At 69.7% G+C, this 53,483-nt stretch carries 51 protein-coding genes and 2 tRNA genes; 24 read left to right on the top strand and 29 right to left on the bottom strand.

All coding sequences use genetic code 11. The annotated features are described in order from the left end of the window. The 4 genes from ON26_RS22380 to mca all read right to left on the bottom strand — a co-directional run. Positions 1 to 1,008: thioredoxin domain-containing protein (locus ON26_RS22380; RefSeq protein WP_174375432.1), on the bottom strand; the 1,008-nt coding region annotated here is incomplete at its 3' end. An 84-nt stretch (positions 1,009 to 1,092) separates the two neighbouring features. Beyond that, on the bottom strand, positions 1,093 to 1,656 hold the full coding sequence (locus ON26_RS22385) for a TIGR03086 family metal-binding protein (protein WP_040798213.1): 564 nt from the start codon (positions 1,654 to 1,656) through the stop codon (positions 1,093 to 1,095). Between the two features lie 182 nt (positions 1,657 to 1,838). Beyond that, positions 1,839 to 2,123: a hypothetical protein gene (locus tag ON26_RS22390; RefSeq protein ID WP_040798214.1), complete on the bottom strand. Its 285-nt coding sequence runs from the start codon at positions 2,121 to 2,123 to the stop codon at positions 1,839 to 1,841. Continuing rightward, complete coding sequence (mca, locus tag ON26_RS22395; protein WP_040798215.1) at positions 2,120 to 2,989, bottom strand: mycothiol conjugate amidase Mca; 870 nt, start codon at positions 2,987 to 2,989, stop codon at positions 2,120 to 2,122. Before mca ends, ON26_RS22390 begins: the two co-directional genes overlap by 4 nt. Positions 2,990 to 3,110: 121 nt before the next feature. On the opposite strand from mca, the gene ON26_RS22400 reads away from it, so the two are divergent. Together ON26_RS22400 and greA are read left to right on the top strand one after the other, a co-directional pair. Further along, positions 3,111 to 3,551: a DUF4307 domain-containing protein gene (locus tag ON26_RS22400; RefSeq protein WP_040798216.1), complete on the top strand. Its 441-nt coding sequence runs from the start codon at positions 3,111 to 3,113 to the stop codon at positions 3,549 to 3,551. Positions 3,552 to 3,941: 390 nt separating this feature from the next. Then, on the top strand, positions 3,942 to 4,436 hold the full coding sequence (greA, locus tag ON26_RS22405) for a transcription elongation factor GreA (RefSeq protein ID WP_040798294.1): 495 nt from the start codon (positions 3,942 to 3,944) through the stop codon (positions 4,434 to 4,436). A gap of 83 nt (positions 4,437 to 4,519) precedes the next feature. Here the strand turns inward: greA and ON26_RS22410 are convergent, their stop codons facing one another. Together ON26_RS22410 and ON26_RS22415 are read right to left on the bottom strand one after the other, a co-directional pair. Further along, the gene (locus tag ON26_RS22410) at positions 4,520 to 5,665 is read right to left on the bottom strand and encodes a cystathionine gamma-synthase (protein WP_040798217.1); all 1,146 of its coding nucleotides are present in this window, start codon (positions 5,663 to 5,665) and stop codon (positions 4,520 to 4,522) included. Between the two features lie 309 nt (positions 5,666 to 5,974). Further along, positions 5,975 to 7,363 (bottom strand): cystathionine beta-synthase, encoded by a 1,389-nt coding sequence (locus tag ON26_RS22415; RefSeq protein WP_040798218.1) that lies wholly within the window; start codon positions 7,361 to 7,363, stop codon positions 5,975 to 5,977. A 73-nt stretch (positions 7,364 to 7,436) separates the two neighbouring features. On the opposite strand from ON26_RS22415, the gene ON26_RS22420 reads away from it, so the two are divergent. Then, on the top strand, positions 7,437 to 7,898 hold the full coding sequence (locus tag ON26_RS22420; protein ID WP_040798219.1) for a hypothetical protein: 462 nt from the start codon (positions 7,437 to 7,439) through the stop codon (positions 7,896 to 7,898). A 179-nt stretch (positions 7,899 to 8,077) separates the two neighbouring features. Further along, a complete protein-coding gene (locus tag ON26_RS22425) occupies positions 8,078 to 9,298 on the top strand; it encodes an acetyl-CoA C-acetyltransferase (RefSeq protein WP_040798220.1) in 1,221 nt (406 codons plus the stop codon). Between the two features lie 104 nt (positions 9,299 to 9,402). Here ON26_RS22425 and ON26_RS22430 read toward each other — a convergent pair whose 3' ends face one another. Then, positions 9,403 to 10,278, bottom strand: coding sequence for a Bax inhibitor-1/YccA family protein (locus ON26_RS22430; RefSeq protein WP_040798295.1), 876 nt, complete (start codon positions 10,276 to 10,278; stop codon positions 9,403 to 9,405). Positions 10,279 to 10,407: 129 nt separating this feature from the next. Continuing rightward, positions 10,408 to 11,559 (bottom strand): methyltransferase, encoded by a 1,152-nt coding sequence (locus ON26_RS22435; RefSeq protein ID WP_040798221.1) that lies wholly within the window; start codon positions 11,557 to 11,559, stop codon positions 10,408 to 10,410. 73 nt (positions 11,560 to 11,632) lie between these two features. Here ON26_RS22435 and ON26_RS22440 point away from each other — a divergent pair, with 73 nt between their 5' ends. Both ON26_RS22440 and ON26_RS22445 read left to right on the top strand, forming a co-directional pair. Continuing rightward, positions 11,633 to 12,235, top strand: coding sequence for an AMIN-like domain-containing (lipo)protein (locus ON26_RS22440; protein ID WP_040798222.1), 603 nt, complete (start codon positions 11,633 to 11,635; stop codon positions 12,233 to 12,235). Between the two features lie 153 nt (positions 12,236 to 12,388). Then, on the top strand, positions 12,389 to 12,922 hold the full coding sequence (locus ON26_RS22445) for an Rv2240c family protein (RefSeq protein ID WP_040798223.1): 534 nt from the start codon (positions 12,389 to 12,391) through the stop codon (positions 12,920 to 12,922). 73 nt (positions 12,923 to 12,995) lie between these two features. On the opposite strand, the gene ON26_RS22450 is transcribed toward ON26_RS22445, so the two are convergent. Next, complete coding sequence (locus ON26_RS22450; RefSeq protein ID WP_040798224.1) at positions 12,996 to 13,457, bottom strand: hypothetical protein; 462 nt, start codon at positions 13,455 to 13,457, stop codon at positions 12,996 to 12,998. A 330-nt stretch (positions 13,458 to 13,787) separates the two neighbouring features. Between ON26_RS22450 and ON26_RS22455 the strand changes: the two genes are divergently transcribed. From ON26_RS22455 to ON26_RS22470, 4 genes are all read left to right on the top strand, one after another. Beyond that, positions 13,788 to 14,015 (top strand): DUF6480 family protein, encoded by a 228-nt coding sequence (locus tag ON26_RS22455; RefSeq protein WP_040798226.1) that lies wholly within the window; start codon positions 13,788 to 13,790, stop codon positions 14,013 to 14,015. A 58-nt stretch (positions 14,016 to 14,073) separates the two neighbouring features. Next, on the top strand, positions 14,074 to 14,733 hold the full coding sequence (locus ON26_RS22460) for a GntR family transcriptional regulator (RefSeq protein ID WP_040798227.1): 660 nt from the start codon (positions 14,074 to 14,076) through the stop codon (positions 14,731 to 14,733). Beyond that, entirely contained in the window at positions 14,733 to 15,953 is a 1,221-nt protein-coding gene (locus ON26_RS22465) for an MFS transporter (RefSeq protein ID WP_083884290.1), read from the top strand. Before ON26_RS22460 ends, ON26_RS22465 begins: the two co-directional genes overlap by 1 nt. A gap of 148 nt (positions 15,954 to 16,101) precedes the next feature. Next, on the top strand, positions 16,102 to 17,361 hold the full coding sequence (locus ON26_RS22470; RefSeq protein ID WP_083884291.1) for a serine hydrolase domain-containing protein: 1,260 nt from the start codon (positions 16,102 to 16,104) through the stop codon (positions 17,359 to 17,361). A 10-nt stretch (positions 17,362 to 17,371) separates the two neighbouring features. Here the strand turns inward: ON26_RS22470 and ON26_RS22475 are convergent, their stop codons facing one another. After that, a complete protein-coding gene (locus ON26_RS22475; protein ID WP_040798296.1) occupies positions 17,372 to 18,625 on the bottom strand; it encodes a serine hydrolase in 1,254 nt (417 codons plus the stop codon). Positions 18,626 to 18,696: 71 nt separating this feature from the next. Between ON26_RS22475 and ON26_RS22480 the strand changes: the two genes are divergently transcribed. Next, complete coding sequence (locus ON26_RS22480; protein ID WP_040798232.1) at positions 18,697 to 19,122, top strand: nitroreductase/quinone reductase family protein; 426 nt, start codon at positions 18,697 to 18,699, stop codon at positions 19,120 to 19,122. Between the two features lie 127 nt (positions 19,123 to 19,249). On the opposite strand, the gene ON26_RS22485 is transcribed toward ON26_RS22480, so the two are convergent. The 8 genes from ON26_RS22485 to ON26_RS22520 all read right to left on the bottom strand — a co-directional run bounded on the left by ON26_RS22485 (position 19,250) and on the right by ON26_RS22520 (position 26,995). Then, positions 19,250 to 19,323 (bottom strand) — tRNA-Leu (locus ON26_RS22485). Between the two features lie 169 nt (positions 19,324 to 19,492). Further along, positions 19,493 to 21,025, bottom strand: coding sequence for an amino acid permease (locus ON26_RS22490; RefSeq protein ID WP_051027369.1), 1,533 nt, complete (start codon positions 21,023 to 21,025; stop codon positions 19,493 to 19,495). A 17-nt stretch (positions 21,026 to 21,042) separates the two neighbouring features. Continuing rightward, positions 21,043 to 22,509, bottom strand: a complete 1,467-nt coding sequence (locus tag ON26_RS22495; RefSeq protein WP_051027370.1) for a peptide MFS transporter — start codon at positions 22,507 to 22,509, stop codon at positions 21,043 to 21,045. A gap of 87 nt (positions 22,510 to 22,596) precedes the next feature. Then, on the bottom strand, positions 22,597 to 23,544 hold the full coding sequence (locus tag ON26_RS22500) for a Ppx/GppA phosphatase family protein (RefSeq protein WP_040798238.1): 948 nt from the start codon (positions 23,542 to 23,544) through the stop codon (positions 22,597 to 22,599). A 2-nt stretch (positions 23,545 to 23,546) separates the two neighbouring features. Next, positions 23,547 to 24,065 (bottom strand): DUF501 domain-containing protein, encoded by a 519-nt coding sequence (locus tag ON26_RS22505; RefSeq protein WP_040798240.1) that lies wholly within the window; start codon positions 24,063 to 24,065, stop codon positions 23,547 to 23,549. Beyond that, positions 24,062 to 24,724, bottom strand: a complete 663-nt coding sequence (locus ON26_RS22510) for an FtsB family cell division protein (protein WP_040798243.1) — start codon at positions 24,722 to 24,724, stop codon at positions 24,062 to 24,064. Before ON26_RS22510 ends, ON26_RS22505 begins: the two co-directional genes overlap by 4 nt. A 15-nt stretch (positions 24,725 to 24,739) precedes the next feature. Next, positions 24,740 to 26,026: a phosphopyruvate hydratase gene (eno, locus tag ON26_RS22515; protein WP_040798246.1), complete on the bottom strand. Its 1,287-nt coding sequence runs from the start codon at positions 26,024 to 26,026 to the stop codon at positions 24,740 to 24,742. 243 nt (positions 26,027 to 26,269) lie between these two features. Next, positions 26,270 to 26,995, bottom strand: coding sequence for a lytic transglycosylase domain-containing protein (locus ON26_RS22520; protein ID WP_040798249.1), 726 nt, complete (start codon positions 26,993 to 26,995; stop codon positions 26,270 to 26,272). Between the two features lie 109 nt (positions 26,996 to 27,104). Here ON26_RS22520 and ON26_RS22525 point away from each other — a divergent pair, with 109 nt between their 5' ends. The 5 genes from ON26_RS22525 to ON26_RS22545 all read left to right on the top strand — a co-directional run bounded on the left by ON26_RS22525 (position 27,105) and on the right by ON26_RS22545 (position 33,564). Beyond that, positions 27,105 to 28,397, top strand: a complete 1,293-nt coding sequence (locus ON26_RS22525) for a TauD/TfdA family dioxygenase (protein WP_245545980.1) — start codon at positions 27,105 to 27,107, stop codon at positions 28,395 to 28,397. Continuing rightward, on the top strand, positions 28,369 to 29,379 hold the full coding sequence (locus ON26_RS22530; RefSeq protein ID WP_174375433.1) for an ornithine cyclodeaminase family protein: 1,011 nt from the start codon (positions 28,369 to 28,371) through the stop codon (positions 29,377 to 29,379). Before ON26_RS22525 ends, ON26_RS22530 begins: the two co-directional genes overlap by 29 nt. Then, the gene (locus ON26_RS22535; RefSeq protein WP_306307252.1) at positions 29,370 to 30,926 is read left to right on the top strand and encodes an alanine racemase; all 1,557 of its coding nucleotides are present in this window, start codon (positions 29,370 to 29,372) and stop codon (positions 30,924 to 30,926) included. Before ON26_RS22530 ends, ON26_RS22535 begins: the two co-directional genes overlap by 10 nt. Before the next feature lie 90 nt (positions 30,927 to 31,016). Continuing rightward, entirely contained in the window at positions 31,017 to 32,051 is a 1,035-nt protein-coding gene (locus tag ON26_RS22540) for a PLP-dependent cysteine synthase family protein (RefSeq protein WP_040798254.1), read from the top strand. A 115-nt stretch (positions 32,052 to 32,166) separates the two neighbouring features. Beyond that, positions 32,167 to 33,564: an MATE family efflux transporter gene (locus tag ON26_RS22545; protein ID WP_040798257.1), complete on the top strand. Its 1,398-nt coding sequence runs from the start codon at positions 32,167 to 32,169 to the stop codon at positions 33,562 to 33,564. A 22-nt stretch (positions 33,565 to 33,586) separates the two neighbouring features. Here the strand turns inward: ON26_RS22545 and ON26_RS22550 are convergent, their stop codons facing one another. After that, entirely contained in the window at positions 33,587 to 34,162 is a 576-nt protein-coding gene (locus ON26_RS22550; RefSeq protein ID WP_040798261.1) for a TerD family protein, read from the bottom strand. A gap of 52 nt (positions 34,163 to 34,214) precedes the next feature. After that, the gene (locus ON26_RS22555) at positions 34,215 to 34,670 is read right to left on the bottom strand and encodes a hypothetical protein (protein ID WP_040798264.1); all 456 of its coding nucleotides are present in this window, start codon (positions 34,668 to 34,670) and stop codon (positions 34,215 to 34,217) included. A gap of 373 nt (positions 34,671 to 35,043) precedes the next feature. On the opposite strand from ON26_RS22555, the gene ON26_RS22560 reads away from it, so the two are divergent. Next, positions 35,044 to 36,495 (top strand): stealth family protein, encoded by a 1,452-nt coding sequence (locus ON26_RS22560; protein WP_040798267.1) that lies wholly within the window; start codon positions 35,044 to 35,046, stop codon positions 36,493 to 36,495. Here the strand turns inward: ON26_RS22560 and ON26_RS22565 are convergent. The 3 genes from ON26_RS22565 to mfd form a co-directional block, all read right to left on the bottom strand. After that, positions 36,443 to 37,396 carry a phosphodiesterase gene (locus ON26_RS22565; RefSeq protein ID WP_169333760.1) on the bottom strand — a complete coding sequence of 318 codons (954 nt, stop codon included), beginning with the start codon at positions 37,394 to 37,396 and terminating at the stop codon, positions 36,443 to 36,445. The genes ON26_RS22560 and ON26_RS22565 overlap by 53 nt on opposite strands. A 140-nt stretch (positions 37,397 to 37,536) precedes the next feature. Further along, entirely contained in the window at positions 37,537 to 38,244 is a 708-nt protein-coding gene (locus ON26_RS22570; protein WP_051027372.1) for a nucleoside triphosphate pyrophosphohydrolase, read from the bottom strand. Then, positions 38,241 to 41,855, bottom strand: coding sequence for a transcription-repair coupling factor (gene mfd, locus ON26_RS22575; protein ID WP_040798270.1), 3,615 nt, complete (start codon positions 41,853 to 41,855; stop codon positions 38,241 to 38,243). The genes ON26_RS22570 and mfd overlap by 4 nt, the downstream gene beginning before the upstream one ends. 298 nt (positions 41,856 to 42,153) lie before the next feature. Between mfd and ON26_RS22580 the strand changes: the two genes are divergently transcribed. After that, positions 42,154 to 42,633 (top strand): SRPBCC domain-containing protein, encoded by a 480-nt coding sequence (locus ON26_RS22580; protein ID WP_218000620.1) that lies wholly within the window; start codon positions 42,154 to 42,156, stop codon positions 42,631 to 42,633. On the opposite strand, the gene ON26_RS22585 is transcribed toward ON26_RS22580, so the two are convergent. Then, positions 42,630 to 43,277 carry a TetR family transcriptional regulator gene (locus tag ON26_RS22585; RefSeq protein WP_040798272.1) on the bottom strand — a complete coding sequence of 216 codons (648 nt, stop codon included), beginning with the start codon at positions 43,275 to 43,277 and terminating at the stop codon, positions 42,630 to 42,632. The genes ON26_RS22580 and ON26_RS22585 overlap by 4 nt on opposite strands. Positions 43,278 to 43,462: 185 nt before the next feature. Continuing rightward, positions 43,463 to 44,086 (bottom strand): TetR/AcrR family transcriptional regulator, encoded by a 624-nt coding sequence (locus ON26_RS22590; RefSeq protein ID WP_040798276.1) that lies wholly within the window; start codon positions 44,084 to 44,086, stop codon positions 43,463 to 43,465. Positions 44,087 to 44,384: 298 nt separating this feature from the next. Here ON26_RS22590 and ON26_RS22595 point away from each other — a divergent pair. The 3 genes from ON26_RS22595 (at position 44,385) to ON26_RS22605 (ending at position 47,013) form a co-directional block, all read left to right on the top strand. Beyond that, positions 44,385 to 44,455 (top strand) — tRNA-Gln (locus ON26_RS22595). Positions 44,456 to 44,545: 90 nt separating this feature from the next. Next, on the top strand, positions 44,546 to 46,033 hold the full coding sequence (gene glmU / locus ON26_RS22600) for a bifunctional UDP-N-acetylglucosamine diphosphorylase/glucosamine-1-phosphate N-acetyltransferase GlmU (RefSeq protein ID WP_040798279.1): 1,488 nt from the start codon (positions 44,546 to 44,548) through the stop codon (positions 46,031 to 46,033). After that, on the top strand, positions 46,033 to 47,013 hold the full coding sequence (locus tag ON26_RS22605; RefSeq protein ID WP_040798282.1) for a ribose-phosphate diphosphokinase: 981 nt from the start codon (positions 46,033 to 46,035) through the stop codon (positions 47,011 to 47,013). The genes glmU and ON26_RS22605 overlap by 1 nt, the downstream gene beginning before the upstream one ends. 68 nt (positions 47,014 to 47,081) lie before the next feature. On the opposite strand, the gene ON26_RS32955 is transcribed toward ON26_RS22605, so the two are convergent. Further along, a complete protein-coding gene (locus ON26_RS32955) occupies positions 47,082 to 47,384 on the bottom strand; it encodes a hypothetical protein (RefSeq protein WP_157171980.1) in 303 nt (100 codons plus the stop codon). A 224-nt stretch (positions 47,385 to 47,608) separates the two neighbouring features. Between ON26_RS32955 and ON26_RS22615 the strand changes: the two genes are divergently transcribed. From ON26_RS22615 to ON26_RS22625, 3 genes are all read left to right on the top strand, one after another. Beyond that, complete coding sequence (locus tag ON26_RS22615) at positions 47,609 to 48,322, top strand: amastin family protein (RefSeq protein ID WP_040798287.1); 714 nt, start codon at positions 47,609 to 47,611, stop codon at positions 48,320 to 48,322. A gap of 201 nt (positions 48,323 to 48,523) precedes the next feature. Next, positions 48,524 to 49,264 carry a DUF4190 domain-containing protein gene (locus ON26_RS33550; RefSeq protein WP_157171981.1) on the top strand — a complete coding sequence of 247 codons (741 nt, stop codon included), beginning with the start codon at positions 48,524 to 48,526 and terminating at the stop codon, positions 49,262 to 49,264. A gap of 116 nt (positions 49,265 to 49,380) precedes the next feature. Continuing rightward, positions 49,381 to 50,025, top strand: coding sequence for a DUF2461 domain-containing protein (locus ON26_RS22625; RefSeq protein ID WP_040798290.1), 645 nt, complete (start codon positions 49,381 to 49,383; stop codon positions 50,023 to 50,025). 18 nt (positions 50,026 to 50,043) lie between these two features. On the opposite strand, the gene egtD is transcribed toward ON26_RS22625, so the two are convergent. Genes egtD through egtB form a run of 3 tightly spaced genes read right to left on the bottom strand, consistent with a single transcriptional unit; the run spans position 50,044 to position 53,197 of the window. After that, a complete protein-coding gene (egtD, locus tag ON26_RS22630; RefSeq protein ID WP_040798292.1) occupies positions 50,044 to 51,033 on the bottom strand; it encodes an L-histidine N(alpha)-methyltransferase in 990 nt (329 codons plus the stop codon). Next, positions 51,030 to 51,902 (bottom strand): ergothioneine biosynthesis protein EgtC, encoded by an 873-nt coding sequence (egtC, locus tag ON26_RS22635; protein ID WP_083884294.1) that lies wholly within the window; start codon positions 51,900 to 51,902, stop codon positions 51,030 to 51,032. Before egtC ends, egtD begins: the two co-directional genes overlap by 4 nt. Beyond that, positions 51,902 to 53,197 (bottom strand): ergothioneine biosynthesis protein EgtB, encoded by a 1,296-nt coding sequence (gene egtB, locus ON26_RS22640; RefSeq protein ID WP_040798307.1) that lies wholly within the window; start codon positions 53,195 to 53,197, stop codon positions 51,902 to 51,904. The genes egtC and egtB overlap by 1 nt, the downstream gene beginning before the upstream one ends. Positions 53,198 to 53,483 lie beyond the last annotated feature (286 nt).

Below are 53,483 nucleotides of genomic sequence, written 5' to 3' on the forward strand. Positions count from 1 at the left end.
GGTCGCGCCTTCCACGCCCCGCCCGTCGGGCTCCAGGTGGGTGTCGGCGTCCAGCGCGGAGGCGAATCCGCCGTGCTCGGTGCCCAGATCGTCGAGGATGAACCGCGCGGTCTCCCGGGCGACCCGGCCGGGCAGATCGGTGGCCGCGGCGTCGGTCCGGCGCGCGAGATGGGCGTAGGCCCGGAGCAATTGGGCGTTGTCGTAGAGCATCTTCTCGAAATGCGGCACCACCCAGGCCGGATCGACCGAGTACCGCGCGAACCCGCCGCGCAACTGGTCGTAGATGCCGCCGCGAGCCATCGCCTCGGCAGTCCGGCTGACCACGCCGAACACCGCGGGATCTCCGGTGCGCTCCCAGCTGCGCAACAGGCCTTCCAGCAGCGCCGAGGGCGGGAACTTGGGCGCGGTGCCGAAGCCGCCGTGCTCGGCGTCCTCGTCGCGCAGCACCGCCGCGACCGCGTGGTCGAGCAGTTCGGTGCCGACCGTCGGCTCCCCCTCGGGCAGTCCGGCATTCTGCGCGCGCAGCGCCTCGACCACCTGCGCCGACGCGCGATCCACTTCGTCACGGCGGTTGCGCCAGGTATCGGCGACAGCGGTGAGCAACTGGGTGAACGACGGCATGCCGCCGCGCGCGGTCTTCGGGTAGTAGGTGCCGCAGTAGAACGGCTCGCCCGACGGACTCAGGAAGCAGGTCATCGGCCAGCCGCCCTGCCCGGTCATGGCGACGGTGGCGTTCATGTACACCGCGTCGATGTCGGGACGTTCCTCCCGATCGACCTTCACGCACACGAAGTTCTCGTTCATCAGCGCCGCGGTGCCCGGGTCCTCGAAGGACTCGTGCGCCATCACATGGCACCAGTGGCAGGAGGCGTACCCGACCGACAGCAGGATCGGGACATCGCGCGCACGCGCTTCGGCCAGCGCTGCGGGTTCCCACTCCCACCAGTGCACGGGGTTGTCCGCGTGCTGACGCAGATAGGGCGAGGTCGCACCGAGCAATCGGTTCACCCTCCCAGCCTTGCACACCGGAGGGGATGCGTGCTCGTACCGACCGCCCGCCGGATCCGATCCGCCGCGGTCAGCGGTGCGGGTTCACCACTTGCGGCCGGTGTAGGCGAGCAGCGCGCGGTGGCCGGGCGCGTCCTCGTCCACCGGCAGCGCGGCGGCGAACATGCCCGCCTCGCGATAGACATCGATTCCGCCGTAGCCGCGCATGGTGTCGAGCAACTCCGCGCACATCGCGTCGTCGATGAGATCCGCGCGGCCGATGGCCAGCGCCAGGTCCAGCCCGTGCACCACGATCTCGGTCAGATGGATCTGCACCGCCGCCGGCGCGGGCACCGGGCCGATCCCGAGGTGCACCGTCGCGGTGGGCACATCCGGCCGCCGCCAGGCCGCCCGATCGATCTCGGCGGCCGCGGCGTACGCGGTCTGCGGATCCGACCCGAGCCAGCCCTCGGCGTTACCCGCGCCGGAGTCGTTGCCACTCAGCTTCGCGGCGAAGACGTGCATCCCGCCCACCAGGTGGTTGAGCACCGTCCGCACATCCCAGTCCGCACACGGCGTCGCCGCCGTGAGCTGGTCGTCGTCCACCGCGGAGACGATCGCGGCGGTCGTGTCCAGAGCGCGGTCGATCCGGCCGAGCACAGTGTCCATGGGCGTCCTTCGATCGTTCGGGTAAACATTCAAACACGGGCTCCGGACGAATGCCGCCCTCCCGCAACCTCGTTCGTGCCCGCTCCGCCTGCCGGCTCCGTGCACGCGGTGGCGAAACGGCAGCGGCCAGGACGAAAGCCCTGGCCGCTGTCTCGCACGGGATTCTCAGAAGGGCAGCGAACTCATTCGGTCCGCTTCTTGTCGGGCGCTCCCGATCCGGTCTCGTCGAGATCCTTCTCGAGCGGTACCGCGCCCGGGTCGGTGCCCTCGTCGGCCGCCTGGTCGGGCTCGGGGTGCTCGGGCTCGAAGGTCGGCGGCAGGTTCTTCAGGTGCCGGTTCATCGAGCGGACCAGCAGGAACGTGCCCGCCAGCAGGAGGAGGACGATGGCCAGGCCGAGAGGTGAGGCCTTGCCGAATTCGGGGCCGGTCGGGGTCCCTGGGGTCTGGGCGAGTAACTCGACGATCACTGCTGTGCTTCCTCGATACCTGCGAACAGGTCGGTTTCCGGGATGGCTGTGCGCACCTTGGTCTTGGCCAGTTCGAATTCCTCGGTAGGCCACAGGCGCTGCTGGAGTTCCACCGGGATCGCGAAGAACGCGCCGTTCGGGTCGATCTGGGTGGCGTGCGCGCGCAGGGCGTCGTCACGCTGGTGGAAGTACTTGCCGCAGTCGATCTGGGTGGTGACCCGGCCCATGATGTCGCCGCCGCGGGCGCCCGCGCGCTTGCGGCTCTGATCCAGCCAGTCCTGCAGCGGGAACGGCTGTCCCTGCCGCTCGAACTCCTCGGCGAAGACCTCCAGCCTGCGCAGGATGAATCCGTGGCTGTAGTAGAGCTTGAGCGGGGTCCACGGCTCGCCGGCGTCGGGGAACCGATCCGGGTCACCGGCCGCCTCGAACGCCGCGATCGACACCTTGTGGCAGGCGATGTGATCGGGGTGCGGGTAACCGCCGGTCTCGTCGTAGGTGGTCATGACGTGCGGCTTGAACTCGCGCACGACCCGGACCAGCGCCTCGGTGGCCTCCTCGAGCGGGACCAGCGCGAAGCAGCCCTCCGGCAGCGGGGGCAGCGGGTCGCCCTCGGGCAGGCCGGAGTCGACGAATCCGAGCCAGCGGTGTTGGACGCCGAGCGCGCGGGCGGCCGCGGCCATCTCCTCGCGGCGGATCTCGTGGATGCGGTCGAGCACACCCGGGGTGTCCATCGCCGGGTTGAGGATGCTGCCGCGTTCGCCGCCGGTCAACGACACGACGAGGACGTCGTGTCCCTCGTCGGCGTAACGCGCGGTCGTCGCGGCACCCTTGCTGGATTCGTCGTCCGGGTGTGCGTGCACCGCCATGAGGCGAAGGCCACTCACGTCTTGTTCACCGTCGCTCTCGGTCGCGGGTGTCGGCTCGTCATTACCTATAGTTCCATTCGAGTCTTCGTTGTTCCGACCTACCCCCCGGGAGCGACCCGTCATGAGCGATCCAATGCCGAACGGCATCGGCGCGCGCCCCGCCGACCGGTACGGCGCCACGACGGGAGGGCGGCCCAAGTGGCTGATCCCCCTCATCGCGCTGGTGGTCCTCGTGGTCGGCGCCGGGGTCGCCTACCTGGGCTTTCAGAAGTACGGACCGGCCGAGATCGAGGCCGAGGAACTCGGCTACACGGTCGTCGACGACTCGACGGTCACCCTGCGGTTCAAAGTGACCCGCACGGATCCGCAGCATGCCGTGGTGTGCTTCGTCCGGGCGATGGATCGCGATACCGTGGAGGTGGGCAGGCGTGAGGTGTTGATCACCGGTTCCGAGCACGGCACGGTCGAGGTGACCACCGTGATCCGTACCTCATCGCGCCCGTCCTCGGGCAGCGTCTACGGGTGCAGCGCCAATGTCCCGGAGTATCTGCGCGCGTACTGATCCGCACCACCCCAGCACCCCGATCGACGTTGTCGGGCGGGGCGAAGCGACACCGTCCCGGCGAACGCCCGGGGCAGTGCCCGAGGGCGCGAAATGTCGCCCCGAGCGGCAAAAATATATTCTCACCTGCATATTTGCGAATCATGCTAAAATAGCGGGATACACGGTTCCGTGCCTCGGAGCCGTGTTTGCTGCATTGGCGGCAGGCGCAGCGCGGTCACCGGATCTTCACGGGTTCTTCCGGCCGATCGCGCACGCCGGGGTCATCGAAGCCATGATCCCTGGTTTCTGCGTCTGTCGTCTGCTGGTGCATGCCCGCCCTCGGACGGGTTGCGCGCCGGTTTCAGGGAATCCCGGCTCGCCGGGAACAACTACGAGGGAGTGATCGAGATGACCGAGACGAATGTGACCTGGCTGACCCAGGAATCGCACGACAGGCTCAAGAGCGAGCTCGACGCGCTCATCGCCAACCGTCCGGTCATCGCCGCGGAGATCAACGAGCGTCGCGAAGAAGGCGACCTCAAGGAGAACGGCGGATACCACGCCGCGCGTGAGGAACAGGGCCAGCAGGAAGCTCGCATTCGCCAGCTGCAGGAGCTGCTGAACAACGCCAAGGTCGGCGTCGCGCCGACCAAGTCCGGCGTCGCACTGCCCGGCTCGGTCGTCAAGGTCTACTACGACGGTGACGAGAGCGACACCGAGACCTTCCTCATCGCGACGCGCGAGGAGGGTCTGGGTCATTCCGACCTCGAGACCTACTCCCCGAACTCCCCGCTGGGCGGTGCCCTTATCGACGCGAAGGTCGGCGAGACCCGCGAGTACACGTTGCCCAACGGCAACATCATGAAGGTGACCCTGGTGAGCGCGGAGCCCTACCACGGCTGACCGCGAGTCACCACAGAACCCGGCACAGACGCGAGCGGCCGCACTCGAATACGAGTGCGGCCGCTTCGTCATCTGCACGGTTCCTACTTCGCCAGCGCCTGCTCGATGTCGGCGAGCAGATCGCTGACATCTTCGATGCCGACCGACAGGCGGACCAGATCGGCGGGAACCTCCAGCTGCGATCCGGCGGTCGAGGCGTGGGTCATGGCGCCGGGATGCTCGATCAGCGATTCCACGCCGCCCAGCGATTCGGCCAGGGTGAAGATCTTCGTGCGCGAGCAGAAGTCGAGCGCGGCGTCCTTGCCGCCGTGCAGCCGCACCGAGATCATGCCGCCGAAGCGGCGCATCTGCTTGGCAGCCACACCGTGACCGGGATGCTCGGCCAGGCCGGGGTAGATGACCTGGGAGATGGCCGGGTGCGCGGCGAGCAGTTCGGCGACCGCCTCGGCGTTGTCGCAGTGCCGCTCCATCCGCACCGCGAGCGTCTTGGCGCCGCGCATGGTCAGGTAGGCGTCGAACGGGCCGGGCACAGCGCCCGCGCCGTTCTGCAGGAAGGCGAAGGCCGCGTCGAGTTCGGCGTCGTCGGTGATCAGCGCGCCGCCGACCACATCGGAGTGCCCGCCCAGGTACTTGGTGGTCGAGTGCACCACGATGTCGGCGCCGAGCAACAGCGGCTGCTGCAGGTACGGGGTGGCGAAGGTGTTGTCCACCACCAGCTTCGCGCCCGCGGTGTGCGCGACCTCGGCCAGCGCCGGGATGTCGCCGATGGTGAGCAGCGGATTGGTCGGGGTCTCGACCCAGACCAGCTTGGTGTTGGGGCGCACTGCCGCCCGGACGGCATCGACATCGGCGAGGTGGGCCGGGGTGTGCTCGATGCCCCACTGGGTGAACACCTTGTCGATCAGGCGGAAGGTGCCACCGTAGGCGTCGTCCGGGATGACGATGTGGTCGCCGGGGCGCAGGGTGGCGCGCAGCGCGCAGTCGGTGGCGGCCATGCCGGAGGCGAAGGCGCGACCGTAGCGACCGGACTCGAGCGCGGCGAGGTTGGCCTCGAGCGCGCTACGGGTGGGGTTGCCGGTGCGGGCGTACTCGAAGCCGCCGCGCATGCCGCCCACGCCGTCCTGGGCGAAGGTCGAGCTCGCATATATCGGCACGTTCACCGCACCGGTCTGGGGATCGGGATCGAACCCGGCGTGCACGGCCCTGGTGGAGAATCCCAGCTCGCTCATAGGGGACAGCGTAGAGGGCGCGTCTCGGGCACTTTTCGCCGGAGGGTGGTCCGTGACCTTACCGTGCCGGCGCGCGTCTCGCCTGTTGTGACGGCCCCCACCTGCGAAGTTCGGCCCGAATGACCGATCACGCCCCCGACCTGCGCCGGAGCCGCCACGCCCGGGGTGCGCGGATTGTATGCGAATCGTCCTCGCCGCGAGCGACTTTCGGACGCACGGGTCGGCCGGCCCGCGACGACGAACGTCCGCCACGGGTTTGCCGTGACGGACGTTCGTCGCGAGCCGCGCGGATTCGCGGGCCCCGGTGGGTCAGTGGCCGATATGGCCGGTGCTGAGGAAACCGAGCAGATCGTGGCGGGTGATGACGCCCACCGGCTTGCCCTCCTCGACCACCATCAGCGCGTCGGTGTCCGAGAGCGCCTTGGTGGCAGCCGAAATGGGCTCGCCCGAACCGATCAGCGGGAACGACGGGCTCATGTGCTGGGCGACCGAGTCGGTGAGCTGGGCGCGCCCCTCGAACACCGCCGAGAGCAGATCGCGCTCGGTGACGCTGCCCGCCACCTCGCCCGCCATGACCGGCGGCTCCGCGCCGACCACGGGCATCTGCGAGACGCCGTACTCGCGCAGGATCTCGATCGCATCGCGCAGCGTCTCCGACGGGTGGGTGTGCACCAGATCGGGCAGCTCGCCGGACTTGCCCCGCAGCACGTCGCCGACCAGTGGTTCCGGGCTGCCGTCCAGGCGGGTGCGCAGGAAGCCGTAGGAGCTCATCCACTGGTCGTTGAAGATCTTCGACAGGTAGCCGCGGCCGCCGTCGGGCAGCAGCACCACGACCACCGCGTCGGGATCGCGCCGGGCCACCTCGATCGCGGCGACCACGGCCATGCCGCAGGAACCGCCGACCAGCAGGCCTTCCTCGCGGGCCAGCCTGCGGGTCATCTCGAAGGAGTCGGCATCCGAGACCGCGATGATCTCGTCCGGGATGGCGGGGTCGTAGGCCGAGGGCCAGAAGTCCTCACCGACGCCCTCGACCAGGTAGGGCCTGCCGGTGCCGCCGGAGTAGACCGAGCCCTCCGGATCGGCGCCGATGATCTTCACCTTGCCGCCGGAGACCTCCTTGAGGTAGCGGCCGGTGCCGGTGATGGTGCCGCCGGTGCCCACGCCCGCGACGAAGTGGGTGATCTTGCCTTCGGTGTCGCGCCAGATCTCGGGGCCGGTGGTCTCGTAGTGGCTCTCCGGGCCGCCCGGGTTGGAGTACTGATCCGGCTTCCAGCCGCCCTCGATCTCGCGGACCAGGCGATCGGAGACGCTGTAGTAGCTGTCCGGATGATCCGGCGGGACGGCCGTCGGGCAGACCACCACTTCGGCGCCGTAGGCGCGCAGCACGTTGCGCTTGTCCTCGGACACCTTGTCGGGGCAGACGAACACGCACTTGTAGCCGCGCTGCTGGGCGACCAATGCCAGGCCGACGCCGGTGTTGCCGGAAGTCGGCTCGATGATGGTGCCGCCCTCCTTCAGCTCGCCGGACTTCTCGGCGGCCTCGATCATCTTGACCGCGATCCGGTCCTTGGAGCTGCCGCCCGGATTGAGATATTCGATCTTGGCGGCGACCAGTCCCGCGTTCGGTCCGACGACAGAGTTCAGCCGGACGAGAGGCGTATTGCCGATGAGGTCGACTACGTGGTCCGCGATGCGCATAGCCCCATCGTTGCAGAAGCACCCTGTGTGAGTTCGCGCACGTCACCTCTTTCGCGCCCTAGGATCGGCTGCCATGAGGCAGACCCACTTCCGCCGGGTCGCCGCGGTACTCGCCGCGACAGCGGCGGCCGCGGTGGCCGGATCGGGCGCGCAGGCGCAGGCCGACACCATAGCTTTCCCGCAGGTGCCCACTCTGGCCAGAGGCGGGCTGTGCTGGACATCGGTACAGAGCTGGGCCGATACCGGCCCCGACTGGCCGGGCCGCGCGGTGCTGAACGTCCGGGCGGAGCCGGTCGCGGGGGTCGGCTCCAGCATGTACCCGTTCGCCCCGCTGTGCGAGGTGCGCACCACGGTCGCCTGGCGCAATCTCGACACCGGCGCGACGGGAGTATTCGACAACATCGTCGTCACGGGTATCTACGGCAGCATCCTGTACTCGCAGTTCCAGGACACCGGCCCCGGCCGCGTCGAGGTCACCGTGACCACCGACGCGCCGAGCGTCCCCGCGAAGGGGCTGTTCACCGTCCCCGCGTGAGTCATGCCGGCGCGGCGGAGGTCCAGGTGGTGGTGGTGTTTTCCCGCGGAGCGGGATCGGCCGGCGCCGGGTGTTCTCCCGTGGGCGGATGCGACGTAGATTCGAGGTGATCCGTACCCGCGAGTACCGCACGCCCAGGTCGGCGACCAGCGTGCGGGCTCCGAGACAAAGGAGTCCTCATGCCCGAGGCCGTCATCGTTTCGTACGCACGCTCCCCCATCGGCCGCGCAGGCAAGGGATCTCTGGTGAGCATGCGCCCGGACGACCTCGCCGCGCAGATGGTCCGCGCCGCGCTGGACAAGGTTCCCGCGCTCGACCCCACCCAGATCGACGATCTGATGCTCGGCTGCGGCCAGCCCGCGGGTGAGGCCGGGTTCAACATGGCCAAGGTCGTCGCCACCCGGCTCGGCTACGACTTCCTGCCCGGCGTGACCCTCAACCGCTACTGTTCCTCGTCGCTGCAGACCACCCGCATGGCGCTGCACGCCATCAAGGCAGGCGAAGGCGATGTGTTCATCTCCGCGGGCGTGGAGACCGTCTCGCGCTTCCCGAAGGGCACCTCCGACGGCTGGCCCGACACCCACAACCCGACCTTCGCCGAGGCCGAGGCCCGCACCGTCGAGCGCGCCGGGGACGGTTCCGACTCCTGGACCGACCCGCGCGACAAGGGCGAACTGCCCGACATCTACATCGCGATGGGGCAGACCGCCGAGAACGTCGCCCAGCTCACCGGCATCTCGCGCGAGGACCAGGACCACTGGGGCGTGCGCTCGCAGAATCGCGCCGAGGAGGCCATCGAGTCCGGTTTCTTCGAGCGGGAGATCACCCCGGTGACCCTGCCCGACGGCACCGTCGTCGCCACCGACGACGGGCCGCGCGCCGGCACCACCTACGAGAAGATCTCGCAGCTCAAGCCGGTCTTCCGGCCGGACGGCACGGTCACCGCGGGTAACGCCTGCCCGCTCAACGACGGTGCCGCCGCCCTGGTGATCATGAGCGACACCAAGGCCAAGGAACTTGGCCTGACCCCGCTGGCGCGCGTCGTCTCCACCGGCGTGTCCGGCCTGTCGCCGGAGATCATGGGCCTCGGCCCGATCGAGGCGGTCCGCAAGGCGCTGAAGATCGCGGGCAAGACCGTCTCGGACATCGACCTGTTCGAGATCAACGAGGCGTTCGCGGTGCAGGTGCTCGGCTCGGCCCGCGAGCTGAAGATCGACGAGGACAAGCTGAACGTCTCCGGCGGCGCGATCGCGCTCGGCCACCCGTTCGGTATGACCGGCGCGCGCATCACCGCGACGCTGATCAACAATCTGCAGACCCATGACAAGCAGTTCGGCGTGGAGACCATGTGCGTCGGCGGCGGCCAGGGCATGGCGATGGTGCTGGAGCGCCTCAGCTGATCGGCTGACAGCGCCCGCACCGGGTGAACGACGAAGGGCGGCCGCCGGATCTCTCCGGCGGCCGCCCTTTCCCGTGCCGGTGTCGGACCGGTCGCGGTGAACTACTAGTCGCTGTTCAGGTAGGTCAGCAGACGCAGGATCTCGATGTACAGCCAGACCAGGGTGACGGTCAGGCCGAGCGCCACGCCCCAGGCCGCCTTGGACGGCGCGCCCGCGCGGATCAGCTGGTCGGCGGCGTCGAAGTCGATCAGGAAGCTGAACGCGGCGATGGCGATGCAGACCAGGCTGAACACGATCGCCAGGCCGCTGCCGTCACGCAGACCCAGGCCGGTGCCGTCGGAGGTGAAGAAGCTGGCGACCAGGTTGCCCAGCATCAGGACGGCGACGCCGATGGTCGCGCCGATGAGCATGCGGGTGAAGCGCGGGGTCACCCGGATGGCGCCGGTCTTGTAGACCACGAGCATGCCCGCGAACACGCCGAAGGTGCCGAGCACGGCCTGCGCGATCAGCTGGTTGCCGCCGACTCCACCGAACTCCACGTTCGTGAACATGAATGACAGACCACCGAGGAACAGGCCTTCGGCAGCGGCGTAGGACAACACGATCGCGGGGTTGTCCATCTTGTTGCCGAAGCTCGCCACGAGCACCAGGCCGAGGCCGACCAGGGCGCCCACGATGACGAGCAGGGTCCCGAGGCCGGGGTTCACCGTGGTCAGCGCGAACGACGCGATCGCCGTCAGGGTGAGCACACCGAGGGTGATGCCGGTCTTGGTGACCACATCGTCGATGGTCATCGACCGGGTGGTGGCCGGAATCTCCTGGTACGGCTGGGCCGGCCTGCCGTACTGATCGGTGTACTGGCTACCGAACTGCTGTCCGAACTGCCCGGCACCCGCCACACCCGAACCGAAGTTGGCGTAACCGCCCGCCTGCTCTTGTTTCGGGAGGTTCTTGAAGATCGGATTGCTTGATGTGCGCACCGTCAGTGCCTTTCTGGAGTCGTTGCGACTGTCGTGTCGAGCCTGACGCTCGATCTCCACTGTTGTCTCGTTCAACGTACGGCTCCGCCGAGTAGTTCCGCAGAATCCACAAGGCAGACAATTCGGACTCTACCGGGGTCTCGCGTCGTGCAGTCCGCGCACCGACCGAGTGACCGTGAACTTCTTGTTTCGACCGACGACGTCGGTGTGACCCACCATCCGCTCCACTACGCCCCGGTAATTCAGGTGCGTGTTGTACACGGTCCACAATTCTCCGCCCGGCCGCAGAACGCGACCCGTTTCACAGAACATCTTGATAGCGGATCCGGTGTGCACCGCCGCGCCGACGTGGAACGGCGGATTACACAGCACCAGATCGGCGCTGTTGTCCGGCAGCGAGGACATCGCGTCGTCGCGCAGCACGCTCACCCTGTCGGCGACCCCGTTGGCGGCGGCCGTGGCCGCGGCGGAGGCGACCGCGGCGGCGGACTGGTCGGTGCCGACCACCCGGATGCCCGGCCGCGAGCGCGCCAGCGCCACCGCCAGGATCCCGGTGCCGCACCCGAGGTCGATGGCCTCGCGGGCGTCGGGCTTCATCAGCTTGAGATGATCGAGCAGGAAGCGGGTGCCGATGTCGAGGCTGGCGCCGGAGAACGCGGCGCCGTGCGCGATCACCTCGAGGTCGAGTTCGTCCAGATGCTCACGGACCGGGAACTGCGGCTCCCTCAACGGTTTCGGGCCGCGCACCGTCAAGGTGCGGGACTTCTGCCTGCCGCGGCTGGCGGTGACCTCGCAGAACGATTGGGCCAGAACGTCGTTCATCGTCTTGGTCAGGTATTTGTCGCGTCCGCCCGCGATCACCAGCACCTCCGGGTCGGCGTGGCGGGCGATGGCCTCGGCGACCTCGGCGAGGCCGGACAGCGCGCGCGGCAGGCGCATCAGCACCACTCGGACGCCGTCGAGCAGTTCACCGGTGAGCGGATGAGCGGTGTAGCGGTCGCTCAGTCCGAGGGTGCGGGCGTTGTTGGCCAGCGCCAGTTCCCCGGTGAGCAGATCCTGATGGACCCGCACCGCGCGGAGGTCGTGGCGCGCGATCAACCCGAGAGTGAGCGCCCCGTAGGCGTCGCCGATCACCGCGACACGCCCGTCCGTGGTCGCGTCCACGACCTCGGCGGCGGCATCCAGGATCAGCCGGTCGGCGGCGTCGACGGCAAAGAGGTTGAGCGCCTCCACGTCCGGGAAACGTCGCAGGCGGGCGAGAACATCCTCGACATCGTGCACGAGGTCAAGTGTGCTCGATCGTTGCCGTGCGATATCGACCGCCCCCGGGGCGCAGCGCATTACCATCGGCCCCATGCGTAACAAGACGGCTGTGCTGGTGACGGTAGCGGCGGCAACCCTGACCTGTGGGGTGCTGACCGGTTGCGATGACGCCCAGCCGGGCGCCGAGCCGAGGACGTCGGCGGCCTCGTCGACCACGGCCGTGGCCCACCTGCTCGAATCCCCCGCGCCCGCGCCCGCCGATGCCGGACCCAAGCGCGGCGAGGCCTCCGCCGATGCGGGCCTGACCGTGACCGGCGTCCGCATCGGCAGTCACGACGGTTTCGATCGGGTCGTCTACGATCTCGGCGGCTCGGGAACGCCCGGCTGGATCGTCGGCTACACCGAACGGGCGGTGCAGGACGGCAGCGGGCGCGAACTCGACATCGCGGGTGATTCCGTGCTCGAAGTCCGCATCACCGGCTCGGCGTATCCGTTCGACTCCGGGGTGACCCCCTATGCCGGCCCCGATCCGCTCACCGATCCCGCCGTCCCCGGCATCACCGGGGTCTCCACTCCCCTGGTGTTCGAAGGCGTCAGCCAGTCGTTCATCGGCGTGACGGGCGAACAACCGGCCTTCTCCGTCACCACGCTGAGCAACCCGACTCGCCTGGTCGTCGATATCGCCACCTCCTGAGCGGGGGTTCTTCGACGGGGCGCCCTCGATATCGGTTCATGATCGGTTCCGCCTTCGGGTGCTGCCGACCGGCCGGGCTGCGAGTACTTTCGGAAGGTCCGGCGCCGCACCGGATCCCTGACGGGGGAGAACGAACAGAAGGGCGGATCAGACATGCGACGACTCGAACGCATGGGGTTGGTCGCGACGGTCGTGGCAACCGTGAGCGGGTTGGCGCTCGTCGGGGCGTGCTCCAACCAGATCTCGGGCAAGGCCGACGCGGATCCGTCCGAGGTGGCCGCCTACGTCTCCGAGGTCGCCGCGTCGTCGGCGGCCGCGTCCTCCTCGCGGGCGGCCGCCATCGAGCGGGCCGCGAGCACCGCCTGTGACACCTTCGCCGACAGCAACGAGACGGCGGTGGACACCTTCAACATCTACATCGAGGCCAGCAACAACAACGCCCCCGACCAGGAGCCGAAGGCCAACGCCGCGGTCACCCAGTTGCGCGCGGGCGCGAGCGCGGTCGAAGCCAAGATCACCCGCGACGTGCCCGCCGCCGTCGCCGACCGCCTGCGCGCCTATCGCGACGACACCAATGCCCTGGCCGACACGCTGGAGCGGCGCGCGGACGTGGACACCCTCAACGCCGCGATCGACAAGTTCAACGCCACCAAGGACAGCGCCCGCGAAGCCTGCCTCGCCTACTGATCACGCACCCACCGCCGGGCGCCCGGGGCAGACGCCGGGCGCCCGGGGCAGACGCCGGGCGGCCGGTCCCCCCTCACCAGCTCAGTGCCCGCGCCCGCTCACGCAGGTCGAATCGCCGTGCCGCGGCCAGCAATTCGGTGACGAACGGCGCGGGTTGGGGCAGCTCGTAGCCCGGCGGCCACAGCCAGCGCCGCTCGTCGCCCGGAGCCGCGCTCGCCTCGCTGAGCAGGGGCAGCGCGACCTCCTCGTCCCGGGCGAGGATGCGTGCGCCGGCGTCGGTCAGCAGCACGTGGTGCGCGGGCGCGACGACCGGCAGGCCGTCGAGCAGGAAGAACCAGCGGCCCGCCCTGGGGTCGGTGAACACCGGCCCGGCCAGTTGCTCGGGTTGTAACTGGTTCTGCACGACCGCGCCCAGCGCGTCGGGCAGCACGACCACCCCGACCGCGCCCACCCGGAGCATCACCTGACGTCCCGCCAGAGAGACCGGGAATCCGTAGGTATCCCGGTAGGTCAGGTAGCTGTGCCGCACCGCCATCGAATTTCACCTTCACATTCGCTCGACCGGAGAGTGACCTGTAACACATACACCGGTCACGACCCGATCGTGACCGGATCGGCGTAGCAGGACAACAGGTTGTCCCATCAATGGGATGATCCCCAGCCGGACCGCACAGCCGCCGGGATCCGGCACAATCCCGGCGCACGGATTGGCCCGGTCGAACCGGGGTAAGCGCCGGTCATGGAAATACTCGTGATCATCGGAATCGCCGTGCTGGTGGGCGCGGTGATCCTGTATCGCAAAGGCCGAGGGCGTAGCGACAATCCGGGCACACCGGAGGTTCCCGGCAACGACGGGAGGTGAGCCATGTCGATGGATCCTGATCCGAACCGCACTCCCGACCTCGAAGCGGGCGGCGGCGTCGCGCCCGGCTCCACTCCGCCGGACACCCCGCAGACCTCGGGGCTGTCCGCGCCGGAGCCGCGTACCAGGAACAACTTCCCGCCGACCGGCATCGGCGCCGTCGCGGTGATCGTCATCCTGGCCGTGGTGTTCTTGATCGTGGCCATCGCGGTCATCGTCACGATGTTCTGACCCCGCGCGAAGTTCCCCGCCATGCGTGGACGACCTCACCGGTCGGCCACGGCGCAGCATGTCTAAGATACAACTTGTGTCTAAGACGTATTCATCGGCTGAATCGGCCTACCGGGCGGTCAAGGAGCGCATTCTCTCCGGCGGCCTGACCGGTGGCGAGCTGATCAGCGAGGGCGAGATCGCGGCCGAGTTGGGGACCTCGCGCACCCCGGTCCGGGAGGCGTTCCTGCGTCTCGAGACCGAGGGGTGGATGAAGCTCTACCCCAAGCGCGGCGCACTCGTCGTGCCGGTGCCGCCGGACGAGGCCGAGCACGTCGCCCACGCCCGCTACGTCGTGGAGACCGCCGCCGTGCGGGCCGTCACCGCGAGCGATCCCGCCGCGCTGACCACGGAACTCGCCGCCGATATCGCCAGGCAACGCGAGCTGGCCGAGGCGGGCGATCTGGAAACCTTCGCGCTGGCCGATACCGATTTCCACCGTAGGTACGTCGCCGCAGGCGGCAATCCCCTGCTCACCGACTTCTACGACTCGCTGCGCGAACGCCAGCGCCGGATGAACAGCCTCGCGCTGCGCCGCGGTCCCCTCGATATCGCGCAGATCATCGAACAGCACGTCCACCTCGCCGGCCTGATCGCCGATCGCGACGCCGACGGTTTCGCCGCCGCACTCGTCGAGCACTTCGCCGGCGTGCACCAACTGGAGCTACGGGGCCTGTGATGACCTCGACGACCACTCGGGCGACGACCACTCACGCCCCCACCCGCTACGCCACCCCGCAGGCCCATCGACGGGCCTGGTGGGGCGTGGCCGCCGCGGTGTTCGCGATCGCCTGGGGCGGCAACGAATTCACGCCGCTGCTGGTGATGTACAAGAACGACGGCCTGCCCGGCACCGCCGTCGACCTGCTGTTGTTCTACTACGTGCTGGGCATCGTGCCCGCCCTGTTGATCGGCGGCCCGCTCTCGGACCGTTTCGGCAGACGCGCCCTGCTGCTGCCCGCTCCGCTGATCGCGGCGACCGCTTCGCTGTTGCTGGCCTGCGGCGCCGATTCGGTGCCGTTGCTCGGCGTGGGCCGGGTGCTCTCCGGCGTGGCGCTCGGGCTGGCGATGGCCGTGGGCGGCAGCTGGCTGAAGGAACTCTCCGAGCCCGGACGCGGACCTCGGCGCTCGGCCATGAGCCTGACCGGCGGCTTCGCCATCGGCGCGGGGGTCGCGGGCGTGCTCGCGCAGTGGGGTCCGTTGCCGGACGTGCTTCCCTACCTGGTCAATGTGACCCTGTGCCTGGGCGCGGCCGCCTGGATCGCCGACGCCCCGGAGACCGTCGTCAGGCAGCAGGGCCTGGGCCGTCTGCGGGACGACCTGAAGATTCCCGGCCTGCGCGAGCCGCGCTTCCGAAAGGTCGTGCTGCCCACCGCGGTCTGGGTTTTCGCGTGCAGCGCCACCGCCTACGCGGTGCTGCCGAGCTCGATGGCCGAGCAGGTCCCCGGCGCGCCGATCGCCTTCTCCGCTCTGCTCACCGTCATCACGCTGGGCTGCGGTTTCGCCATCCAGTCCGCGGCCAGGCGGATCGACCGGCCCGGCACGGCCCGCGCCTCGGCGGTCGGCCTGCTCCTGGTGACCGTCGGTCTGCTGGTGGCCGCGTTCACCTTCGGCACGCTCACCCTGTGGGCCGCGATTCTCACCACGGTCGTGCTCGGCGCCGCCTACGGCATCACGCTGGTCGCGGGTCTGCAGGAGGTCGACCGGATGGCGGGCCCGCGCGATCTGGCGGGACTCACCGCGGTCTTCTACTCGCTCGCCTATCTGGGCTTCGGCCTGCCCGCCCTGCTGTCGTTCCTGACCGAACGATTCGGCCTCGGTTATCCCGTCATGTATCTGGCGCTCGCGGCCGTCGCGGCCTGCTGCCTACCGGTGGTCCTGCGCAACTACCGGGACTGAATCGTGCTCGTTTCGTAACGTCGTCCGCCCTGCCCCGATGTGATGGTCGACCGACCGAACCGAGGGGTGAAGCGAACGCATGCGATCAGTGAAATCCATTGCGGCCCTGGCTATCACAGGCGTCGCCATAGCGCTAGCCGGTACTTCCATGGGCATCGGTGGCACCGCCGCGCCCGCTCGCGCCGAGGGCCTGAGGCACTGCGCGCCGCCGCAGGACCGGGAATTCGAGACCGCGACGCCGGAAGAAGTCGGCATCGACTCGGCCGCCCTCGCCAGGGCGATGGCCGCCATCGACAATCCGACGCGATTGAACATCAAGCTCTTCCGCAACAACTGCCTGGTCGCGACGGGCGCGGGCAACGACCGTTCGGCCGACCTGCCGTGGAATCTGTGGAGCGCCACCAAGAGCGTGCTCTCGCTGATCGCGGGCATCGCGATCGACCAGGGCAAGCTCGGCCTGGAGACCCCGATCGGGGCCTACCTGCCCGAGGGCATGGGCAGTGCCGCGCACCGGCAGATCCTGGTCCGCAACATGCTCACCGAATCCTCGGGGATGGATGTCGCGGTGCTGTCCGAGGGCATCACCGGCATCACCGGCCTGGATTCCAATGTCGTCGCCCAGGCGCTGGGCACCCCGGTCGTGCACGAGCAGGGCACCACGTACGGCTACAGCCAGCGCGGCGTCGATCTGCTCGCCTACGTGATCTCCCGGGCGGTCGGCGAAGACCTGCAGAGCTTCGCCCAACGGGAGCTGTTCGGCCCGCTGGGCATCGACCCCGCCACCTACCACTGGGCGCGTGACCGCAGCGGCAACACCTACGGTCACGCCCACCTGCTGCTGTCGCCCGACGACTTCGCCAAAGTGGGCCTGCTGGTGGCCGACCGGGGCCGTTGGGGCGACCGGCAGATCGTCTCCTCCGAGTATCTGACCGCGGCCGCCCAGCCCTCCCCCTCGATGAGCTGCTGGGGATTCCTGTTCGTGGTCAACGGCGAACAGTGCGAGTCCGAGTTCGCCGGCCTGCCCAAGGATTCGCTGAAGATGTCGGGCATGCTGCGCCAGGACAACTACATCGTTCCCAGCCTCGGCATGGTGCTGAGCTGGACCGGCGTCACCATCCCCGGCAGCGCGGTCAGCTACCCGCACGATTCGGTACGCGCCATCGCCGCCGCCTTCCGTGATCCGGTGCTGCCCGATCCCGGCGACTACGTGCCCGCTCCCGACGTCAGCCTGTCGGATCCGCGCATGACCGATCCGACCGCCACCTTCGCCGCCCTCGGCCTCGGCCCCTACGCCTACCCCGGCTGCGATCCGGTGGTCTGCCTCGGCAAGCCGCTGCCCCCACCGTTCGCCGACTGGCCGAGCGGCTGCGTGATCCTCGGCTGCTACACCCCGCGCCCGAACGGCTGAGCCCGCGCGTTCAGAGGTCGAAGACCCGGTCGGCCGGGGCGAGTGGACCGAATCGCGCGGAGACCAGCGCGACCAACCGCCTCGGCCGATCCCCGTCGATCCTGGCCTTGCCGCTGGTCAGGAAGGCTCCCGAGAGCCCGCGCGCCGGGTCGGCCCAGCCGTACTGCGTGGTCAGTCCGCTGCGCCCGAAATGCGCCTCGGTGTGTCTGCCGAACTTCGAGCGGGCCCCGCCCAGCTCGTAGCCCGCGCACGACACCCGGCCCGCCACCCCGGGCAGCCGGGGCGCGGGGCGGACCGCAGCCCGGACGGCCTCGGCCGACAGCATCCGCACGCCGTCGAGTTCGCCTCCGCGCGCGAGGATTTCGTAGAACCGCGACAGTTCCGCGGCCGTGGTGACCAGATTGCCCGAGGGCAGTTCCGCGGTGAGGAAGCCGCGCAGCTTCTCCCCGGTCACCCGCCCGTCCATGCCGCCGCCGAGGGCCTTGCGCGCCAGGAAGGCCGACACCTTCGTGGCGGGCGGCCCGGTCCGCACACTCGGCACCACCGCCGCCACGTCCTCGTCGGCCACCCCGAAGTTGTTCCAGCGGAACCCCAGCGGTTGCAGCACGCGCTCGGCCAGATGCTCGCGCATGCGCTGACCGGTGGCCGCCCGCACCACCGCCCGCTGAATCAATCCGCTGGTCAGCGCGTGATACACGCGGAACCGTCCCGGCGGCCAGCTCGGCTTCAGATCCACCAGTCCCCGCAAGGCCAGTTCCTCGTCGACGACCAGCTCCGCCCCCCGATAGGGCGGCGTCACGAACGGCACGCCCGCCGAGTGCGTCAGCACGTCACCGATGGTGATGCGCCCTTTGCCGTGCGCCTCGAACCCGGGGATGTACTGCGCCACCGGGTCCGTGGCCGCGAACGCCCCGGCCTCGATCAGCATCGCCATGATCGCCGCCGACACACCTTTGGCGGTCGAGAATCCGCAGAACGGCGACTCCGTCGTCACCGGCACCTTCACGGCATCGGGCCCGTCCTTCGGCGCGTTCCCCCACCCGTGCCCGATCGCCCGGTTCAGCACGACCGCGCCGCTGCGCCGCAAACACACCTGGATCGCGGGCGATGTGCCCATCCGGTACCAGTCCTGCACGAAGGCCCACACCGCGTCCACGTCGGCCCGGCTCACCCCGGCGTCGGCGGGGTCGTCCTCGTGACCGACACAGGTCACGGAATCCAGGTCGTCGGCGATCGGCACCAGCGTGGGAGCTTCAGCACTCATTTCCGCCAGCATAATCACGCGCCCGGCGTTGCACCCTCGACTCGGCCCGCCGATTGCGCGAGGATTTCCCCATGCCTCCGGACCGGATCCTGAAGCTCCAGAACGCCGCCCACCGCGCCCTGCTCACCCTCACCGGAGGACGCGTCGGCCGCACCTTCGGCGGCATGCCCACCCTCGAACTCACCACCATCGGCCGCAAGTCCGGCCGCCCCCACAGCGTCCTGCTCACCGCCCCCGTCGTCGACGGCGACACCTTCGTCGTGGTGGCCTCCCGCGGCGGAGATGCCGTCCACCCCGCCTGGTTCCTCAACCTGCGCGACAACCCCACCGTCGAGGTGTCGGTCCAGCAAGGCCCGCGCACGACGATGACCGCCCACATCGCGACCCCGGAGGAACGCGCCGAACTCTGGCCGAAGGTCGTCGCCGCATTCCGCGGCTACGCCGGCTACCAGCGCAAGACCACGCGCGAGATTCCGCTGGTGCTGCTGAAGCCCTAGCCGCGGGCACGTCGATCGTCGCGCGAAACGACCGACCAGGGATAAGGGAGTCCCCGGCTGGGCGGAATTCGGTCGGCCGGGCTCCGTACGACAGGTCCGAGTCGACAGGGCGGGGCGCAGAATTCGGTGCCCCCAGTCGGACTCGAACCGACACTGTGCAGATTTTAAGTCTGCTGCCTCTGCCAATTGGGCTATAGGGGCGTGGGGCCAGAGTACCCAGCCGTACGAGCGTACTGGGAACGGGCACGCTTCTAGGGCCGATTGACATTCAGGCGGGTCTCGATCTGTTCGGCGGGAGCGTCCGAGGCCGCGTCGGCGGTGACGCGGCCTCGGCCGAAATCCCGGCAGGCGACCGGCCCGCGGCGTCCGGTCAGGCGGGGTCTTTGCGCAGTTCCACGCCCTCCGCGGCGGTCTCGGCCAGTTCCTTGCCGAGCAGTGAGTGGCGGCGACTATAGGTGCCGTAGACGATCAGGCCGAGCGCCATCCAGACGAGGAAGCGGATCCAGGTCTCGATGGAGAGATTGACCATCAGCCACAGGCAGGCCGACACGGCAAGGACCGGGACCAGCGGCACCCAGGGAACGCGGAAGCCGCGGGGCAGGTCGGGTCGGGTACGGCGCAGGATGACCACGCCCATCGCGACGAGAACGAAGGCGAACAGCGTGCCGATATTGACCATCTCCTCGAGCGCGCCCATGTCGACGAAACCGGCCAGGATCGCGCAGGCGATGCCGACCATGATCGTCAGGCGCACCGGCGTGCCGTGCGTTCCGGTGCGGGCGAGCTTGCGCGGGAGCAGGCCGTCGCGCGACATCGCGAACAGCACGCGGGTCTGGCCGAGGTAGAGCACCATGACGACGGTGGTCAGGCCGGCCAGCGCGCCGACGGAGATGATCTTCTCGGCCCAGGTGACGCCGTTCAGGGCGAACGCGGTGGCCAGGGTCGCGTCGGTGCCCTGGAGCTCTTTGTAGGACACCATGCCGGTCAGGATCAGGGAGACGGCGACGTAGAGGACGGTGACGATGGCGAGTGAGCCGAGAATGCCGCGGGGGACGTCGCGCTGCGGGTTCTTGGTCTCCTCCGCGGTGGTGGCCACCACGTCGAAGCCGATGAAGGCGAAGAAGACCAGGCTGGCGGCGGCGAGCAGGCCGTACCAGCCGAAGGTGCTGTTGCCCGCGCCGGTGAGCCAGGAGAACAGCGACTGGTGGATGCCGGTGTCGCCCTCGCCCGGCTCGGAGGGCGGGATGTACGGGGAGAGGTTGTCGGCGTCGAAGTAGGCGATGCCGACGGCGATGACCAGGGCGATCACACCGAGCTTGATGGCCACCGCGAGGGCCGAGACGCGCGAGGAGATCTTGGTGCCGACGGCCAGCAGCACACACAGCGCGGCGATGAGAAGCACTGCGCCCCAGTCGAAATGGAGCACGCCGAGGTGGACGGTGGTGGAGATGCCGCCGAGGACCGAGCCGAGATACTGCGACCAGCCCTTGGCGACCACCGAGACGGCGAGGGCGAATTCCAGGATCAGATCCCAGCCGATGATCCAGGCGACGAATTCGCCGAAGGTGGCGTAGGAGAACGTGTAGGCGCTGCCTGCCACGGGGACGGTCGAGGCGAATTCGGCGTAGCACAGGGCGGTCAGGCCGCAGGCGATGGCGGCGAAGACGAAGGCCAGCGATACCGAGGGGCCCGCGACATTGCCCGCGGTGCGGGCGGTGAGGGTGAAGATGCCCGCGCCGACCACGACGGCGACGCCGAAGATGGTCAGGTCCCAGGCGGTGAGATCCTTGCGCAGTTTGGAATCGGGCTCGTCGGTGTCACGGATCGATTGCTCCACCGATTTCACACGCAGTCTGTTGACCACACTTCCCTGGTTCGGGCTCCCTGCGCTCGGGCTCGACATCTGCTCACTCCTCACTGCTAATGGACGCCGGCCATCGCGCGGCTGATCCACGGACCCACGGCAGCCACGAGCGCGCCCACCGCGATCGTGACCACGCCGATGACGCCGAAGTAGGCGGCCTCGTGGGCGGGATCGTAGAAACGGGCGAGCACACCGGACATAGATGTACCGATACCCACGGAAAAGAAATACAAAGCCATCATCTGGGCCCGGAATGCCTCGGGCGCCAGCTGCGTGGTCACCGCCAGGCCGATCGGGGACAGCAGCAGCTCCGAAACCGCGAATCCGGCCATGACGATCAGCACCAGCAACGCGGGCACCGTCCGTCCGGAGAAGCCCGCGAGCGGCACGAACAACAGGAACGCCGCACCCATCCCCATCACACCGAGGGCGAACTTGCGCGGGGTGCTCGGCGCGCGATTGCCCAGCCGCGTCCACATCAGCGCGAACAACGGCGACAGCACGATGATCCACACCGGCTCGACCGAGCCGATCCAGCTGCTGGGGGCGGTCCAGCCGAAGACGCTCCAGTTCATCCGCTCGTCGGAGTAGACGGCGAAGACGGTGAAGATCTGCTGGAACAGCGACCAGAACACGGCATTGGCGACGAACAGCGGCAGGAACGCGCGCACCCGGCTGCGCTCCAGCGCGGTGACGGTCGGACTGCGCAGCATGACGACGAAGTAGACGACCGAAACGGCCACGATGACACCGGTGGTCACCTCAGCCAGATTGCCGAGCGAGACCCAGCCGAACGACCAGACCGCGACGGCCACCGCCGTGGCCGCGGCCAGCGCGCCCATGATCGGGGCGAATTGTCGGCGCGGCAGCGGATTGGGCACCTCCCGGCCCGCGGTGCCGAGATTGCGCCGGAAGATCGCGTACTGGGTCAGCCCGAGGGTCATGCCGATGGCGGCGGCGCCGAAGCCGTAGTGGAAGCCCAGGTGGGTCTGCAGCAGGCCGGTGAGCAGCGGGCCGATGAGCGCGCCCAGGTTGATGCCGAGGTAGAAGAGGGTGAAGCCGCCGTCGATCCGCGCGTCGCCGGGCTCGTAGAGGGTGCCGAGCAGGGAGGAGACATTGGCCTTGAGTGCGCCGCTGCCCAGGGCGACCAGCGCCAGGCCTACGCCGACGCCGGACAGACCCGGCAGCACGGCCAGCGCGAGGTGACCCGCGACCACGACGACGCCGCCGTAGAAGACGGTGCGTTCCATGCCCAGCAGCCGATCGGCTATCCAGCCGCCGAGCACGGTGGACAGGTAGACCAGACCGCCGTAGGCGCCGACGATGCCGACCGCGGTGCCCTTCTCCATCCCGAGGCCACCCTCGGTCACCGAGTAGTACAGGTAGTAGCCGAGGATCGTGAGCATGCCGTAGAAGGAGAAACGCTCCCACAGCTCGACCCCGAAGAGGTTGGCCAATCCGATCGGGTGCCCGAACAACGTACGCTCCGGTACCACCACATCGGATCGGACGGCTCGGGACATGGATCGACGATTTCACATGCCGGCTATCGACCAGTCATCACCACGCCGTAACCCGCGGAGCGGGTATGTGGCAGGCCGCGGGGCGGGTCAGGCGATCGACAGCGCGATGCCGTCGAGAATGTCGTGCTCGCTGACGATCAGCGCGCCGATGCCCGCCCGGCGGGCCAGCTCGTCGGCGAGCAGTTCGGTGATCACCGCGCCGCCGCCGATGACATCGACCCGGCCGGGATGGACGGGTCCCAGCGCGGCGCGCTCGTCGTGGCTGAGCGAGATCAGCCGCCGGCAGGTCTCGTGGACCTTGTCCAGCGGCAACTCGGCGAGGTGGACACGCTCGGCGTCGTACTCGGGCAGTTCCAGCGCCAGCGCGGCGAGGGTGGTCATGGTGCCCGCCACGCCGACCCAGGTGTGGGCGCGCTCCAGCGGGATCGTCTCGAACGCCTTCGCCAGCCGCTGGGCGGCGAACTCCCGGCCCGCGGCGATCTGCTCGGCGGTCGGCGGGTCGTCGTGCAGGCAGCGTTCGGTGATGCGCACACAGCCGATGTCGGAGGAGACGGCGAACTCGACGCCCTCGGCGTCGCCGAACACCAGCTCCGTGGACCCGCCGCCCAGATCGACGACCACGAAGGGGCCCGCGCTGCCGGACAGTTCGCCGATGGCGCCGGTGAACGACAGCCTGGCCTCCTCGTCGCCGGTGATGACCTCGGCTGCCGAGCCGGGCACGGCGCGACCGAGTTCGGCGCGGGCCATGGCGAAGAAGTCCTCGCGATTGGCGGCGTCACGGGTGGCGGAGGTGGCCACCATGCGCACCTTGACGACACCGGTCTCGATCATCGTGTCGACGTAGTCGGCCAGCGCGACGCGGGTGCGCTCGATGGCCTCGGGCGCGAAGGCGCCGGTCGCGTCGACACCCTGGCCGAGGCGCACGATCCGCATCTCCCGGTGCACATCGGCGAGGCGGCCGTCGGGCTGCACGTCGGCGATCAGCAAGCGGATGGAGTTCGTGCCGCAATCGACCGCGGCCACCCTGTCGGACATGGTCAGGCTCCGTCCTCGCGCGAATACTGCGGCCAGTCTGCCGGAACGACGGTTCCGCGCAAACCGTGTTCGGCGGCCAGCGCGACGGATTCGTCGCCCAGCGGGTTCACGCCCGGCCCCTTGGCCAGCGCATGCGCGATGAGCACGTGCAGGCACTTGACCCGTTCGGGCATGCCGCCGCCGGTGAAATTTGTTCCCAGCGACTCGATCTCGTTGCGCTCGGCCAGGTAGCTCTCGTGCGCGGCGCGGTAGGCGGCGGCCAGCTCGGGGTCGTTCTGCAGGCGCTCGGTCATCTCGCGCATGACGCCGGCCGATTCCTGCCTGCTCGCCTCGGCGGTCAGGCGCGGATCGGTCAGGTAGTAGAGGGTCGGGAAGGGGGTGCCGTCGGGCAGCCGTGGCGCGGTCTTGACCACGGCGGGCACGCCGTCGGGGGTGCGATAGGCGATGGCGAGCACACCTCGGGGGGCGCGGCCGAGCTGCTCGGCGACGATCTCGAGGTCGCGGTCGGTCGGTGCGCTCACCGTGGTCCTTCCGGGGCGGGCGGGGCAGGCGGAACGGATTCGGCTGCCGGGTCGGGCGTTTCGGGTGCGGTCTCGGCGGGCGGGGGCTCGGCGATGGTGTGCCAGAGGTCGGTGTACCAGGGGTCGGGAGACTTGGACTGGGTCGGGCCGGACGGCCGCGGCGGGGCCTCGATGCCGGGGACCTGCACGATGTAGGGGGTTTCCCCCGGCATCACCAGGCGCAGCCGGTCCTTGGCCTCGGAACGGATGAAGGCCGGATCCTGTTGCTGCGCACGGCGATCGCGCAGGCGGGCCAGATCGGCTTCGAGTTCGCGACGCTCCTGGGCCAGTTCGGTGGCCTCGGCACGCTGGCTGAAATAGGTGCGCATCGGCACCGACAGGGTCAGCGCGAGCGCGCAGACGACCATCGCGAGGATGATCGCCTTGCCGCGGGACAGTCCCAGGATCGTGTGTTCGGACTGCTTGTCCGCACGGCGCGCGGCGATCTTGCGGGGTTCGGCGCGCAGCTTCTCCCCGGACTCGACCCGTTTGCGCGGACGCGCGGCGGACGGACGGGCCGCCGCCTCGGCATCGGCGCGGGGGCGGGAACGAGCGGATCGCGACGTGCGGCGGTCACCGCGCCCTGCCGGGCTGCTTCCGCGCGCACGTCGCTCCGTCATGAAACGTCCCGGTCCTTACCCTTCGAACGCGAAACGCGGGAACGCGACGTCGCCGGCGTAACGGGCGGAATCACCGAGCGCGTCCTCGATGCGCAGCAGCTGGTTGTACTTGGCGACGCGCTCGGAGCGAGCGGGCGCACCGGTCTTGATCTGACCGCTGCCCACAGCCACGGCCAGGTCGGCGATGGTGGTGTCCTCGGTCTCGCCGGAACGGTGCGACATCATGGTCTTGTAGCCGCTGCGGTGCGCGAGGTCGACGGCGTCGAGGGTCTCGGTCAGGGTGCCGATCTGGTTGACCTTCACCAGCAGCGCGTTGGCCGCGCCCTTGGCGATGCCGTCCTCCAGGCGCTCGGGGTTGGTGACGAACAGGTCGTCGCCGACCAGCTGGATCTTGTCGCCGATCTGATCGGTGAGCGCGACCCAGCCGTCCCAGTCGTCCTCCGACAGCGGGTCCTCGATGGAAACCAGCGGGTAGGCGGTGAGCAGTTCGGCGTAGAACTGCGCCATCTCCTCGGCGGAGCGGACGACGCCCTCGAACTTGTAGCCGCTGCCGGTGGTGTAGAACTCGGTCGCCGCGACGTCGAGCGCCAGCGCGACGTCGGTACCCAGCTTCAGGCCGGTCTTGGCGATGGCCTCGCCGATCAGGTCGAGGGCCTCACGGGTGCCGGCCACGTCGGGAGCGAAGCCGCCCTCGTCGCCGAGACCGGTGGACAGGCCCTTCGACTTCAGCACAGCCTTCAGCGCGTGATACACCTCCGCGCCCCAGCGCAGCGACTCCTTGAAGGTCGGCGCGCCGATGGGCGCGACCATGAACTCCTGGACGTCGACGCCGGTGTCGGCGTGCGCGCCACCGTTGAGGATGTTCATCATCGGGACGGGCAGCACGTGGGCGTTCGGGCCGCCCAGGTAGCGGAACAGCTCCAGGCCCGAGGACTCCGCGGCCGCGCGGGCCACCGCGAGCGAGACGCCGAGCAGGGCGTTGGCGCCCAGACGCGACTTGTCCGGGGTGCCGTCGAGGTCGAGCAGGACCTGGTCGACGGTGCGCTGTTCGACCGCGTCCAGGCCGATGACGGCCGGGGCGATCTCGTCGAGGACGCCCTCGACGGCCTTGAGCACACCCTTGCCCAGGTAACGGTCGCCGCCGTCACGCAGTTCGACGGCCTCGTGCTCGCCGGTGGAGGCGCCGGAAGGCACCGCGGCCCTGGTCAGGGTGCCGTCGTCGAGGGCGATCTCGACCTCGACGGTGGGATTTCCGCGGGAATCCAGGATTTCGCGCGCTCCGACCTGTTCGATGATGGCCACGAAAACGACTCTCCTTCGGCTGCTGGCACGGTGGGTCTGACGGGATTGAGCCGTGCGGTGCCGAGCCTAGCGCCCCCGCCGCGCACGAGGTAACCGGCACTCCGAGTCCCCGGACATCATCGATCCTCCCGAGACCGCCGGGCCCCGAGACCACCGTCTCGGTGATCACCGCCCCACGATCACCGTTTCCCCCGACAGCACCGGATGCCCCACCATCACCACGACTCACGGCCGGGCGCGAGCTCACACCCGGCGGCCCACGCTGTAGGCGGCGGCGCGATGGCGGACGGTGTTCATGTAGCTGGTCGACTGGTTGTAGGTGAGCACCGCCTGCTGCCAGCCGCCCTGCGAGGTGAGGTCTCCGCCGCTGGCGCACAGATAGCGGGCCGCGGTCAGCGCGGCGTCGTCGATGCTCTGCGGATCGAGCACCCCGTCGCCGTTGGCGTCCGCGGCCCAGCGCTGCCAGGTCTCCGGGATGAACTGCAACGGCCCGACCGCCCGGTCGTGGACGGGATCGCCGTCGAGCCTGCCGCCGTCGGTGTCGGTGATCGTCGCGATGCCGGGAGCGCCGTCGAGGGCGATGCCGATGATCGGCGGGCGCACGACGCCGTCGTCGTGGAGTTCGGCGTCACGGTGGGTGCCGTGCTTGCTCTCGACGCTGGCGATGCCGGCCAGCGTGGTCCAGGCGATGCCGCACCCCGGCCGGGACACGGCCATGACCGCGGCGGCGTAGCCATAGGCCTCCAGCGCGACGGTGGGAATGCGCAGTGCGCCGGACTGCTCCTCGGCCCAGTCGCGCAGTTGCAGTGCGGCGCGCCCGGGCGCGTTCACATCGATCCCCGGCAACGGCGTCCCCGGCCCGGGCGGGATGCCCTCCGGGATCGGCGGTTGTCCCACACCACATCCGGCGACCACCGCGGCCACCACCGCGGCGGCGGCGACGAGCGGAACGCCGGACTTCTTCGACATCACCTCTCAATAATGCCGATTTCGGCGGCGGGCGATGTGCCGGGCGATCACCGACCACCCGATGGCCGGGCAAATGACGCCGCAGAACCCCCGGGGGCTCTAGCCTTTCATGCGATTTCGCTATTTTTGGGCGACATTCTTAGGTAAGGCTTGCTTAAGCAGAGGTGACCGACTAACTTCGCATTCCATTCGCTCCCACCGCGTTTCGACCCTATGCGAAGAAGGGAACTCCCAGGTGAAAAGCGTTCTCCCCGAACGTAATGCGCTTCACCCACCGGAAATCGAACGACGCGAGCTCTCCCCGGCCGCCGCACACGCCGTGCGCGCGCTGGCCGATGAGATCTCCGACACACTGAAACTCTTACCCGGGGCCGCCGAACACAGCCGGACGCTGACCGACCCGGCACTGATCGATCTGGTGGACGAACGCGTCGGCGAACTGCCGGGGGAAGTGCGCGTCGCCGTCCGTCCGCCCGAAGGGCCGGCAGGCGCGGCGATCCTCGGCAGCCTACCCGTGTCCGACCCGAAACTGGGTGCCACGCCGAACAATTGGCGCGATGCTGCCCGGCTGGCGGGTGAACCGCGACATCGTGAATCGCTGAGCCTGGACATCGCGGTGCTGCTGCTGGCCCGGTGCGCGGGCGAACCGTTCGGCTGGGCGGGGCAGCAGGCGGGACGGCTGGTGAACAACATCCTGCCCACCCCCGGCCACGAACTCGAACAGTCCGGAGCCAGCAGCAAGACACTGCTGAGCCCGCACACCGAGGACGCCTTCCACCCGGATCGGGCGAATCTGCTCATGCTGGCGTGCCTGCGCAATCCCGACGCGGTGGGCACCACCGTATCCTCGGTTCTCCAGATCGATCTGGATGCCGCGGACCTGGCCCTGCTCGCCACTGCGACACTGCCGATCCTGCCGGACGTCTCCTACGGCGACGACCACCTCGGCAACCCCGCCCCGCCGCTGCCGACACTGTGGATCGAGGCCGGAAACGACGACACCGCAACACATCCCACGCTGCGCTACGATCCCGCGTACACACCGCTCGACGACGCCGATCCCGCCTACCGCCGCGCCTACGCCCGCTTGGGCGCGGAGCTGGAAAGGGTCTGTGTCACTGTCGCGCTGGCGCCGGGCGAGCTGCTGCTGGTGGACAACGATGTCGCCGTCCACGGCCGGGTGCCGTTCACCGCGCGGTACGACGGCACCGATCGCTGGCTCAAACGGGTCAACGTCCGCGTGCCGGATCGACGGCGGCACCGGGCCGAGGCCGACGAGAATGGGTACGGGCAGCAGATCGTTGCTCCATTCGGATCAGCCCCGTTCCGGACACGGGCCGGCCGAGCGGTAGCAGAGCGGGAAACGACATCTGATGGACGAGGACGCCGTGAACACTCGTGACCGGAGCACGCCCCTGCGCGTGCTCAGCCGCAGCGATCTGGCCGACGTGCCGATCACTCCCGGCGAAGTGGTCCGCGCCGTCGAGGACGCGTATCTGGCGTTCGCGGCGGGCGATTCGGACAACCCGCGCAAGCTCAGCGTGGCGAATCCGGACGGCTGGTCGGTCGCCTACGCCATGCTCGGCCGCGACGGCAGGCGGCGGGTGGTCGCCATGAAGACCAGCTACAAGTTCGATCCGGGCCACGACCGCAGCACCAAGCGCTACTACACGACCATCACCCTCTACGACGACACCAACGGCGCGCCCATCGCCATGATGGACTGCGCGCGCGTGGGCGCCCTGCGCACGCCCGCGGTGTCGGCGCTGCTGGTGCGCGAGACCGTCCGCCGCGGCGCCGAGAGCGTGCTGCTGATCGGCACGGGCACCCAGGGGCGCAACGCGCTGCCGCACCTGCTTGCGGCGAATCCGCAGTTGCGCAAGCTGATGGTGTACGGCACCCATCCCGAAGGGCTGGCGGCGGTGCATCGGCAACTGGCCGAGTACGACCGGCACGCGCTGCTGGAGACGGTCGACGATCCGCGGGCGGCCGCCGCGAGCGCCGACGTGGTGCTGGCCACGGCCGGGCCCGGCACCGAAGTCGCGCTGGAGGCCGAGGATCTGGCGCCCGGCTCCACCGCCGTGCTGGTCGGCTACGGCCTCGCCCCCTCGGCCCTGGGGAAGGCCGACCGCGTGATCGCCACCAGCGCCGAGCAGATGCGCCTGACCGGCACCGACATGGCCGGTCCGGACGGCAGGCTGCGCGAGGTCGACGCCGAACTACCGCGCATCCTGGACAGGCGCGCGGTCGGCCGCCGCGGCGACGAGGAGAAGATCTTCGTCTACAACAGCGGCCTGGTGCTCACCGACATCGCCGTCGCGCACGCCCTCGCCGAACTCGCCATCTCCCAGGGGCGCGGCACGGAGGTCGCCCTGTGGGACTAGAGACCGCCGTCGATCTCGCCGCCTCCGGGGACATGGTCCTCTTCGAGGTCGACCCGGCCCACCGCGTGGCCCCACCCACGGACACGCCGGAAGTCGTTCCGCCTCCCGACCCGGAACCGGAACCGCTGCCCGATATGACCGAGCCGCTGCCGATTCCGGGGTGGCCGCCCACCGCCGGCGGGGCGACGATCACGGCGGCCCCGATGCCCGCCCGGCTGGACCCGTGGGAGGAGCGCATCCTCGCGGATCCGAATCTGCTGGGCGACATCGCTTTCGCGGTCGGCACCCCGTTCCACCTGATGTATCCCGCACGGGTGCGGCGCAATATCGCCGAGTTCCAGCAGGCATTCGCCGCGGCCGGGGTGGACGGCGTCGTCTACTACGGAAAGAAGGCCAACAAGGCGGCGTGCGTGGCGCGGGCGTGCGCCGAGCAAGGCGCCGGTGTCGACGTGTCCAGCGTCGGCGAGCTGACGGCGGCGCTGGCGCAGGGGGTGCGCGGTGACGAGCTGATGGTCACCGGGCCCGCGAAGTCGGCGGAGCTGATCTGGCTGGCGTCCCGGCACGGCGCGCTGATCGCGATCGACGCGCTCGACGAGCTGGACCGGCTGATCGGCGCCGGGATCGCGGCGCGGGTGTTGTTGCGCGCGTTGCCGGAAGGGACGGACAGCCGCTTCGGCATGACCGGCGCCGAACTCGACGAGGCGGTCGAAGTCCTCGCCGGACAGACGGAAGTCCGCCTGACCGGGTTCAGTTTCCACCTGTCCGGCTACGACGCGGCGGCGCGGGCCGTGTTCGCCGCCGAACTGGTCGGGCGGAGCCTGCGCGCGCGCGAACGCGGCCACGAGATCACCGTGCTCTCCATCGGCGGCGGTTTCGGCGTGGACTACCTCTCCGCCGACGCGTGGGCGGAGTTCACCGCGAATGCCGAGGACACGTGGTTTCACGCGGGCAAGTCCTTCGGTACGTATTACCCGTATCACTTCCCGGTTCCCGGTGCGGCCATGCTCGGCGCGATCCTGGCCCACGACTGTCCGCCCCCCGCCGGTACGGCTCGCGCGAGCCTGGCGGAAATCCTGCGCGACAACGGTATCCGGCCGGCCGTCGAGCCGGGCCGGGCACTGCTCGCACACGCGGGGAGCACCGTTTTCGGAGTGCGCGGCGCCAAGACCCGCCACGCGCACGGCAGTCCCTACCGGCTGCTGACCGTGGACGGCACCAGCCTGAGCCTGTCCGAGCAGTGGTTCGCCAGCGAGTACCTCCCCGACCCGCTGCTGTGGCCACCACGCCCGGACGCGGCCCGCTCCCCCGCCGAGCCGACGCCGACCAGCGTCGGGGCGGCGAGCTGTCTGGAATCGGACATGCTCAGCTGGCGGCGCATCCCGCTGCCGCGCCCCGCCGAGTCCGGCGACCTGCTGGTCTACCCGAACACGGCCGGCTACCAGATGGACTCCAACGAGTCCGCTTTCCACGAACTACCCCTCCCGCCGAAGGTCGTGCTGCACGAAGCCGACGGCGACCGGTTGCGCTGGGCTCTCGACGCCCGCTGAGCGCGCCCCACCCACACACCACACCACCATCGGTCACGCCCGCGCGCCGATCAGCCGCGCCGTGACCGGGCCCTGCCCGAGGAGACAGCCATGCCGCTCGTCACGCGCGTGACCGACCTGATCGGCCGCACGCCCCTGTTCGAACTCGCCGCCACCGATTCCGGCACCCGGTTACTGCTCAAGCTCGAGCAGTTCAACCCGACCGGCGCGGCCAAGATCCGGATGGCCCGCGAAATGGTCCTCGACGCGGAGCGTCGCGGGTTGCTGGAAGTTGGCGGACATATCATCGAGTCCACATCCGGCAATACCGGACTCGGCCTCGCGGTGGTAGCCGCCGAACGCGGGTATCGCTTCACCGCGGTAGTCGATCACCACGCCTGTAAGGACAAACTGCGCGCGATGCGAGCGATGGGTGCGGAGCTGGTATTCGTCGCCGACGACGGCGACGACAACCTGGCGACCTCGGCCAGGGAGGATCTGGCCGAGGCGATGGCCGCCGGTCGGGCGGGCGCGTATTTCACCGAGCAGCACAACAACGACGCCAACGCGGTCGGCTACTACCCGGTCGCCGAAGAATTGCTGGAGGACGTCGAGCGGGTCGACATCCTGCTCTCGGCGGTGGGCACCGGCGGCTCGCTGTTCGGCACCGCCACCCGGCTGCGCGAGCTGGGCTGCCCGCCACGAGTGATCGGCGTGGAGCCGGTGGGCTCGATCGCCTTCGGCGGACCGGGCGGGCCGTACTGGCAGTCCGGCACCGGCACCCCGCCCGGCGCGACCATCGGCACCGCCGTGGACTACACCCTGCTCGACGAGGGGGTGAAGGTATCCGACGTCGACGCCTTCGCCACCGCCCGCGCGGTGGCCGCCGAGCTCGGGCTGATGATCGGCGGCTCGGCGGGCGGCTCGGTGTTCGTCGGACTGGAGCGGCTCGAGCAGTTCCCGCCCGGCTCGACGGTGGTCACCATCGTCTGCGACGGCGGCGAGAAGTACCTCGACACCGTCTTCGACGACAGCTGGATGGGCGCGCGCGAGCTGCTCGATCCCGCCGCCGAGGAACGGGTGCGCGCCATGTTGCGCCGGTACGCCCCCGCCGCCCGGCGGCCGGATCTGGCGGAGGCACGATGATCGAGTGCGGAGAATCACGTTCTCGCAAGGGCCGCCATAACTTAGGGTTGGTTTACCTAATCGACCTCGGCTTCGGTGGGGCGCCGGAGCCGACCGTTCACAACGAGGTGGACAGATGAATCTCGGCACGTTCACCCCGGACGGGCGCCGGCTCGCCGCGCTGGCGACGCCGATCGCGCTCACCCAGCTGGCCCAGGTCGCCGTCTCCACCACGAATATCGCGCTGATGGGCACGCTGGGCGTTCGCGAGGTCGCGGCGGGCGGCCTGGCACTGGTGCTGTTCAACCAGATCCGCACCATGTGCGTCGGCCTGATCACCGGCACCGGCAACCAGGTCGCCGCGGCGGTCGGCGGGGCGAGCAAGCGGGGCGAATCCGCGCACGACGAGGTCCGTGAGATCGTGCGCGCCAGCTTCCTCGTCGCCACCGCGGCCGGCCTGCTCGGCGGCGCGCTGCTGATCGGGCTCGGCTGGTCGTTGCAGTGGCTGGGCCAGGATGCCGGGGTGCTCGCCGACGCGCGTCCGCTCATGGTCGCGCTCGCCCCCGGGCTGCTGCCCTGCCTGTGGTTCCAGGTGTTGCGTCAGTACACCGTCGGCAGGCAACGGCCGCAGGCACTGCTGACGGTGACGCTCGGCTCGATCGCCCTGAACCTGGCGCTGGCCCTGGTCTTCATGCACGGCTGGGCGGGTCTGCCCGCCCTCGGCCTGACCGGCATCGGCGTGGCGACCTCGCTGGTCTTCCTGATCACCTGCGGTGTCTTCTGGGCGATGGTGCGCCGCGACGACGAACTGGCGCCGATGCTGTCGGTCCGGCCGTGGCCGGTGCGCCGCGCCACGGTCGTCTCCGAGCTGCGACTCGGCACGCCGATCGCGCTCACCTACGGATCCGAAGCGGGCATGTTCTCGGTGCTGGCGCTGGTCATGGGCACCATCGGCCCGGCCGCGCTGGCCGCCCACAATGTCGTCTACCAGATCATCTACATCGTGTTCCAGGTCGCCATCGGCCTCTCGCACGGCGCGTCGATCCTGGTCAGCCGAGCGGTGGCCCGCGACGAACACGAGCGCGCCCGTGCCTTGGCGTGGCTGGCGCTGCGCTGGGCGGGCATGGTCGCGGTGGTGACCGGCGCGGTGTACGTGCTCGCGCCGCAACTGGTACTGCGGCCGTTTCTGGCCGCCGACGACATCGCCGGCCTGGAGGTCGCGCGCACCCTGCTGCTCATCGGCATCGTGCTGCAGTTCTTCGACGCCGCCCAGAACATCGGCACCGGTCTGCTGCGCGGGTTGAAGGAGACCGGCGCGGGCTTCCGGCTCTCGGTGATCGGCTACTGGGGCGTCGGCCTGCCGACCGCGCTGCTGCTCGCGCTGCCCCTCGGCCTCGGCGCGGCGGGTGTCTGGTGGGGTCTGACCGCCGGACTCGCGGCGACCGCCGTGCTCATGCTGCGGCGCTATTTCGCACTGCTCGACGAACGCGCCCGGCCACGGCCGCGGCGGGTGCCGCAGGCCATGGCCGGGTAGTTCGTACTCGGGTCGGGCGAGCTCAGACGTTCACGCCGTAGTCCCGGGCGATGCCGCCGAGACCCGAGGCATAGCCCTGACCGATGGCGCGGAACTTCCACTCGCCGCCGTGCCGGTACAACTCGCCGAAGATCATCGCGGTCTCGGTGGACGCGTCCTCGGACAGGTCGTAGCGGGCCAGCTCGGCATTGGTGTTGAGATCGATGACGCGGATGTAGGCGTTGCGGATCTGCCCGAAGGACTGGCTGCGCGCGTCCGCGTCGTGGATGGAGACCGGGAAGAAGATATTGGTGATCGACGGCGGGGTGGCCGCCAGATCGATGTTGATCGTCTCGTCGTCGCCTTCGCCCTCACCGGTGAGGTTGTCACCGGTGTGCTCGATGGTGCCCTCCGGGGAGCGCAGATTGTTGTAGAAGACGAAGTGCTGGTCCGACAAGACCTTCAGGTTGGGACCGCACGCCAGGGCACTGGCGTCGAGGTCGTAGTCGGCACCCGTGGTGGTGCGGACATCCCAGCCGAGGCCGACGGCGACCTTCGTCAGATTCGGGGCCTGCTTCGACAGCGAGACGTTGCCGCCCTTGGCCAATGTGACGCTCATGATCCCCTTTCCGTCCGCGCATCCTCACGCGGGGTTTTCGTTGTGACAGTTTTCAATTGGGGTTCTCGGCCCAGTCGCGCAACGTGGCGACCCGGCCCTTCAGCGCGTTGAGCTCGGACTCGTCGAGCACGGTGCGCTGAATACCCTGCGCCACCGAGAACGCGGACTGCCGGTGATCGTCGATCACGGTCACATCCAACTGCACGGCGACGTAATCCTGTGCGCCCGGCATCTCCTCGGCGATCACCTTCGCCTCGCCCCGCGCGCACAACGCCACATCCCCGCCACCGAGGACCAGCAGAGCGACTTCCGGACGCTCCCGCAACCGTGCCAGCGAACCCCGGTCGGACTTCAGCGAGATCAGGATGCGGCGGTCACCGGCGCGCACCGGCCAGGACACCGGGATCGCGTGCGGCGCAGGATCCGTCGTGACGAGCACGGCGATGGTCTCCTGCGGCCACTCCGGTAGCACGTCCAACTCCGGATGATCGGATGTCACCTTGGTCACCTCGTGGGATCGTTGTGCGCGGCGGGCTGTGCCGCACAGTGCCAGTCTAGGTCGATGCCCGCGCTGCGCGCTGACGCATCGGAGCTCACGGATCCGCCCAGTCGACCAGCACTACCACACCGACCCGCGGTCCGGGTGGGTGATCACTGCGATTGACGGACTGTTCGCACCGGTGCATCATTCGTAATCGACGCCCTGTTCACGGGGCGTTCATCGATTGCTGGCCGATGGCTGTCCGGCTTTTGCGTGCTGTTTTCCCTGCCGCGCCCGGGCCGTCCTTCTTCGTTCCGAGCCGGCCGGAAGAACCGCACCCCCGTCGACGACGCGCTGTGCCCGCCGCACAGCGCCCTGCCGTGAGTGAGGTGAGAACGACATGGTGTACCGACCGTCGGGAGCAAGGGGTTCGACCGGCCCCGTAGCGGGCAATCTCGCCTATTCGCAGGCAGCGGTGGCGGATCTGATCTGGTTGCGCGAGCAGCTCGCCGCCGCCGCGGTGCCCTTCCTGCTGGTGCGCGACCACGATCACCGCCTGATCCTCGCCGCCGACGCGGCGCACCGGGAGATCGCCGACCGGGTGACGGCCGCCGCCATGGCCGCCGGATTCTTCTGCGACATCGCCCCGTCCGGCGTGCTGCGCCTCGGCCGCGACCTCGATCCGGCCCACCACGTCGAGCTGGAACTGTGGGAATACCACGGCGACACGGTGTCCTGCCCGCGCCCGAACGCCCTGACCCGCACGGTGTTCGACCTGGCCGACGTGGAGTTCACCGATATCGCCCTGTTCGACCACCGATGGCCCACGCCGGCCGGCATGTTCGCACCGCAGGCCACCGACGTCGATTTCGACATCGACATCGTGTTCTCCTGGGTGGACGGCTCCGATCCCGAACTGCGCGCCCGCCGTGCCGGGATGATGGCGCAGGTGGTCGTCGGTGAGGGCGACGACGCCGATGCCAGAATCCGCCAGATCGACGAGTTGCGCTACGCGCTGCGCTCGGTGGACAAGAACGCGCCGTGGATCCGGCGGATCTTCATCGCCACCGATTCCCGCCCGCCCGCCTGGCTCGCCGACCATCCCAAGGTGACGATCGTGCGCGCGGTCGACCACTTCGCCGACACCTCCGGACTGCCCGTCTTCAATTCCCACGCCGTGGAGAGCCAGCTCCAGCACATCGACGGGCTCAGCGAGCATTTCCTCTACTCCAACGACGACATGTTCTTCGCCCGCCCGGTGCGGCCGTCGATGTTCTTCACCCCCGGCGGCATCAGCCGGTTCGTCGAGGCCGATCTGCGCATCGGGCCGGGCACCGGCAACGAGCGGCGCAGCGGCTACGAGAACGCGGCCAGGGTGAACCGGGCGCTGCTGGCGCAGCGGTTCGGCCACGTCATCACCCGCCATCTCGAGCACACGCCGGTCCCGTTGCGCCGCAGCGTACTCCGGGAGATGGAAGAGCAGTTCCCCGAAGATTTCGCCCGTACCAGCCACAGCCGCTTCCGCGCCGCCACCGACATCTCGGTGACCAATTCGCTCTACCACTACTACGCGCTGTTCACCGGCCGCGCGGTGCCACAGGAGGCCGCGCGCTTCCGCTATGTCGACACCACCCTGCGCAAGGGACTCGCTCTGCTCGACGAGATCGCCGAGCGCCGTGACCTGGATTTCTTCTGCCTCAACGACAGCAGCTTCCCGGAGATCACCGAATCCGAACGGGTGCGCGAGGTCTCGCGCTTCCTGTCGGACTACTTCCCGGATCCGGCGCCGTGGGAGCGGATCATCGAACCGTCTCGTCACCACCGTGTGGAGCCGACTGCCGGCGCCGCATGACCTGTGGAATGCGGGCCGCCGGGGCGATCACGATACCCTCGGCGGCCAGTCGCGCTGCCGCCTGCTCCGGGGTGGCGGGCTCACCGACGGTGGCGCCCGCGTCGATCGCCACCACCGAGTGCATGACCGTGTCCGGGTAGACGTGCACGAAGTTGAACGCCTGCGCGCCGTCGCGACCGCGTAGGCCGCCCTCGGCGACCGAGAGATCCTGGGTGTAGCAGCTGGCCGAGGCCACCGAGACCGGGATGCCGGCGAAGGTGGCGAAGGTCGAGAAGTGCACGTGCCCGGCCAGAATGGCGCGCACGTCGGAACCCCGGAGCACCTCGGCCAGCCTGCGCTGCTCGCGTAGTTCCACGGTGACGGCCAGATCCAGCAGGCACGGCACCGGCGGATGGTGCATGGCCAGGATGGTGCCGAACGGGGCGGGCTCGGACAGCACGTCGCGCAACCAGTTCAGCTGCTCGTCGGAGATCTCGCCGTGGTGGTGGCCGGGAACCGTGGTGTCGAGCGCGATGATCCGCAGTCCATCGATGGTGTGCACCTCGTCGAGCGGCTGACCGGTCGGCTGCGCGTCGAGCAGGCGGCGGCGCAGCGTGCGCCGGTCGTCGTGATTGCCCATGACCCACACCACCGGCGCGCCGACCCGCTGCGCGAACGGCTCGACCAGAGCCCGCAGCTTGTCGTAGGCGCCCGGCTCGCCCTGGTCGACCAGGTCGCCGGTGAACACGATCGCGGTGGGCCTGATCCGGCTCGCCTCCGCGTGCGCGATCAACTCGCGCAGGCGCTGGTCGGCATCCACCGCGCCGTACAGATCACCGTCGCCGGCGATCAGATGCGTATCACTGAAATGGAACAGTATGTGGTCGGGCCGCGGATACTCCGCGACTCTGTCGATCGGCACCGGACTGGCACCCCTCCCGGTGGCACCACCACCGTCGGCTTCGGGAATTCGACGCCAGAATATCGAAGTCCGGCCGACCGTTCTCCCCCAGGACGGTGACGAGTCGATGACCGATAGGTGATCGATATGGCCGTGGCGGGTCAGCCGGGCAGGTAGCGACGCCAGTCGTCCCCGCTCAGCGGAGCGCGCTCGCCGCGGTCGGATTCGGCCGCGTCCTCGGCGGCGCGGATGTCGCCGGCGAAGGCGAGCGCGGCCTTGCGGAGACGTTCTTCGGCACTGTCGGGGCCGCCGAGATGGACCACACGCAGCGTGTCGGGCACCAGGTCGGCGGGCAGTCCCGCGGCGATGCCGCGCGAGACGACCTTCTCGGCCAGCGCGAGAGCCGGCTGTGCGAGAGCGATCCCGTCGAGGCAGGAACGCCGGGTCTTCTCCGCGCGTTTGCGCTCCTGCCAGGCGCGTTCCTGCGCCTCGATCTTCTCCTCGATGGTGGCCTCGGGGTCGATGACCGGGTCGAGCAGGTGCGGGCTGCGGTTGACCAGCTTGGCGACCAGGGCCGCGGCGACGTCGTGGACGGTGAACTCTCCTGCCGCCTCGGCGATCCGGGAATGGAAGAGCACCTGCAGCAACAGGTCGCCCAACTCTTCCTTGATGGTCTCGGCGTCGTTCTCGCCGATGGCGTCGAGCAGTTCGTAGGTCTCCTCGAGCAGGTACGGGCGCAGCGAGTCGTGCGTCTGGGTCACCTCCCAGCCGCCGAAGCGCCACAGCCGGTCCATCACGTCGACCGCGCCGGCCAGCCCGGCGGAGATCAGCTCGACATCGGCGGAACCGCCGGGTTCGTTCAGCGTCATCGCGCGACCGTCGCCTCGGTCGCCACGCTGAGATCCACCGCGCCCTGCGCCTTTCCGTCCAGGGCGAGCAGCAGGTCGGCGATGAACTGCAGCAGCCGCACGTCGCGCACCCGATCGGCGCCGACACTGTCCTGCACCCGCGGCAACGGCAGCTGGACGACGCCGCTGGCGGCCTTGTAGGTGGCGTTCGGATAGATGCGCGCGAGCCGCAACTGCTTGGAGTCGGGCAGGTTCAGCAGCGGGGAGATCTTCACCGTGGTGCCGGTGACGGCGATCTCGGTCACGCCGTACTCCCTGGCCAGCAGGCGCAGCTTGGCCACCGACACCAGGCGGCCGACCTCCACCGGCAACGGGCCGTAGCGGTCGACGAGTTCCTCGACCACGGCGGCCAAGCCCGAATCGTCCTGGGCGGCGGCCAGTTTGCGGTAGGCCTCCAGGCGCAGCCGGTCGCTGGCGATGTAGTCGGGCGGGATATGCGCGTCGACCGGCAGATCGATGCGCACCTCCTTGACTTCCTCGGTGGTGATCGGCTTGCCGTCGGCGGCGGCGCGGTAGGCCTCCACGGCCTCGCCGACCAGCCGCACATACAGGTCGAAGCCGACGCCGGCGACGTGCCCGGACTGCTCGGCGCCGAGCACATTGCCCGCGCCGCGAATCTCCAGGTCCTTCATGGCCACGGCCATGCCCGCGCCGAGATCGGAGTTCTGCGCGATGGTGGCCAGCCGGTCGTAGGCGGTCTCGGTGAGCGGCTTCTCCGGCGGGTAGAGGAAATAGGCGTAGCCGCGTTCGCGGGAGCGCCCGACCCGGCCGCGCAGCTGATGCAACTGGGAAAGCCCAAGACTGTCGGCACGCTCCACGATCAGAGTGTTGGCATTGGAGATGTCCAATCCGGTCTCGATGATCGTCGTACACACCAGCACGTCGAATTCGCGCTCCCAGAAGCCCTGCACGGTGCGTTCGAGGGTGTCCTCGTTCATCTGGCCGTGCGCGACCACGACCCGCGCCTCGGGCACCATGTCGCGAATCCGCTTGGCCGCCTTGTCGATCGAGGACACCCGGTTGTGCACGTAGAACACCTGGCCGTCACGCAGCAGTTCGCGGCGGATGGCGGCGGTGACCTGCTTGTCGTTGTAGGCGCCGACGTAGGTGAGCACCGGGTGGCGCTCCTCCGGCGGGGTGAGGATGGTCGACATCTCGCGGATGCCCGCCAGGCTCATCTCCAGGGTGCGCGGAATCGGGGTGGCCGACATGGTGAGCACGTCGACGTGGGTGCGCAGCGCCTTGATGTGCTCCTTGTGCTCGACGCCGAAGCGCTGCTCCTCGTCGACGATCACCAGGCCGAGGTTCTTCCAGCGCACGCCGGTCTGCAACAACCGATGCGTGCCGACCACGATGTCGACCTCACCGTCGGCCATGCCCTGCAGCACCTCGCGGGATTCGGCCGGATCGGTGAAGCGCGACAGGCCCTTCACGGTGACCGGGAAACCGGCGACGCGCTCGGAGAAGGTCTGCAGGTGCTGCTGGGCGAGCAGGGTGGTCGGCACCAGCACCACGACCTGCTTGCCGTCCTGCACCGCCTTGAAGGCCGCGCGCACCGCGATCTCGGTCTTGCCGTAGCCGACGTCGCCGCACACGACGCGGTCCATCGGCACGGGCTTCTCCATGTCGGCCTTGACGTCGGCGATGGCGGTCATCTGGTCGACGGTCTCGGTGAAGGCGAAGGCGTCCTCCATCTCCTTCTGCCACGGGGTGTCCGGGCCGAAGGCGTGGCCGGGCGCGGCCTGGCGGGCGGCGTAGAGCTGCACCAGCTCGCCGGCGATCTCGCGGACCGCCTTGCGCGCTTTGCGTTTGGTGTTCGCCCAGTCCGAGCCGCCCAGCTTGGACAGGCTCGGCATCTCGCCGCCGACATAGCGGGAGAGCTGGTCCAGCGATTCCATCGGCACGAACAGCCGGTCGCCGGGCTGGCCGCGCTTGCTCGGCGCGTACTCGATGACCAGGTACTCCCGGCGCGCGCCGCCGACGGTGCGCTCGATCATCTCCACGAACTTGCCGATGCCGTGCTGATCGTGCACGACCATGTCGCCGGCGCTGAGAGCGAGCGGATCGACCTGGTTGCGGCGCTTGGCCGGCAGCCGCTTGCCCTCGCCGGGCGCGGTGACGCGATTGCCGGTGAGATCGGATTCGGCGACGACCACCAGATTCGCGTCGTCGAAGATCACGCCGTCGTGCAGCGAGCCGCACAGCACCCCGACCACGCCGGGCTCGGGCTCGCCGCCCGGGGCGAGCGAGGCCGCGGGCACATCGGCGTCGGCGAGCCGCTCGGAGACGCGCTGGGCGGTGCCGTGCCCGGCCACGACCACCACGGCGCGGCCGCCGGTGGTCACATGGGCGCGCAGCGAGGCGAAGATGGTGGCGACGAGTTCCTCGGAACCGCGCGCGGTCGGCGCCTGCTGCACCGGCAGCACCACCTCGGCCGGATCGCCGGAGGCCAGCGGGCTCAGCGACCACCAGGGCAACTCGTGCTCGAGTGCGGCCTCCGTGATCTGCGACAACGGACGGTAGGAGGAGGCGGCGAGGTCCAGCCCGCCCGCGCCGAGCGGCGCGTCCGCGCCGAAGGAGGCCGCCGTCCAGGACGCCTCCAGGAACTCCGCGCCGGTGCGCACCAGGTCGGCCGCCCGGGTGCGGATCTTCTCCGGATCGCACAGCAGCACGTGCGTGCCCTCGGGCAGTTGCTCGGTGAGCAGCCGCAGCTCACCGGGTTGCAGCACCGGAAGCAACGCCTCCATGCCCTCCACCGGGATGCCCTCGGCCAGCTTGTCGAGCATCTCGACCAGAGCGGCATCGGCCGCGTTCTCCCTGCCGACCTCGGCGGCGCGTGCGCGCACCTGTTCGGTCAGCAGCAACTCCCGGCACGGGGTGGCGACCACGGCGCCGACCTCGACATCGGCGAGCGACCGCTGATCGGCGACCGAGAAGGCACGCACCTGCGTCACCTCGTCGCCCCAGAACTCCACGCGCACAGGGTGATCGGCGGTCGGCGGGAACAGATCGAGGATGCCGCCGCGCACCGCGAACTCGCCGCGCTTGCCGACCATGTCGACGCGGGTGTAGGCGAACTCGACCAGCCGCTCCAGCAGCTCGTCGAAGTCGAGTTCCGCGCCCTCGCGCAGCACGATCGGCTCGATATCGCCCAGACCGGCCGCCATCGGCTGCATGAGCGAGCGGACCGTGGTCACCACCACCCGCAGCGGCGGGAACTCCGGGTCCTCCGGGTGGGCCAGTCTGCGCATCACCGCCAGCCGCCTGCCCACGGTGTCCGCGCCGGGCGAGAGCCGCTCGTGCGGCAGGGTCTCCCAGGACGGGAACTGGGCCACCGTGTCGCCGAGCATCTCGGTCAGCTCCACGGTGAGATCGTCGGCCTCGCGTCCGCTCGCCGTGACCACCAGGACCGGCCGTTTCCCCGCCAGCGTCGCCGCCACGAACGACCTGGCCGCCGCGGGCGCCACCATATCGACCGACGATGTGCCGACCAGATCGGACACGGTGCGCAACGAAGCGTCGGCACCGGCGACCGCGGCCAGTCCGGCGAGTGGTGGACGAGACGTGGACATCAACGACTCCTGAACTCGGGTCGGGCGCTCCAGCACAGCCAACCGAGTGTAATCACCGCATCCTCGCGGCGATCCTTCCGCCCCGCGGTGCGGGCGGCGACGGCGGGTGCATCGCTCGGCGCGGCCGCCACTCGCCGGCGGAATTCACGGCGGCCTGCCGCGGTTCCCAGGACAGCACCTTTCGGAGCGCGGCGGTTCGCAGCGCCGCAGAGAAGAGACGACCATGGATCACAACGGAGCCGATGGCAGGCCCCCTGCCGCCACTCCCGCACAAGACGTCCGTCACGACACTTTCACTGTGACGCGGCGTTTCGACGTGCCACCCGCTTCCGTGTTCTCGGCGTTCGCGGACGAGCAGACCCGCAGACGCTGGTTCGCGCTGCCCGGCTCGAGCGTCGCCTACCGGCACGAGTTCCGCGTGGGCGGCGGAGCGGACGCGCGCAGCGTCTTCACGGTGCTCGACTCGCCGCCGGAAGAGCTGCACTACCGGTCCCACTATCTCGACATCGTGACCGATGAGCGGATCGTGTTCGTCTACGGGTCGACCGTCGACGATGTGCTCCGGTGGACCGCACTGGCGACCGTGCTGATCGCCGACGACGACGGCGGCAGTTACCTCAGCTGGACCGAGCAGGTGGCCTTCCTCACGCGTACCGGAGACGGCAGCGCCGACCTTCCGCATCTGCGTGGCGCGACCTCGCTACGCCTCAACGGTCTCGCGTCCGTTCTGGAGCCGCACCGCGGCAGCGCGGGCGGCATGATCCGGCGGCTGCCCTAGGGGACGTAGCGACGCAGGCGGCGGGCGGCGAATTCGCGGAAGTAGGAGAGCTTTTCGGGGGGAACGATGGCGGGCAGCAGGAAGTACCAGGCCCGTTCCATCCGGGCCGCCATCTGATCGATCGACTCGGTGCCCACGGCGACGATGTGGACGCCCGAGGCCACCTCGTGCAGCAGCATCCCGACCGTCGCCGGATCGAGGTCGGGCTCGAGGTCGCCCTGGGCGATGGCCCGCTCGGCGAGCAACTGGTAGGTCTCCGCCCAGGTCTTGGAGATGTTGTCGCCCTGGGCGCCCTTGTAGTCGCCGATCTGGTGGGTCAGCTTGAGCATGGCGCCGACCATCGGATCGTTCATCGACAGGTCGGCCACGACGTAGGTGATGCCGATGCACGCTTCCAGCGCAGGCACCCTGGTGTCGAAGAATCCCTGGCAGGAGCTGATCAGTCGTTCGTTGCCCTGATCGACCACGGCACGGGCCAGCTCTTCCTTCGAGCCGAAGTGAAAGTACAAGGCGCCCTTGGTCACATTGGACTGAGCGATGATCTCGCTGAGGCTCGCGTTGGCGTAGCCCAGCCGTAAGAAGACATCGGCAGCACCCGCGAGTACGGAATCACGGGTGATCTCCGCGCGCGCTTGCCTAACCATCAGATCCGCCTGTCATCACTGAATCCAGCCATCCTGAAGTAGACCGACATCCTGAACTAAGACCGACATACCGCCCGAACAGCACCCAGAGGTTGGGAGAACCGTACCACCAGGTAGGCGCAGGGCGACCAATTCGAGCATCCATCCGGAGATGCACTGCTATCCGCTGGTTACCACCGACCGCCTCAGTCCGCCGCGGATCCGGTAGGCCATTCCGAATCGAGCTGGGGATCGGACTCGAGGCCCATCAGACCGTTCCAGCACAGATTCACCAGGTGCGCGGCGACCACTTCCTTGGGCGGTTCCCGCACGTCGAGCCACCAGGTCGCGGCGGTGGAGACCATACCGACCAGCGCCTGGGCGTAGAGCGTGGCCAGAGCCGGATCGAGGTCCCGACGGCCGAAGTCGCCGGCGAGGATATGGGCGACCTCGTTGACGGCCTCGTTGAGCAGGCTGGAGTAGCGGCTCTCCTCGCCGGTACCCGTCCCGGCCTGGTCGCGGACCAGGATGCGGAAGCCGTCGGTGCGCTCCTCGATATAGGTGAGCAGCGCCAAGGCGACCTGTTCCAGGCGAACCCGCGAGCGGTTGCGGGTGAGCGAGGAGGTGATCATCTCCAGCAGCATCGACATCTCGCGATCGACCACGACCGCGTACAAGCCCTCTTTACCGCCGAAGTGTTCGTACACCACCGGTTTGGAGACCTGCGCCCGCTGGGCGATCTCCTCCACCGAGGTCGCGTCGTACCCGCGCTCGGCGAACAGCGAACGACCGATCTCGATCAGTTGCTGACGCCGCTGGGTTCCCGTCATCCGCAGGCGCGGCGCCCGGTTCGGCTCACCCGAAGACACTGGTCCGCCTCTCGCGTCTCATGACCGGACGGCGAGGTCACCGGTCCCGATCGCCACTCACGCACCGGGGAGCGATGCGGCACATACCCCCGGCGCCTCGGTGTCGACCCTACCGTCCGGTATGCGGCGCGTCGGGCCACCCCGCCGCTGGACGGCGATCCGACCGTGCGGCGGTTCGACTCGGGACGGGGTCTCGTGCGAGTATTTCACTCGTGCCGAGGCACAGCGGCGGGCTCGCCAGCATCCGCCGGTGCGACGGTCCGCCGTGGTGTAATGGCAGCACCTCTGATTTTGGTTCAGATAGTTCAGGTTCGAGTCCTGGCGGCGGAGCACACCGGCACCGTGACTATCGTCGGCCCCGCACATCGCTGACCACGCACGTCACATGCAAGTTCGAGGACAGGCGCCCGAGGGAGATCCATGCCACAGCAGACCGCCGTCGTCGTTCTCGCCGCCGGAGCCGGGACGCGAATGCGGTCGAAGACCCCCAAAGTGCTGCATTCGCTTGCCGGTCGGAGCATGCTCGCCCACGCGCTGCATGCCGCGAACGAGATCGACCCGACCCACTTGATCACCGTCGTCGGCCACGACCGCGAACAGGTCGGCGCGGCCGTCGCCGATGTCGCGGCCGAACTGGGCCGCGAGATCACCCCCGCCCTGCAGGAACAGCAGCTCGGCACCGGCCACGCCGTGCAGTGCGCGCTGCGTTCGCTGCCCGCCGATTTCACCGGTGACCTGCTGGTCACCTCGGCCGACGTGCCGCTGCTCGACGGTCACACCCTGGGCGCGCTGCTCGACGAGCATCGCAGCTACCAGGAACGGTCCGCGGTCACGGTGCTGACCTTCGTCCCCGACGACCCGAACGGCTACGGCCGCATCGTGCGCGACGACGACGGCCAGGTGGTGGCGATCGTCGAACACGCCGACGCCACGCCCGAGCAGGCCGCGATCTGCGAGGTCAACTCCGGCGTCTACGCCTTCGACGTGACCGTGCTGCGCACCATGATCGGCCGGCTGTCCACCGCCAATGCCCAGCACGAGCTCTACCTCACCGATGTGCTGAAGCTGGCCCACGAGGCGGGCCATCCGGTGCACGGCGCGCGGCTGGTCGACGCGGCCAAGGTCACCGGCGTCAACGACCGGGTGCAACTGGCCGAGGCCACCCGCAGGATGAACCGCTACATCCTGGAACGCCACATGCGCGCCGGCGTCACCGTCGTCGACCCGGCCACCACCTGGGTCGACGCGGGCGTGCGGATCGGGCGCGATGCGGTACTGCGGCCCGGGGTGCAGCTGCTCGGCAACACCGTCGTGGGCGAGGACGCCGAGGTCGGGCCGGACAGCACGCTGACCGATGTGGTGGTCGGCGACGGCGCCTCGGTGGTGCGCACGCACGGTTCCGGCGCGGCCATCGGTCCCGGCGCGAGCATCGGCCCGTTCGCGTACCTGCGGCCGGGCACCATCGTCGGCGAGGCCGGCAAACTCGGAGCATTCGTCGAGACCAAGAACGCCTCGATCGGCGCGCACTCCAAGGTCCCGCATCTGACCTACGTCGGCGACGCGACCATCGGCGAGCACAGCAACATCGGCGCGTCCAGCGTGTTCGTCAATTACGACGGGGTGAACAAACACCACACCGTGGTGGGCTCCCACGTGCGCACGGGCAGCGACACCATGTTCGTCGCACCGGTGACCGTGGGTGACGGCGCCTATACGGCGGCAGGTACTGTACTGCGCAGGAACGTTCCGCCCGGGGCTCTGGCGGTGTCCGGCGGACCGCAGAAGAATCTCGAGAACTGGGTGCCGCGGAACCGGCCGGGAACCGCGGCGGCGCTCGCGGCGGCTCGCGCCCTCGCGGCCGACGAGAAATCAAGTCAGGCAACAGAGCAAAAGGATGGCGAACAGTAGTGACCGCATCATGGATCGATAACCAGAAGAACCTGATGCTCTTCTCCGGACGTGCTCATCCCGAGCTCGCCGAGCAGGTCGCCAAGGAACTCGACGTCGCCGTCACCCCGCAGACCGCACGCGATTTCGCCAACGGTGAGACCTTCGTCCGCTTCGAGGAATCGGTGCGCGGCTCGGATGCCTTCGTCCTGCAGAGCTTCCCGGCCCCGGTGAACCAGCACCTGATGGAACAGCTCATCATGATCGACGCGCTCAAGCGCGGTTCGGCCAAGCGGATCACCGCGATTCTGCCGTTCTACCCCTACGGACGCCAGGACAAGAAGCACCGCGGCCGCGAGCCCATCTCCGCTCGCCTGGTCGCCGATCTGCTCAAGACCGCGGGCGCGGACCGCATCATCACCGTCGACCTGCACACCGACCAGATCCAGGGCTTCTTCGACGGCCCGGTCGACCACATGCACGCGCTGTTCCAGCTCTCCGAGCACGTGCGAGCCAACTACAGCCTGGACAACATCACCATCGTCTCCCCCGACGCGGGCCGGGTGAAGGTCGCCGAGAAGTGGGCCAACGCTCTGGGCGGCGCGCCGGTGGCGTTCATCCACAAGACCCGCGACCCGCTGGTGCCCAACCAGGTGAAGTCGCACCGTCCGGTCGGTGACGTCGACGGCCGCACCTGCATCCTGATCGACGACATGATCGACACCGGCGGCACCATCGCCGAGGCCGTGCGCGTGCTGCGTGAGGCCGGCGCGGGTGACGTGGTCATCGCCGCCACCCACGGTGTGCTGTCGGCGCCCGCCGCCGAGCGCCTGGCCGCCTGCGGCGCCCGCGAGGTCGTGGTCACCAACACCCTGCCGATCACCGAGGACAAGAAGTTCCCGCAGCTCACGGTGCTGACCATCGCGCCGCTGCTGGCTCGCACCATTCGCGAGGTCTTCGAGAACGGTTCGGTCACCGGGCTCTTCAACGGCAACGCCTAGTACTTCGACGCGCGAAGGGCGGTCCCGGATCAACCGGGACCGCCCTTCGCGCGTTCGCGCCTTCCATGTCAGCCGCAGAGTCCCGGCTCGCAGGGGCCCTGCGGCCCGGCGGACAGGGTGGACAGCGTGGCCATGATGAGGAACAGGACGGAGTAGGCGCCGTATGCGGCCGAGCCCGCTTCCGGACCGACCTGGGGGATCTCGATGGGCAGCGAGCCCGAACCCGAGCCGCCTGCCGTGTCGCCGAGTTCCTGGACCGCGGTGCCGGTCATCGGTTCGAGGGGCAGCCCCGGGGCCGCGGTGGCCTGGCCCGCCACCACCGAAAGGGTGATCGCCGCCGCCGCGAGGCAGCTCGTCAAGGTTCGCCGCACAGTCTTCCTCCTGTCGCACGCCCCCATTTCCTGGGGCACCATTGATTGGGTAATCCGTTGCAGGACAACTATTTTCAATTCGCACACTATTGGCGAACAGGAGAGTACGCAAGCCGAGGGCCGATGGATCGGGCCGGTCCGGCGTGCGCGATGTCCGAGGTGCGTGGTACGCATTGCTGTCAACGGCCGATCGCACTGTCACCGGCCGAGAAGGGGGGAACATCGTGACGACACCGGAGGATCGTCGGCCGGGGATCGATCTCGGGAAAGCCGGGTCGGACCCGGCCCAGGCAGACCCGACCCTGCTCGCACAGCCGACCGGTTCACCGATGCCGGAGGCGCCCGCGGCAGGGTTCGGCGGAGTCGCGGATCAGGTGCCGGGGACGCCGCCGTCGGCCTACCCCTCGTATCCCTCCTACCCTTCGTATCCCGCCCAGCCGGCGCCGCCCGGACAGCAGGCGGCGTACGGCTCGCCATCCGGTTACGGCCCGCCCCCCGGGTATCCCTCGCAGCCGGGATACGCCGCGCAGCCGCCGTACGCCGCACCGCCCCCGCTGTCCGGGAATCCGTATCCGCCGCAGGGTGGGTTCGCGCCCGCGCCCGCACCGGGGCAGTACGGTGCGCCCTACCCCGGCGCCTACGTTCCGCCGCCGGTCTACAGCCCGCCCGGCGCACCGACCCCGCACGGCTACGTGGAGTCGCAGACCCCGATCTTCTCGATCATCAGTTTCTCGCTCGCGGCCGCGAGTGTGCTGGCGATTCTGATGCTCTGCGGCTTCCCCGCGCTGCTGACCGCGCCCGCCGGAGTCGTGCTCGGGATCATCGGGCACAACAAGCAGGAGTCGCTCGGCATCGGCGCCGCGATCACCAACGGCGTCATCCTGGCGCTGGTGCTGCTGGTGATCCTGTTCGTGGCCGGCGCGTTCTGGTCCGTCTGAGGCGCTCGGTCCCGGTGACGAAACCCCGAGGTCACCTCCCGGATCCGGGGGCGCGTCGGGGTCGATACTGGTTCGAGCCTCGCCCGCCGTCGGCGGGCCGGTCTCGCCGGACTCGCCGGTCGATCCGGCCGGTCCTGATAGAGACGCGGCCGAGGTGGTACTCCAAGCCTTGGTGATGCCGACACGACCAGGAGAGCGTCCATGAGCGATCCGAAGAACCCCGAGGACCCGAGCGACCCGGGCACCGGTGCGACGCCATCGGAGGACGAGCCGACGCCGCCGTCGTTGTCGAAGGAAGCCGGAGGTTCGTCGCCGTCGCCGGGCGGGACACCGCGGTCCGGGGAACCTCCGTCCGGCGGTGCTCCCGGGGGCACACCGCCGCCCTCCGAGTCGGGAGCGACCACCGGCAGGCCGAGTTGGGGGGAGCCGCACGAGACCACCGCTTATCCGGGCGAACCCGGATACCCGAACCAACCGCCGCCGTACGGGGGGTACGAGCCGGGGCCCTATCCCGGCCAGGGGCAGCCGCCCTATCCCGGCCAGGGGCAATCGCCCTATCCGGGCGCGGGACAACCACCGTATCCGGGAGCCGGTCCGGGCTATCCGGGCGCGCAGCAGGAGCCCTACCCGGGTGCGGGACAGGGCGGGTATCCGGGACAAGGCGGGTATCCGGGATATCCTCCCCGGTACGAGCCGTTCGACGACGCACAGCGGGAACGGCAGGGCCCGCAGGTCATGTCGATCATCGGGTTCGTCTGCGCGGTGGTCGCGCTGTTCTTCTGCCCGATCCTGTTCGGGCCGGTCGGCATCGTGCTCGGCGTGGTCGGGCACAACAGCGGCGAGTCGCTGGGCAAGTGGGCCGCGATCGTGTCCGCGCTGGCGTTGGTCGTCGGCCTGCTGTTGGGGCTGGCGTTCTACAACTCCGACATCGTGCCCTCCTAGCACCGACCTCGTGCCCCGGGTGTACCAGGCATCGTGCCCGCGCGGCATGATCGCTCGCCGTGCCCGGACCGTCCCGGTCGCCCGCACCGAGCGGGGTCGGTCGTAGGGTCTGGGACATGGCTGGATTCGGTGGCTTCCCGCTCGCGGGCCTGGACCTGTACGAAGACCTCGAGGTCGACAACTCGAAGACGTTCTGGACCGCGCACAAGCACGTCTACGAGCAGGCCGTCCGCGACCCCATGCAGGCGCTGACGGCCGAGCTGGAAGCCGAGTTCGGGACGGCCAAGATCTTCCGTCCTTACCGCGACGTGCGTTTCGCCAAGGACAAGTCACCGTACAAGACCCATCAGGGCGCGGTGGCGGGAACCGCGCCCGGCGTGGGCTGGTACGTGCAGATCGGCGCGGCGGGACTGTTCGTCAGCGGCGGCTTCTACCGCGGCTCCGCCGAACAGCTCGCGCAGTTCCGGCGGACCGTCGACGACGACATCCGCGGCCCGGAACTGGAAGCGATCCTCGGATCACTCACCGGCGCGGGCTTCTCCCTCGGCGGCGAGACGCTGAAGACCAAGCCCAAGGGTTACGCCGCCGACCATCCGCGCATCGCCCTGCTCCGGCACAAATCGCTGACCTGCTCGCGCCACTTCGGTGCACCGGAGTGGCTGCCCACCCCCGAGACCGCCGACCACGTGCGTCAGGCCTGGTCGGCTCTGCGCCCGCTGGTGGAGTGGTTGACCGCCGTGGTCGGTCCGGCCAACGCCTGAACCGGCACGACCTGCGCGTCACCCGCGCCGGGTGCCGTTCCGCCGGGTGGCGAGTACCAGGGCGAAGCGGTCGTCGGGATCGGTCCACACCTGTTCGACGGCGAAACCGGATTCGGCGAGTTCCGCGCTGAGCCCGTCGACGCGGAATTTGGCGGAGATCTCGGTGCGCATCTGCTCGCCGCGCGCGAAATCGACGGTCAGGTCGAGGTCGGCGACGGTGATCGTCATGTCCTCGAGCGCTGCCAGCCGCATCTCGATCCACTCGTTCTCGGCGTCCCATATCGCGACGTGCTCGAACTTCTCCGGAGCGAAGTCGGCGCGCAGACGGCGGTTGAGCACGTGCAGCACATTGCGGTTGAAGGCGGCGGTCACGCCCTGGGCATCGTCGTAGGCGGGCACGAGCACGGCGGGATCGATCACCAGACCGGCGCCGAGCAGCAGACGCTCGCCTGGTTCGAGCACGTCGCGGATGCCGGTCAGGAAGTCGCGGCGCTCGGCGGGGACGAGATTGCCGATGGTGCCGCCGAGGAAGGCGATCATCCGACGGCCGCCGCGCGGCAGGGCCGCCAGGGTGTCGGTGAAGTCGCTGACCACGCCGTGCACGGTCAGGCCGGGGAACTCCGCCGCCACGTCGGCCGCGGCCGCGCGCAACGCCGCCGAGGAGACGTCCTGCGGCACATAGGTGTGCAGCGGCCCGTGCTCGGTCAGCGCGCTCAGCAACAGCCTGGTCTTGGCGGCCGAACCGGCCCCCAGTTCCACCAGCATCTCGGCCTGCGCGAGCCGCGCGATCTCGCCGACGACCCGCCGCAGCAACGCCCGCTCGGTGCGGGTCGGGTAATACTCGGGCAGCGCCGTGATCTGCTCGAACAGCTCGCTGCCGCGGGCGTCGTAGAACCACTTGGGCGGCAGGCATTTCGGCTCGGCGGTGAGCCCGCGCCGGGCATCGGCGCGCAGGGCCGAGGTGAGGTCGGCGTCGGTGAGGTGCACTTCCAGGGTCGGAGCGGTCATGCGTTCGGCCTTTCGGTGTGCGCGGCGTCGGCTGCCTGGCCGGAGGTGGCCGGGGCGGGATGCACGATGAGCGGGTCGACGGCGAGGCGGCCCGGCTCGGCCTGGACGAGGCAGCGGTCCGGGATCCGCTGCCAGCGCGGGTCGTCGTCGTAGGGCTCCGAGGACAGGATCGCGACGTCATCGGTGACCAGGGCGGCGAGTGAATGGTGGACGGTGGTGGCCAGCAGCCGGGAACCGTCGCACAGCAGCAGGTTGAGGCGGGCCTCGGGGGCGTGGTCGAGCACGGCGCAGGTGAACAGGCGCAGCGCGGCGGCCGGGTTCTCGCCGTAGCCGCCGGACTCGGCCGAGGTGATGAGCGTGCCGAGCAGCACCCACAGTGCCGCGGCGTCGGTGGGCGCTTCGGCGTCGAGGAGCCGGGCGCTCTGGAACAACTTGTTCTGACCGACGCGGGTGGCGGCCGCGTCGAGGTTCGCGCCGACCGCGGTGAGCGTGTGCTGCCAGTCCGGCACCCTGCCGTTGTGACTGGCCGCCCACCGGCCGGTGGTGAACGGCGCACAGGCAGTGCGCTCGATGGGCATGCCGACCGTGGCCGAGCGGACCGAGCCGAGCACGGCGGTGGACTCCAACTGCCCGAGCACCTCGGTGACCGCCGGGTCGCTCCAGATCGGTTCGCGATTGCGGTAGCGGCTCACCCGCGGGCCGTCCGGCCCTGCCCGCCACCAGGCGGCGCCGAACCCGTCGGCGTTGATCGTGCCGCCCCCGCGCATCTCGCGCGGCGCCCAGGACTGCCGGTACAGCGAATGCGGGCCGCGGGTGAGCAGTTCCCCCACCGCCACCGGCGTGCCGACGTAGCCGAGATGGCGGCACATCAGCGCTCGTCCGCTCGCAGGTCGCGCGCCAGCCGGAAGCCGGCGAAGATCTGCCTGCGGATCGGGTGATCCCAGTTGCGGAAGGTGCCGCGGCAGGCGACCTGATCGGTACCGAACGACCCGCCGCGCAGTACCCGGTAATCGCCGCCGAAGAAGACCTCGGAGTACTCCCGGTACGGGAACGCGCGAAAGCCCGGATAGGCCTCGAAGCCCGAGGACGTCCACTCCCAGACGTCGCCGATCATCTGGTGCGCGCCGCTCGGTGACGCCCCCGCCGGATAGGCGCCGACCTCGGCGGGCTCCAGATGCCGTTGTCCCAGATTGGCTTTCGACTCGTCCGGGTCGGCTTCGCCCCACGGGTAGCGGCGGGACGTCCCGGTCACCGGGTCGAAGCGGGCCGCCTTCTCCCACTCGGTCTCGGTCGGCAGCCGCTTGCCCGCCCAGCGCGCGAAGGCCTCGGCCTCGAACCAGCACACGTGCACCACCGGCTGCCGGGGCCGCAGCGGCGTCATCGCGCCGAAGACCCGGCGCCACCACCGGCCGTCGGCGTCGCGCTCCCAGAACTGCGGGGCGGTCAGGCCCGCGCTGGTCCGGTGCTCCCAGCCGCGCTCGGACCACAGCTCCGGGCGCCGGTAACCGCCGTCGTCGACGAAGGCGAGGTACTGCTCGTTGGTGACCGGCGCGGCGTCGATGGCGAAGGCGGGCACGTGCACCGGGTGCGCGGGCCGCTCGTTGTCCAGCGCCCACGGGTCCGCCGAGGTACCCATGAGGAATTCGCCGCCGGGCACGACCACCTCGCCCGCGACGCGGGCCCGCGCCGCGGGGGCGGGCGGCGCGGCGAGCACCGGCTCACCCACCCGCAACTGGTGCGTGGCCAGCATCGTCTCGTCGTGCTGCTGCTCGTGCTGGGCGATCATGCCGAAGGCGAACCCGCCCTCGACCAGCGGGCCGCCACCGAGCGGATTGCGCTCCAGCACGTCCCAGACCTTCTCGCGCACCGTGCCGACATAGCCGCGCGCCTGGGCGGGATCGAGCAGCGGCAGCGCCGGGCGGTTCGCGCGGGCGTGCTTGAACGCGTCGTACAGCTCGTCGATATCGGCGCGCACAGGCTCTCGGCCGCCCACGTCGCGGACGAGCCACAGCTCCTCCTGGTTGCCGATGTGCGCGAGATCCCACACCAGCGGGCTCATCAACGGGGAGTGCTGGGCGATCAGGTCGCCGTTGTCGACGGCGTCGGTGAGCGCGGCGGTGCGGGCCCGGGCGGTCGTCAGAACCTCGGCGATCCGCGCGCGCAGTCGTTCGGCGCCGGCGTGATCCGGCGCGGCGGAGGCGCTCGCCGCAGCGGTGGCGCTCGCCGGAGGCGGCGCGGTGGACGGGGTCCGGTCGCCGGTGGCGTCGAGGGGGTCGGTCACGTTCACGTTCTCCCGGTGGGCTGGTGGGCGAGCGCTGGAACGGGCTCGCGCAGGGACATGGCGGTGGGGCGCCCGGACGGGCGAGCGAGCCTCACGGCAGCGCCCGGACGGGCTCGTCGCCGGGGGTGCGCCCGGCCCGGCAGCGGCGCGCCGCGGCACCGAGATCGGT

It is taken from the genome of Nocardia higoensis NBRC 100133, from assembly GCF_000308595.1.
Lineage (GTDB): Bacteria > Actinomycetota > Actinomycetes > Mycobacteriales > Mycobacteriaceae > Nocardia > Nocardia higoensis.

What these genes read in the sequence shown, in the direction of transcription:
- ON26_RS22385 (WP_040798213.1), bottom strand. Translation starts at nt 1,656, where the DNA reads ATGGACACTGTGCTCGGCCGGATCGACCGCGCTCTGGACACGACCGCC.
- mca (WP_040798215.1), bottom strand. Translation starts at nt 2,989, where the DNA reads ATGGCGGTGCACGCACACCCGGACGACGAATCCAGCAAGGGTGCCGCG.
- ON26_RS22400 (WP_040798216.1), top strand. Translation starts at nt 3,111, where the DNA reads ATGAGCGATCCAATGCCGAACGGCATCGGCGCGCGCCCCGCCGACCGG.
- greA (WP_040798294.1), top strand. Translation starts at nt 3,942, where the DNA reads ATGACCGAGACGAATGTGACCTGGCTGACCCAGGAATCGCACGACAGG.
- ON26_RS22410 (WP_040798217.1), bottom strand. Translation starts at nt 5,665, where the DNA reads ATGAGCGAGCTGGGATTCTCCACCAGGGCCGTGCACGCCGGGTTCGAT.
- ON26_RS22415 (WP_040798218.1), bottom strand. Translation starts at nt 7,363, where the DNA reads ATGCGCATCGCGGACCACGTAGTCGACCTCATCGGCAATACGCCTCTC.
- ON26_RS22420 (WP_040798219.1), top strand. Translation starts at nt 7,437, where the DNA reads ATGAGGCAGACCCACTTCCGCCGGGTCGCCGCGGTACTCGCCGCGACA.
- ON26_RS22425 (WP_040798220.1), top strand. Translation starts at nt 8,078, where the DNA reads ATGCCCGAGGCCGTCATCGTTTCGTACGCACGCTCCCCCATCGGCCGC.
- ON26_RS22440 (WP_040798222.1), top strand. Translation starts at nt 11,633, where the DNA reads ATGCGTAACAAGACGGCTGTGCTGGTGACGGTAGCGGCGGCAACCCTG.
- ON26_RS22445 (WP_040798223.1), top strand. Translation starts at nt 12,389, where the DNA reads ATGCGACGACTCGAACGCATGGGGTTGGTCGCGACGGTCGTGGCAACC.
- ON26_RS22450 (WP_040798224.1), bottom strand. Translation starts at nt 13,457, where the DNA reads ATGGCGGTGCGGCACAGCTACCTGACCTACCGGGATACCTACGGATTC.
- ON26_RS22455 (WP_040798226.1), top strand. Translation starts at nt 13,788, where the DNA reads ATGTCGATGGATCCTGATCCGAACCGCACTCCCGACCTCGAAGCGGGC.
- ON26_RS22460 (WP_040798227.1), top strand. Translation starts at nt 14,074, where the DNA reads ATGTCTAAGATACAACTTGTGTCTAAGACGTATTCATCGGCTGAATCG.
- ON26_RS22465 (WP_083884290.1), top strand. Translation starts at nt 14,733, where the DNA reads ATGACCTCGACGACCACTCGGGCGACGACCACTCACGCCCCCACCCGC.
- ON26_RS22470 (WP_083884291.1), top strand. Translation starts at nt 16,102, where the DNA reads ATGGGCATCGGTGGCACCGCCGCGCCCGCTCGCGCCGAGGGCCTGAGG.
- ON26_RS22475 (WP_040798296.1), bottom strand. Translation starts at nt 18,625, where the DNA reads ATGAGTGCTGAAGCTCCCACGCTGGTGCCGATCGCCGACGACCTGGAT.
- ON26_RS22480 (WP_040798232.1), top strand. Translation starts at nt 18,697, where the DNA reads ATGCCTCCGGACCGGATCCTGAAGCTCCAGAACGCCGCCCACCGCGCC.
- ON26_RS22490 (WP_051027369.1), bottom strand. Translation starts at nt 21,025, where the DNA reads ATGTCGAGCCCGAGCGCAGGGAGCCCGAACCAGGGAAGTGTGGTCAAC.
- ON26_RS22495 (WP_051027370.1), bottom strand. Translation starts at nt 22,509, where the DNA reads ATGTCCCGAGCCGTCCGATCCGATGTGGTGGTACCGGAGCGTACGTTG.
- ON26_RS22500 (WP_040798238.1), bottom strand. Translation starts at nt 23,544, where the DNA reads ATGTCCGACAGGGTGGCCGCGGTCGATTGCGGCACGAACTCCATCCGC.
- ON26_RS22510 (WP_040798243.1), bottom strand. Translation starts at nt 24,724, where the DNA reads ATGACGGAGCGACGTGCGCGCGGAAGCAGCCCGGCAGGGCGCGGTGAC.
- ON26_RS22520 (WP_040798249.1), bottom strand. Translation starts at nt 26,995, where the DNA reads ATGTCGAAGAAGTCCGGCGTTCCGCTCGTCGCCGCCGCCGCGGTGGTG.
- ON26_RS22525 (WP_245545980.1), top strand. Translation starts at nt 27,105, where the DNA reads ATGCGATTTCGCTATTTTTGGGCGACATTCTTAGGTAAGGCTTGCTTA.
- ON26_RS22530 (WP_174375433.1), top strand. Translation starts at nt 28,369, where the DNA reads ATGGACGAGGACGCCGTGAACACTCGTGACCGGAGCACGCCCCTGCGC.
- ON26_RS22540 (WP_040798254.1), top strand. Translation starts at nt 31,017, where the DNA reads ATGCCGCTCGTCACGCGCGTGACCGACCTGATCGGCCGCACGCCCCTG.
- ON26_RS22545 (WP_040798257.1), top strand. Translation starts at nt 32,167, where the DNA reads ATGAATCTCGGCACGTTCACCCCGGACGGGCGCCGGCTCGCCGCGCTG.
- ON26_RS22550 (WP_040798261.1), bottom strand. Translation starts at nt 34,162, where the DNA reads ATGAGCGTCACATTGGCCAAGGGCGGCAACGTCTCGCTGTCGAAGCAG.
- ON26_RS22560 (WP_040798267.1), top strand. Translation starts at nt 35,044, where the DNA reads ATGGTGTACCGACCGTCGGGAGCAAGGGGTTCGACCGGCCCCGTAGCG.
- ON26_RS22570 (WP_051027372.1), bottom strand. Translation starts at nt 38,244, where the DNA reads ATGACGCTGAACGAACCCGGCGGTTCCGCCGATGTCGAGCTGATCTCC.
- mfd (WP_040798270.1), bottom strand. Translation starts at nt 41,855, where the DNA reads ATGTCCACGTCTCGTCCACCACTCGCCGGACTGGCCGCGGTCGCCGGT.
- ON26_RS22585 (WP_040798272.1), bottom strand. Translation starts at nt 43,277, where the DNA reads ATGGTTAGGCAAGCGCGCGCGGAGATCACCCGTGATTCCGTACTCGCG.
- ON26_RS22590 (WP_040798276.1), bottom strand. Translation starts at nt 44,086, where the DNA reads ATGACGGGAACCCAGCGGCGTCAGCAACTGATCGAGATCGGTCGTTCG.
- glmU (WP_040798279.1), top strand. Translation starts at nt 44,546, where the DNA reads ATGCCACAGCAGACCGCCGTCGTCGTTCTCGCCGCCGGAGCCGGGACG.
- ON26_RS33550 (WP_157171981.1), top strand. Translation starts at nt 48,524, where the DNA reads ATGAGCGATCCGAAGAACCCCGAGGACCCGAGCGACCCGGGCACCGGT.
- ON26_RS22625 (WP_040798290.1), top strand. Translation starts at nt 49,381, where the DNA reads ATGGCTGGATTCGGTGGCTTCCCGCTCGCGGGCCTGGACCTGTACGAA.
- egtD (WP_040798292.1), bottom strand. Translation starts at nt 51,033, where the DNA reads ATGACCGCTCCGACCCTGGAAGTGCACCTCACCGACGCCGACCTCACC.
- egtC (WP_083884294.1), bottom strand. Translation starts at nt 51,902, where the DNA reads ATGTGCCGCCATCTCGGCTACGTCGGCACGCCGGTGGCGGTGGGGGAA.